The sequence below is a fragment of the Streptomyces sp. NPDC001093 genome (assembly GCF_040298985.1).
Taxonomy (GTDB): domain Bacteria; phylum Actinomycetota; class Actinomycetes; order Streptomycetales; family Streptomycetaceae; genus Streptomyces.
Genome location: NZ_JBEPBF010000070.1, coordinates 1 through 51847, shown reverse-complemented (window position 1 = coordinate 51847; position 51847 = coordinate 1). Strand labels below are relative to the sequence as shown.

General features: G+C 73.4%; 25 protein-coding genes and 1 pseudogene. 7 read left to right on the top strand and 19 right to left on the bottom strand.

The features are described 5' to 3' along the window. The 19 genes from ABT288_RS29380 to mftA all read right to left on the bottom strand — a co-directional run. The coding region (locus ABT288_RS29380; protein WP_351613866.1) for a type I polyketide synthase at window positions 1-4529 on the bottom strand (4529 nt) is incomplete at its 3' end. Between the two features lie 129 nt (window positions 4530-4658). Next, complete coding sequence (locus tag ABT288_RS29375; protein ID WP_351613864.1) at window positions 4659-5996, bottom strand: methylaspartate mutase; 1338 nt, start codon at window positions 5994-5996, stop codon at window positions 4659-4661. Next, window positions 5993-6493 carry a cobalamin B12-binding domain-containing protein gene (locus ABT288_RS29370; protein ID WP_351613861.1) on the bottom strand — a complete coding sequence of 167 codons (501 nt, stop codon included), beginning with the start codon at window positions 6491-6493 and terminating at the stop codon, window positions 5993-5995. The genes ABT288_RS29375 and ABT288_RS29370 overlap by 4 nt, the downstream gene beginning before the upstream one ends. Next, complete coding sequence (locus tag ABT288_RS29365; RefSeq protein ID WP_351613859.1) at window positions 6486-7733, bottom strand: type III PLP-dependent enzyme domain-containing protein; 1248 nt, start codon at window positions 7731-7733, stop codon at window positions 6486-6488. Before ABT288_RS29365 ends, ABT288_RS29370 begins: the two co-directional genes overlap by 8 nt. After that, window positions 7730-9208, bottom strand: a complete 1479-nt coding sequence (locus ABT288_RS29360; RefSeq protein ID WP_351613856.1) for an AMP-binding protein — start codon at window positions 9206-9208, stop codon at window positions 7730-7732. Before ABT288_RS29360 ends, ABT288_RS29365 begins: the two co-directional genes overlap by 4 nt. A 323-nt stretch (window positions 9209-9531) precedes the next feature. Beyond that, window positions 9532-10770, bottom strand: a complete 1239-nt coding sequence (locus ABT288_RS29355; RefSeq protein WP_351613853.1) for an FAD-dependent monooxygenase — start codon at window positions 10768-10770, stop codon at window positions 9532-9534. A gap of 66 nt (window positions 10771-10836) precedes the next feature. Beyond that, window positions 10837-13896, bottom strand: a complete 3060-nt coding sequence (locus ABT288_RS29350) for an AfsR/SARP family transcriptional regulator (RefSeq protein WP_351613850.1) — start codon at window positions 13894-13896, stop codon at window positions 10837-10839. 43 nt (window positions 13897-13939) lie between these two features. Continuing rightward, entirely contained in the window at window positions 13940-14647 is a 708-nt protein-coding gene (gene mftE / locus ABT288_RS29345) for a mycofactocin biosynthesis peptidyl-dipeptidase MftE (RefSeq protein ID WP_351613848.1), read from the bottom strand. A gap of 446 nt (window positions 14648-15093) precedes the next feature. Further along, a complete protein-coding gene (gene mftF / locus ABT288_RS29340; protein ID WP_351613845.1) occupies window positions 15094-16500 on the bottom strand; it encodes a mycofactocin biosynthesis glycosyltransferase MftF in 1407 nt (468 codons plus the stop codon). Beyond that, the gene (locus ABT288_RS29335) at window positions 16497-17303 is read right to left on the bottom strand and encodes a mycofactocin-coupled SDR family oxidoreductase (protein ID WP_351613843.1); all 807 of its coding nucleotides are present in this window, start codon (window positions 17301-17303) and stop codon (window positions 16497-16499) included. Before ABT288_RS29335 ends, mftF begins: the two co-directional genes overlap by 4 nt. 21 nt (window positions 17304-17324) lie before the next feature. After that, window positions 17325-18194: a mycofactocin-associated electron transfer flavoprotein beta subunit gene (locus tag ABT288_RS29330; RefSeq protein WP_351613841.1), complete on the bottom strand. Its 870-nt coding sequence runs from the start codon at window positions 18192-18194 to the stop codon at window positions 17325-17327. After that, window positions 18191-18502: a ferredoxin family protein gene (locus ABT288_RS29325; RefSeq protein ID WP_351613838.1), complete on the bottom strand. Its 312-nt coding sequence runs from the start codon at window positions 18500-18502 to the stop codon at window positions 18191-18193. Before ABT288_RS29325 ends, ABT288_RS29330 begins: the two co-directional genes overlap by 4 nt. After that, window positions 18499-19830, bottom strand: coding sequence for an FAD-dependent oxidoreductase (locus tag ABT288_RS29320; RefSeq protein ID WP_351613835.1), 1332 nt, complete (start codon window positions 19828-19830; stop codon window positions 18499-18501). The genes ABT288_RS29325 and ABT288_RS29320 overlap by 4 nt, the downstream gene beginning before the upstream one ends. After that, window positions 19820-20746, bottom strand: a complete 927-nt coding sequence (locus ABT288_RS29315) for a mycofactocin-associated electron transfer flavoprotein alpha subunit (RefSeq protein WP_351613832.1) — start codon at window positions 20744-20746, stop codon at window positions 19820-19822. The genes ABT288_RS29320 and ABT288_RS29315 overlap by 11 nt, the downstream gene beginning before the upstream one ends. Further along, on the bottom strand, window positions 20743-22710 hold the full coding sequence (locus tag ABT288_RS29310; RefSeq protein ID WP_351613829.1) for a mycofactocin system FadH/OYE family oxidoreductase 2: 1968 nt from the start codon (window positions 22708-22710) through the stop codon (window positions 20743-20745). Before ABT288_RS29310 ends, ABT288_RS29315 begins: the two co-directional genes overlap by 4 nt. Beyond that, window positions 22707-24695, bottom strand: coding sequence for an oxidoreductase (locus ABT288_RS29305; protein ID WP_351613869.1), 1989 nt, complete (start codon window positions 24693-24695; stop codon window positions 22707-22709). The genes ABT288_RS29310 and ABT288_RS29305 overlap by 4 nt, the downstream gene beginning before the upstream one ends. Window positions 24696-24697: 2 nt before the next feature. Beyond that, a complete protein-coding gene (mftC, locus tag ABT288_RS29300) occupies window positions 24698-25912 on the bottom strand; it encodes a mycofactocin radical SAM maturase (RefSeq protein WP_351613827.1) in 1215 nt (404 codons plus the stop codon). Then, window positions 25909-26211: a mycofactocin biosynthesis chaperone MftB gene (mftB, locus tag ABT288_RS29295; RefSeq protein ID WP_351613824.1), complete on the bottom strand. Its 303-nt coding sequence runs from the start codon at window positions 26209-26211 to the stop codon at window positions 25909-25911. The genes mftC and mftB overlap by 4 nt, the downstream gene beginning before the upstream one ends. 13 nt (window positions 26212-26224) lie before the next feature. Then, the gene (gene mftA / locus ABT288_RS29290) at window positions 26225-26347 is read right to left on the bottom strand and encodes a mycofactocin precursor MftA (RefSeq protein ID WP_351613821.1); all 123 of its coding nucleotides are present in this window, start codon (window positions 26345-26347) and stop codon (window positions 26225-26227) included. A gap of 217 nt (window positions 26348-26564) precedes the next feature. Here mftA and ABT288_RS29285 point away from each other — a divergent pair, with 217 nt between their 5' ends. From ABT288_RS29285 to ABT288_RS29255, 7 genes and pseudogenes are all read left to right on the top strand, one after another. Next, window positions 26565-27413, top strand: a complete 849-nt coding sequence (locus tag ABT288_RS29285) for a mycofactocin-coupled SDR family oxidoreductase (RefSeq protein ID WP_351613818.1) — start codon at window positions 26565-26567, stop codon at window positions 27411-27413. 317 nt (window positions 27414-27730) lie between these two features. Next, on the top strand, window positions 27731-29344 hold the full coding sequence (locus ABT288_RS29280) for an MFS transporter (RefSeq protein ID WP_351613814.1): 1614 nt from the start codon (window positions 27731-27733) through the stop codon (window positions 29342-29344). A gap of 247 nt (window positions 29345-29591) precedes the next feature. Next, window positions 29592-30797, top strand: a complete 1206-nt coding sequence (locus ABT288_RS29275; protein ID WP_351613812.1) for a DUF993 family protein — start codon at window positions 29592-29594, stop codon at window positions 30795-30797. Continuing rightward, window positions 30794-32206, top strand: a complete 1413-nt coding sequence (locus tag ABT288_RS29270) for an FAD-dependent oxidoreductase (RefSeq protein WP_351613808.1) — start codon at window positions 30794-30796, stop codon at window positions 32204-32206. Before ABT288_RS29275 ends, ABT288_RS29270 begins: the two co-directional genes overlap by 4 nt. A gap of 151 nt (window positions 32207-32357) precedes the next feature. Next, entirely contained in the window at window positions 32358-39431 is a 7074-nt protein-coding gene (locus tag ABT288_RS29265) for an SDR family NAD(P)-dependent oxidoreductase (protein WP_351613805.1), read from the top strand. Window positions 39432-39458: 27 nt separating this feature from the next. Further along, window positions 39459-44276: pseudogene (locus ABT288_RS29260) on the top strand (type I polyketide synthase); the annotation flags it as partial. Window positions 44277-44333: 57 nt separating this feature from the next. Continuing rightward, the coding region (locus tag ABT288_RS29255; RefSeq protein WP_502972851.1) for an SDR family NAD(P)-dependent oxidoreductase at window positions 44334-51847 on the top strand (7514 nt) is incomplete at its 3' end.

Below are 51847 nucleotides of genomic sequence, written 5' to 3'. Positions count from 1 at the left end.
GTGACCAGGTGGCGGGCGACGAGGGCGCCGAGGCCGCCGGTGCCGCCGGTGATCAGCACGGTGGACTCCGCGTCCCAGACAGCGGCCGTCCCCTCCCCGGACTCCGCGGGCCGCACCAGGCGCGGGACACGTATCTCCCCGCCGCGAACGGCCAGTTCGGGCTCGCCGGTGGCCAGAGCCGAGGACAGCAGCCGGTCGTCGGTGCCGGTGTCGGCGTCGACCAGGACGATCCGGCCCGGATGCTCCGCCTGCGCCGCACGCACCAGGCCCCACACCGGGGCGAGCCCCAGATCGACGGTGTCGCCGGCAGCCGCGGCGACCGCGCCCCGGGTCACGACCGCGAGCCGGGTGTCGTCCCCGGACTCGTCGGCCAGCCAGGTCTGCAGGTGAGCCAGAACACGGCCCGTGTGGGCGCGCACCACGTCGAGGATGTCGCCGTCGGAGCCGTCGAGGCGCAGCACGCTCCAGCCGTCGGCGCCGGAGGCCGCCGGGGCCGTGACGGAGGACCACTCCACCCGCAGCGGCGTGGCGGCGCCGCCGTGCGCGGCACGCAGCTGCCCGGTGTCGACCGGGCGCAGCACGAAGGAGTCGATCCGGGCCACCGGCGCCCCTGACGCGTCGGCGACCGACAGCGAGACCGAATCCGTGCCGGTCGCGGTGATCCGGACCCTGATCGCGGACGCGCCGGCGGAGTACAGCGACACACCGGTCCAGGCGAACGGCAGCCGGGTGCCGTCCGGGACGGGCTCGGGCGAGGCGAAGTCGGTGGCGTGCAGCGCGGCGTCCAGCAGGGCAGGGTGCAGCCCGAAGGCGCCCGCCCGGGAGGCGGTGTCGCCGTCCAGGGCGACCTCGGCGAACACTTCGCCGTTGCGCCGCCACACGGCCCGCAGCCCGCGGAAGACAGGGCCGTAGCCGTAGCCGTTCTCGGCCATGTCCGGATACAGCGCGGTGATGTCGACGGACTCGGCGCCGGACGGCGGCCACTGGGTCATGCCGAAGGACTCGGCGGTCGCCTCCTGGGCCGCGGATGCGGCGAGCACACCGGTGGCGTGCCGTGTCCAGCCCTCGTCGGAGGCGTCCTCGGGACGGGAGAAGAAACCGACCGTGCGACGGCCGTCCGCGTCCGCGGAGCCGATGACCACCTGGAGCGCGACACCGCCGGTGACGGGCAGCGCCAGCGGGGCCTCGAGGGTCAGCTCCTCGACCAGCGCGCAGCCGACCTCGTCGCCCGCCCGCACGGCGAGTTCCACGAAGGCGGTGCCGGGCAGCAGCGGGACACCCGCGATGACGTGGTCGGCCAGCCACGGATGGGAACGCAGTGAGACCCGTCCGGTCAGCACCACGCCGCCGGTGCCGTCGCCGCCCTCCGCCAGGGTCAGTACGGAACCCAGCAGGGGGTGGCTCGCCGCGGTCTGGCCGAGGCCGGCCGGGTCGCCGTTCGACGACGGGGCGCTCAGCCAGTAGCGGCGGCGCTGGAAGGCGTAGGTGGGCAGCGGGATCCTGCGGGCGTCCAGGCCGTCGTAGCAGGCGGCCCAGTCGACGGGGGTGCCGCAGGTGTGCAGGAGGGCCAGGGCGGAGAGCAGCTCGCGCTGCTCGTCGCGGTCACGGCGCAGCGCCGCGACGAAGGTGGCCTGCGTGCTGCCGCCGACACACTCCTGGCCCATCGCCGACAGCACGGCGTCCGGGCCGAGTTCGAGGTAGCGGGTGACCCCGGCGGTCTCCAGGAAGCGGATGCCGTCGGCGAAACGGACCGCCTCACGGACGTGCTCGACCCAGTACTCCGGCGAGCAGAGCTGCTCCGTGGTGGCCAGTTGCCCGGTCACGTTGGAGACGACGGGGATCTGCGGAGCCCGGTACGTCATGATCTGCGCGACGCGGCGGAACTCGGCCAGCATCGGCTCCATCAGCGGCGAGTGGAAGGCATGGCTCACCAGCAGCCGCTTGGTCTTGCGGCCCAGCCCGTCGAAGTGCGCCTTGATCTCCAGGACCGTGCTCTCCTCGCCGGACACGACGACGGAGGACGGCCCGTTGATCGCGGCGATGCTCACCCGGTCGGTCAGCAGCGGCAGCACCTCGTCCTCGGTGGCCTGGAGAGCCACCATGGCGCCGTCGGCGGGCAGTTCCTGCATCAGCCGGCCCCGGGCGGCGACCAGCGTCGCGGCGTCCTCCAGGCTCAGCACACCGGCGGCGTGCGCGGCGGCCAGCTCACCCACGGAGTGTCCGGCCAGGTAGTCGGGGCGCACCCCCCAGGACTCGACGAGCCGGAACAGTGCCACCTCCACGGCGAACAGCGCACACTGCGCGTACCGCGTCTGGTGCAGCAGCTCCGCCTCCGGGCTGCCCTCGGGGGCGAAGAGTACGTCCCACAGGGACAGGTCGAGCTGGAGGTCGAGGTGGCCGACGGCGTCCTGGAGGGCCTTGGCGAAGACCGGGTGGGTGCGGCACAGTTCGCGGCCCATCGACAGCCGCTGGCTGCCCTGTCCGGTGAACAGGAAGGCGAGCCGCCCCGCGGTGTCGGCGCCCTGGCCCAGCGGGTTGAGGAACAGACCGGGTGCCGAGTGTTCGCCGACGACCGCGCGCAGCGCGCGCTCGACGCCGGCGCGGTCGTCGGCCAGGACGACCGCCCGGTGCGGGAGCGTGGCGCGTGTCGTGGCCAGCGAGTACCCGATGTCGGTGAGGCCGGCCTCGGGCCGGTCGGCCAGGAAGGCGAGCAGACGCTCGGCCTGGGCGCGCAGGGCCGGGGCGGAGCCCGCCGAGACGGCCAGGGGAAGGACCCGGGCGGCCGGCTGCGGGATGTCCCGCACGGGGGTGCCGGCGTCCTTGAGGGCGGGTGGCTCCTCCAGGATCACATGTGCGTTGGTGCCACTGATGCCGAAGGCGGAGACACCGGCCCGGCGCGGGCGGTCGCCGCGTACCCACGGCCGGGACTCGGTGAGCAGGCGCACGTTGCCGGACTCCCAGCGGATGTTGGGAGAGGGCTCGTCGACGTTCAGGGTCGTGGGCAGAGTGCCGTGCCGCATCGCCATGATCATCTTGATCATGCTGGCCGCGCCGCCGGCCGCCTGGGTGTGACCCAGGTTGGTCTTGACGGAGCCGAGCCACAGCGGCTCGTCCTCGGGGCGGTCCTGGCCGTAGGTGGCGAGGATCGCCTGCGCCTCGATCGGGTCGCCCAGCCTGGTGCCCGTGCCATGGGCGTCGACGGCGTCCACGTCCGCCGAGGTCAGTCCGGCGTCGGCGAGTGCCTGGCGGATCAGGCGCTGCTGCGCGATGCCGCTGGGCGCGGTCAGGCCGTTGCTGGCGCCGTCCTGGTTGACGGCCGTGCCGCGGACCACCGCGTGCACGGTGTGGCCGAGCCGCCGGGCGTCGGAGAGCCGCTCGACCACGAGCAGGCCGACGCCCTCGGAGAATCCGGTGCCGTCGGCGGCCGCCGCGAACGCCTTGACCCGGCCGTCGGGTGCCAGGCCCTGCTGGCGGCTGAAGGACGTGAAGATGCTGGGGCTGCCCATCACGGTCACACCGCCGACGAGCGCGAGCGAGCACTCGCCCCGGCGCAGCGCCTGAGCGGCCAGGTGCAGTGAGACGACGGCGCCGGAGCAGGCGGTGTCCAGTGTCATCGCGGGGCCTTCCAGCCCCAGCGTGTACGAGATCCGTCCCGAGGCGACGCTGGGCGCGGTGCCGATCATCAGGTAGCCGTCGAGGCCTTCGGGAGCCTCGCTCGCCTTGACGCCGTAGTCGTGGACCTCGGCGCCGATGAACACACCGGTGCGGCTGCCGCGCAGCGAGTCCGGGGCGATCCCGGTGTCCTCCAGGGCCTCCCAGGCGGTCTCCAGGACGAGCCGCTGCTGCGGGTCCATGGCGAGCGCCTCGCGCGGGCTGATGCCGAAGAAGTCGGCGTCGAACTGCGTGGCGGTGTCGAGGAACCCGCCCTTTGTCACATAGCTCTTGCGCGGCGTGGCCGGGTCCGGGTCGAAGAGGTTCTCCAGGTCCCAGTCGCGGTCGGTGGGAAAGTCCGAGAGCACCTCGCGGCCGTCGTTGACCAGTGTCCACAGGTCGTCGGCGTTCTCGACGCCGCCGGGAAAGCGGCACGCGAGGCCGACCACCACGATCGGATCGTCGTCGTCCGCCGCCAGCCGGGTCACCGGGGCGGCGATGTCCGGTTCGGCGCCGGAGCCGAGCAGTTCGGCGCGCAGGAAGGCAGCGAGCGAGGCCGGAGTGGGGTGGTCGAACGCGACCGTGGGCGGCAGGGCGAGTCCGGTGACCTCGTTCACCCGCGTGTGCAGGGCGACCAGCCCCAGAGAGTCCAGGCCCTGCTCCTTGAAGGGCAGCTCGGGGTGGACCGAGGCCGGCGGTTCCGGGCGGATCGCGCGCAGGATCTCCAGAGACTCGGCACGCACCAGGTCGAGCAGGACCCGGACCTGTTCGGCGGCCGGCATCGGCTCCAGCCGACGCACCAGAGCCGACCGGGAGTCCGGGGCGCCGTCCGGCTCGTGCTGGGAGTCAGAAATGAAGCTGCTTCCGGACCCGCTCATCGGCACACTCCACACCTAAATTGCTGTCGCCATGCCAGGAATGGTCAAATATCCGGGATACACCCGGAGTCGACACACTAGGGCGGGGCCTGTACGCATCCACACCCCTAATGCGCCCCTACTGGTCCACTAATCGTGGACGAGCTGCGCGGTGATCGGTTCACCGAGCTCCTGCGGCGGTTCGTCGAACGTGCGCCGCACGTGGTACAGGTCATTCATCAGGTCCGCCGAGGTAATCCTTCTCGACTGCCCCAGCTCCGCGATTTTGGCCAGTGGAAGATTCCCGATATCCGTCCAGCGGAGCCTGCCGTCGGAATCGATACGGCTGCGTGTGCGGCCCGCGTTGTCGGGGTGCACGCAGTACGGCACGTCGAGGTACCCGCGGCGGAACGCGGTGAGCAGGGCGCGTCCGAGATCGGCGTCGAGTCCGAGGACGGCTTCCACCAGCGCACGCGCCTCGAGGTAGGTCTGGGAGTCGGCCGGGATCCCGGCCGCGTCCGGAGTCTCCTGGCGTGCCGCCACTCGTGCGGAGTGCGCCGCGTATTCGAGTGCCAGGACGTTCTCGTAGACCGTGGGGATGCGGCGGGCCTCCGCGGCCGTCTTGACGATGAGCCGCTCCGCACCGCTCGTCACGGCCAGTTCGGCGGCCCTGGCCAGCAACCCGTAGGCGCCCCGGGAGGTCTCGGGGTAGACCCCCATGTAGGCGTAGATCACGATGTGCCAGTTCCGGGTCGGCAGCAGTTCCGCGCAGAGCCTGCGCAGCGCGGCCACCGCCTCCTGGTCCTGCCGCATGTCGGTCTGCTGCGCATAGCTGAGCGACAGCGAACGGATGCCGTGCTGGGCGAAGAACATCGCCTCCAGGAGGCTGATGGCGACCAGTTGGCTGGGTGGGCACAGCTGTCCCATCATGCAGCCGCCGAACGTCTCCAGGTGCGGCTCGATCCCCACCTCCCGCAACCGCGCGAAGAGTTCGCAGCAGCCCGCCCAGTTGCGGACGGCGTCGGCAAGCGGCGTACGCCCGTAGGGGAGGCAGTAGGAAACGGGGCCTCCCTCGGTCGCGTTGAGCCGGAGCCGCATCATCGCCCAGAAGATGTCGATGGGCGTGGCGGAGCCATGCCGGATCTGCACGGGGAAGGTGTCGTCCCGCAGCCCGTCCAGCACCGCGGCGGTGGTGGCGGGCGGATGGGTGACGACCGGGTAGCCGTTGAGGTCGATTCCCCTGCGCAGAGCGCTCTCGACCGCCTCCAGGTCGCCCACCCTGGTGTAACTGTCGAGGGTCAGGGTGCCCACCGTGGTGGCCTCCGCCGCCTTCGTGGCCGCCAGTCCTTCGCGCATCTTCTCCGGGTCGCCGAAGCCCATTCGGGGCTGTACGACCAGGCGGCCATGGCCGCCCGCCGTACGCACGAACTCCCCGAAGTCCACCGGCGGCCGGGCCTCCTGGGGCCGCACCGGCGGGGTCCCGGTCATGCGGAGATCCTGGGCATTTCGGTGAACCGCTGCACGGGCCGCGGCAGTGCGTCGAGGAAGGTCCGGAACGCCGCGATCGGCTCCTTGCCGTCCTCGAAGACCGCGTCGAACCCGGCCGCGATCAGCTCGCCCGTACGGTCCTGCCCCTCGCCCCCGTCCGTGCCCAGCTTTCCGCCGATCACGATGGGCGTCGCGGCGAGCGGATCGCAGTCCCGGAGCCGTTCGATGACCCGCATGCCGTCCTGGTGGCCGTGCCCGTTGACGCTGCTGATGACGATCATCTCCGGCCGGCGCGCGCTGCACTCGGCGACCAGGAGTTCGTCGGGCACGCACGGTCCGAGGTTCACCACCTCGTACCCGCACTCCTCGATGAGGAGCTGGAGGAAGACGAGGTTCCAGGTGTGGGAATCGGAGGCCAGCGAACTGATGACCACGGTCCCGCGCGAGGGGGCCGGATACGCCCGCTCGGTCGTCTCCACGGCCGTCCGCTCAGTCATCGCCACGCTCCTCGACCCAGGTGCGTACGTGTTCGATGCGGGAGACGGAGACGATCTCGCCGCCGCCGACCGCGACCTCGGTGGGCGCCGGGCGGCCGAGGAACATCAGCAGGCTGGACGTGGGCCCGTACGCCCCCGCGTTGGGGATGCGCACGAGGTCACCGGGGGACAGCACCGGCACCTCGATCTGACGGCCGAGTACGTCGCCCGGCGTGCACAGCGGCCCGACCAGGCTGGCCTGCTCGGTCTCACCGTCGGCCGGGACGTGCACCGACACCGGAAGCAGCCGGCCCAGCCCGGACATCCCGCCGAAGGTGTTGATGCCGGCGTCGAGGATCACGAACTTCTTGCCCCGGCTGACCTTCACGTTGCTGACCCGGGCCACCAGTGTGCCGCTGTCGCCGGCCAGGTACCGTCCGGACTCCACCGCCAGCCGCGGCGTACCCTCGCGCCAGCGGGGGAAGTGCACGTCCAGCGAGGCCTCCAGCTCGGCCTTGAGCTTGGGGTAGCGGGCACGCTCGCCGGCCTGGGCGTACGGCACGGAGAAGCCGCCGCCGATGTCGAGCAGGCGCAGCGGAACGCCGAGATCCTCCTCGATCGCCGCGGCCACGGCGATGGTGTGCGTGAGCTCACCGATCAGTGCCGCTTCGTCGCGCGCGTTGCTCTGCGAGAAGAGGTGGAGACCGGCGATCGAGGTGCCCGGCACCTCGCGCAGCCGCTGGGCGATGTCGGGGATCGTCTCGCTGTCGATGCCGAACTGGGTGGGTACGCCGGTCATCCGGATACTGGTGGTGGCGCCGGCCTTGGCGCTGTTGATCCGCAGCAGGCAGTCGGCGACGACGCCGTGCTCCAGCGCGGACTCGCCGATGTGCTCCAGGTCGGTCAGGGATTCGGCGGAGAAGCAGCGCACGCCGCTCGCGATCGCCTCGCGCAGCTCCCCGGGGGTCTTGCCGGGACCGGTGTAGAGGATGTCGGTGCCGGGGTACCCGGCCTCCAGTGCGGCCGCCAGCTCGCCCGTCGAGCTGATCTCGGCCTTGCAGGCCGGGCCGTCGCCCTCGCGCAGCGCCCGTACGAGATCGACGTGCGGGTTGGCCTTGAAGGCGTAGAAGACCTCGAACCCGTCGGGAAGCCAGCCGAACAGGTCACGCCGGGCGGCGCGGACCCGGTCCAGGTCGTACACGTACAGCGGGGTGCCGTAGCGGCGGGCGAGGTCGGTCGGGTCCGGTGTCCGGGCGGTCATCGTCCGCTCCCCTCGACGAGCAGCAGTTCGGTCAGTGCCTGGCGGGCGTTCTTGCCGTGCTGGGTGAGGGGGAAGTCGGTCAGGACGCGACAGAGCGCGGGGACCTTCGCGGGCTCCAGGCGGGCCGCCATCTCCTTGAGGACCGTGGCCGGTTTCAGGTCGCTCTCCACGAAGAGCGCGAGGTCGTGCCGCTCGCTCGGCGGGATGGCGGCGGCGGCCCTGACCCCGGGGATGTCCATCGCGGCGCCCTCGATCTCCAGGGTGCTCATCCGGAAGCCCTTGCGCTTGAACATGTCGTCCCGGCGACCGCGGAAGTAGAGGTATCCGTCCGCGTCGAGGCAGCCGTAGTCACCGGTGTGTAGGCAGGGTTCACCGGTCGCGGGCAGCCGTCGGAAGGCCTTCGCGGTGGTGTCCGGGCTGTTCCAGTAGCCCGGCATCACATGCGGGCCCACGGCGACGATCTCCCCCACCTCGCCCGTGGGCACCTCGCGTCCCTCGGTGTCCAGGATGAGCACCCGGGTGCCGGGCAGCGGCAGACCGACCGAGTCGGGGCGCTGGAGATCCTCGTCGGGCGGCATCACGGTGATGCGCTTGGCCTCGGTCTGGCCGTACTGGCGCACCACGCGGACGCCCGGGAACATCTCGCGCAGTGCGTCGATGGTCGACTGCGGAAGGGCCGCCCCGGTGTTGGTGAACATGCGCACCGGAGGGAGACCGCCCTCGTGCCGACGGGACAGGCTGAGGATCATCGAGGCGAACGAGGGAACGATCGGCACCACCGTGGCACCGACCTCCCGCATCCGCCGCAGCAGCAGGAGGTCGGACTCCCGGTCGGCGAGCACGATCTCGCAGCGCACCACGCACGTCATCACGACCTTGTACAGGCCGTAGTCCCAGGACATCGGGAACCGGCAGAAAACCACGTCGTCGGACCGGTAGCCGAGTGCCTCGGTGAGCGCGCGGGAGGCGAAGGTCACCTGGGAGTGCGGGCACACGACCGCCTTGGGGGCGGCGGTGCTGCCCGAGGTGTAGATGAGAGTCGCCACGTCGTCGGGGCGCACCGGCTCGGGCTCGAAGCGGTCGGCGCTGCCGCGCAGTTCCTCCACCTGGGCCCACACCTGGTCCAGCTGGTGCACCGGGCTCGCGATCTCCCGCAGATTCCCCGCCGTCGCGGCGTCGCCGATGAGCAGCCTGGGTTCGGCGTTGGCGACGACGTGGCGCAGATGGTACGTCTTCATACTGGGGTTGACCGGCACGAAGACGGCACCGCACCGGGCCGCCCCGTAGAACATGGCCGCCAGCTCCCGCCCGGTCGGCAGCTGAAGCACGATGCGGTCGCCCCGGCCGACACCCGACTCACGCAGCCAGAGGGCGAACGCCTGGCTGTATTCGCTCAGTTCCCGGTACGTCCATGATCCGGACCCGTCACGGATCGCGGGAGCGTCCGGCACTTCGGCGGCGGCGTCGTCCAGCAAGCCATGGACAAGTTTTCCTGTGTCTTCGCGTGCCGAATACGAGTGGCTGACCAAGGCCGCACTCCTGCCTCGAGTTATGGCTCGGTTCGTTGATATCCCGGGACGAAATCCCGGAACGAAACCTCGACGACCACGGTATGGAGGAGGGAGGAGCGGTCAAACCCCTAACTCCCCCTATCAAAGGGTCCGTACCGCAGAATGCCCAGAGTTCCGGGGCACGGGGGGACGAGCCTCGAATTTCCCTGGACCGCCGCCGGAACGCGGCATGTAAAAAGTCCCGTCCGGGTCACCTGACCCGGACGGGACGCGGCCCGTGCCACGGGCTACGCGGCAGCGAAGGCCGCCGACGTGCCGACCGCCGCCGGATAGTCCGTGAGCCGGATGTTGTTGGCCGCCTTCACCGAGAGCCGGTCGAAGATGCCGGACATCAGACGGGAGCTGAGCATCCGGTAGGTGCGGTTGCGGCTGCGGATCTTCTTGTCCGTTGCCGGCGCGAGGAACCCCCCGGCGCCGGCCGCAGTCTTCTGGCACCCCTCGGCGAACTCCCGGATCCCGGCCTCGTAGGCGGCGAACGCGGTGCGGTGATCGCGGTGCAGCGCGAGTTCCCCGGCCAGCACATAGGCGCCGACGATGGCCAGCCCCGTGCCCATGCCACCCATGGTGGCGCCGTAGCCGGCGTCCCCGAGCAGCACCACACGGCCCTTGGAGTACCGGTCCATGCGGATCTGGGCGAGCGCGTCGAAGTAGAGGTCCTCCGCCGCGTCGAGGTCGCGCAGCGCCCGGGGCACCTCCCAGCCGAGACCGGCGTACCGGTCGGCGAGAATCCGCTTCTGCTGGGCGATGTCGTGCCGGTCGTACGACAGCTCCGGGGAGGAGAAGACCATGGAGACGATCGCCCGGTCCGGGCTGTCGCCGTAGTTGGACATGCTCAGCGCCCGGCCCGGGGCGTTGAACCAGCGGGCGGAGCGGTCCAGACCGAGGTGGTTGGGGGCGTCGAAACCGGCGACGTAGTAGCCGAGGTGGTGCAGGAACCGGGACTCGTCCCCGAAGGCCAGCCGCCGCACGTTGGAGTGCAGCCCGTCCGCGCCCACCACCAGGTCGAAGCGGCGCGGTGCCGACCGCTCGAAGCCGGCCCACACCCCGTCACCGCAGTCGTAGAGCGAGGTGATGGAGTCACCGAAGACGTACTCCACGCTCTGCCGTGTCCGCTCGTACAGGATCCGGGAGAGATCACCGCGGAAGATCTCCACTTCGCCGCTCATGAACTCCGGCGGCAGCGTCAGCTGCTCCTGGCCGGCGGCGTCGAGCATCACCTGCTCGCCCATGTGGGTCTGGTGGTGGTGGATCTCCTCCCAGATGCCCATCCGCTGGAGCACCGTCCGGTGGGCGTCGCCGCGGAAGTCCACGGTGAAGCCGCCCCCGCGCAGCGCCGGGGCCTTCTCGACCACGGTCACCGTGCAGCCGTAGCCGCTGAGCCAGTGGGCCAGCGCCGGGCCGGCGACGCTCGCGCCGGAGATCAGCACGGTCATGCCCTGCAGGGGCTGGCGCGGGGTCTCGTTCATGGGATGCTCCTCGTCCGGTCGTCGTTTCCGCTTCCGGAACAGAGCATGCTCGGGGCCGCTTACCGGTCAGGTACCGTCCGCTGACCGTCCCTGACCAAGGACGGTCAGCGCTCCTCCCTGGGACAGCGCGAGACCCCGGCCGTAGGCGCGCGCGTACGCCTCCTCGCCGGTCAGTTCCCTGGCTGCGGCGGCGATCCGCGCGACGTCGGGATCCCCGGCGACCGGCATGCCCCGCAGCGTCACCCCCGCCCCGAGCAGTACGGCGGCGCGTTCCCCCGCCCCCTCCGACACGGCCAGCCCGGCCAAGCCCTCGGCGGCGACCGCCAGTTCGGCCGGGGTCATGCGCTCCTGCGCCAGGGTCAGCGCACGCTCGTGCCAGGACCGGGCTTCCGCCACCCGCCCCTCGGACTCCGCGGTGCGGCCGAGCCCGGTGAAGACCTGCTGTATCTCCGCGGCCCCGGTCCAGCCGTCCGCGACCGAGGCCATCGCGCGCTCGTACCAGTGACGTGCCTCGGCCGTCTTGCCGGAGAGCCGTGCCACGTCGCCCAGCCCGCGCTGCGCCGCGGCCACCTTGTCCAGGATGCCGATGCGCCGGGCCACCTCCGCAGCCTGCTCGTAGTGTGTCACCGCCTGGTCCAGCTCGCCGTCGTGCAGCAGGACGTCGGCGCGGCGGCGCAGCAGGTCGGCGGTCTCCTCGGGGGCACCGAGCTGGCCGACCAGCCGGAGCGCCTCGTCCAGCCTGGCCAGGGCCAGCCGCCGGTCCCCGCGCCAGTCGGCGAACATCGCCAGCGGATCGAGTGAGTTCGCCATGCCCCAGCGGTCCCCGGTCTCCCGGAAACCCGCCAGCGCCGTGGCGAACTGTTCCTCCGCCTCGCCCGGGCGTCCCTCGTACCAGGGCTCGAAGCCGCCTCCCATCAGACTGACCGCCCTGGACCAGGTGTCCGAGCCGATCTGGCGGCGCCGGACGCTGTCGTCGGACGCCCGGCCCGGCCCGCCGATGACCGCCCACAGCACGGTCAGCACCGGCCGCCGAAGCGGCCTGCGCAGGTCCCGCAGGATGTCCTCCACCCGGTCCAGCCGGGAGTCGGCCGCCGGGGACGAGCGGTCCTGTGCATAGGCGTTGAGCACGCACAGCACGTACTCCTCCACCAGCTCCGCGGGTGGTTCGTCGCCCGCAGTCGCCAGCAGGGCCGCGGCCAGCGGGGCGGTCTCGCCATGCAGGCCGCGAAGCCACCAGTACCAGGTCAGGGCCGACATCAGACGCAGCCCGAGCACCGCGTCCGCCGACACCGACCAGCGCAGCGCCGCCTGGAAGTTGTCCTGCTCGGCGGCGAGCCGCGCCAGCCACTCCACCTGCTCCGTGCGGCGCAGGAAGGGTTCCGCCCGCTCCGCCAGCGCCAGGAAGTACCCGGCATGGGCCGCGCGGAAGCGCTCCTCCTCCCCGGAGTCCGCCAGCCGCTCGGCGCAGAACGCCCGCACCGTCTCGAACATCCTCAGCCGCCCGTCGCGGGCCTCCAGCAGCGACTTGCTCACGAGCGAGTCGATCAGCTCCTCCGCGTCGGGCAGTCCGCAGACCGCCTCGGCGGCCGCCAGGGTCGCCCCGCCCGCGAAGACCGTCAGTCTGCGGGCCATCGCCCGTTCGTCGTCGTCCAGCAGCTCCCAGCTCCACTCCACCACGGCACGCAGTGTCTGGTGCCGGGGCGCCGCGGTGCGGTCACCGCGCGACAGCAGGCGGAAGCGGTCGTCCAGGCGGGCGGCCACATCCTCCACCGACAGCGTCCGCAGCCGGGCCGCCGCCAGTTCCAGCGCCAGCGGCAGTCCGTCCAGGGCGACGCAGATCCGCTCCACGACCGAGGCCTGCTCGTCCTGCTCCGCGCGAGCCGCGAAAGCTGGGGACACCGCCGCCGCCCGGTCCTGGAACAGCCGTACGGCCGACCGGGGTTCCAGCGGGGACAGCGGGCACAGCGCCTCACCGGTCAGCCCCAGAGCCTCGCGGCCGGTCGCCAGCACCCGCACCCCAGGGCACTGCCCGAGCAGCCGGCGTGCCAGGCGGGCGGTGTCCTCGAGGACGTGCTCGCAGTTGTCCAGGACCAGCAGCAGCAACCGCTCGGCGAGTGCGGTGACCAGACGCTCCTCGAAGTCCGGGCCGCCGCCCGACGAGGGCCGCAGCCCCAGGGCGCCGAGCACGGCGGCCGCGATCTGTGCGCCGTCCGCCAGCGGCGCCAGCTCCACGAAGCACACATCGCCCGTCTCCCGGCCGGCCGCTTCCACGGCGAGCCGCGTCTTGCCCACGCCACCGGGTCCGATCAGCGTGACCAGACGCGCGCTGCGCAGCAGGTCGCCGATGCGGCGCAACTCCGTCTCCCGGCCCACGAAGCTGGTGAACTGGGCGGGCACCCCCCGCGGGGCGGCCTGCGCCGGAGCGCTCGCGGACCGCAGCAACTCCAGGTGCACAGCCGCCAGTTCGGGCGAAGGGTCGGCTCCGAGTTCCTCGGCGAGTGTTGCCCGCGTCCGCTCGTACAGGCTCAGCGCCTCGGCCTGCCGGCCACTGCCGTGCAGCGCCCGCATCAACTGGCCGCACAGCCGCTCGCGCAGCGGGTGCGCCGCGACGAGCTCCTGCAGTTCGGGCACCAGGGACGCCGCCTCGCCCAGGGCCAGCTCCGCCTCGAAGCGGTCCTCGCTCGCCGTCAGGCGCAGCTCCTCCAACCGCTCGGCCTGCCCCGTCTGGGCCGGTCCCCGCCACAGTTGGAGGGCCTCCCGCAGCAGCGAGCCGGCCCGTGCGTGGTCGCCCGCCGCCAGGGCCTGTCGTCCCTGCTGCGCGAGGCGTTCGAACCGGTGCGCGTCGACGTCGTCGGGATCGATGTCCAGCCGATAGCCGGTGGGCAGCGACTCGATCCGCACGCCGAGCCGACGCCGCAGCCGGGACACCTGGGACTGGAGGGCGTTGGCGGCGCCCGCGGGCGGCTCGTCACCGTACACTTCGTCGATCAGCCGGTCCGTGGTCACCACCTGGCCGGGGGACGACAGCAGGAGCGCGAGGACCGAACGCGGCCGCGGACCGCCCAGTTCCAGCGGTTCGCCTTCGGCGTCCCGCACTTCCATCGGACCCAGAATCGTGAACTGCACAGTCAGATTGTGTCCCATACCCATCCGTCAACTGGACCGCAGGTTACGGCTGGTGCGGGTTGTGGCCGGGACGCCAGGATCCGCTGGCCGCGATCAGACCAGCCGCCCAGGCGTCCAGCAGCAGCCGCCCGCCGGCCGCACGGGCTCCGGTCGGATCCCCGAGCACCCCGTTGACGCTGACCGCGCGCAGCCCGCCGCGCCGCAGCTCGGGCAGGACGACGGACAACGGCCGGGTGTCCCCCGCCTCCGCCCGTTCCAGTCGAACGGCGCCGGGCCGCAGCACCAGCATGGCCGAGGTCTCGGCCTGTCCGGCGTGACTGTCGGCCGGATCCCCCTTCGGCTCCCAGAAGTACGCCTGGCGCCCCTCGCCGCGCAGCCGCTCCACCGCGCGCCGCACCGGACCGGCGTTGCCGCCGTGCGCCGAGACGAACGCGACGGCCGCGAACGCGTCGGCGGAGCGGCCCAGTTCGGTCAGCAGCAGTTCGGTGGCCTGCTGCCCGATCGACAGGGTGCCGGGGAACCCGGCGTGTTCTCCGCTGGAGCCGTAGTGCACGGGCGGGGCGAGCACCACCCACTCCCGGGCCGCCGCCAGCCGCTCCGCCAGCGCGAGCGCGATGTCCGTGTCCACCGTGAAGGGCAGATGCGGCCCGTGCTGCTCGGTGGACCCCACCGGCACGACCAGGACACTCCGGTCGGCCGTGGCGGCGATCTCCGGCCACGTCGTCCCGGCCAGCCTGCGCGGCTCGGGCATCCGTCTCACACCTTTCCGTCTCCCAGGACTGCGCGGGCCGACGGCGGCCTCGCGCGGTCGTTCTGTTCGCGCGGCATGTCGTTCCGTGCGCGCGCCCCCGGCCTCGGCCTTCGGCACGTCCGTCCCCGGCGTCCCGGCCGACACCGCGCCGAGCCTCGCCGCCGTCCGCCCGGTTTCGGCTCCGGTCGCACGTCGTGCTGTTCGCGCGGGCCGCGTGCCGTTGTCCTCGCGCGGCCCCGGCATCGGCCCCGCTGTTTCGGCGCGTCCCGGCTCCGGTGTCCCGGCCGATGCGGCGCCGGCACGGTGGGTGCCGAGCCTCGCCGCGGTCCGCCCGGTTTCGGCCCGGGCCGCACGTCGTTCTGTTCGCGTGGGCCCGGGATCGGCCTCGCCTTACCCGGCGCGTCCGGCTCCGGTGTCCCGGCAGGTGCCGCGTCCGGCCGCCCGGATCAGGCCCGTCGCACCCCGTCCCGCCCCGGCCACTCCTGGGCGTCCGGAAGCAGCGGGGCCAGGGTGCGGTGGCGCAGGGCGCCCCACCAGACGCCGGCGCCGTAGGCGAGGTCGTCGGCGATACGGGCCGGGAGCCACTGGTGCAGCGGCAGCGCGGGGCGTTGCGCGCGCCAGTCGGCCACATGGCGGGCCCAGGCGGCGGCCAGCAGCAGCCGCCCGTGCCGGGAGGCGGCCAGGGCCGGCACCGCCACCGGCCACCACGAGCGGGTGACCGCGTCCGCGAACATCCGGCCCGCACCCCAGTGGCCGCGCAGCGCAAGCGCCACCGACTCCTCGGCCGGTACCCCCACCCCGCGCAGTCTGCGCGGCAGCAGCGACGCGGTGATCAGGGCCGTGGCGGAGGCGGCGGCCGGTCGGCCCGCCGCCACGGCGCCCCAGCACGCCAGCGTCCACGGCGACACCCGCACCGGCGCCGCCGCGGCACCGTGGCGCAGCGCGAGCGGGGCGGCCGAGGTGCCGTAGTCGAAGCGCTGCCGCGCCCACGCCGACCACCGGGACCGGGGCGCGTGCCACACCTGGGAGGCCGGCTCGTAGCGCACCAGCTGCCCGTGGCCGGCCAGCCGCCACACCAGGTCGACGTCCTCGCCGAAGCGCATCGTCTCGTCGAACCCGCCCAGCGCACGCAGCGCGGACCCGCGTACGACCAGGGCGGCCGTCGGCACATAGCTGACCCGGCTGCCGGGGCGGACCACCGCCGGCAGCGGGCCCAGGTCGATGGGGGAGCGGTCCTGCTCGTAGCGGTCCAGCGCGCTGTCGCCCGGCCGGCTGCGCACGCGCGGTGCCACCGCGGCCACCCGCGGATCGGCGAAGTGCGGCAACAGGGCCTCCAGCCAGCCCGGTTCGGGCACCACGTCGGCATCCAGGAAGGCGATCAGCTCCGTGTCCGCCAGCCGCCAGCCGCTGTTGCGCGCGGCGGCCGGACCGCGCGCGGCCGGATGCCGCACGGTGGCACCGGGCAGCGGCACCGCGCTGCCGTCGTCCACCACCACCGCGGCGGCGAGTTCCGTCAGCCGCGCCAGTGTCTGCGTCACCTCGGGGCGGTCGCGGACCGGGATCACGGCGGTGACGTCGGCCTCGGTGAACGGGCCCGCGCTGTAACGGGGATGGACCAGACCGGCGGTGATCAGCTGCTCCGCCAGCCGCCGGAGCCGGGGCGCACCAGACACCGCCCGGCCCTCGAGCCAGCCGTCGACCAGCCGGGCCCCGGCCTCGCTCAGCCGCAGCACCCGGTAGGGCGAGCCGCCGAGCAGCGTACGGCCTCCGTCCAGCCGGCTCAGGGAGACATCCGGGTCCAGACGCAACGGAGCCGCCTCCGGCACCGTCACCGCCGTGCTCGAAGTGCTCATGGCATGAAACCTCCGTCCGCGTGCACGACCGTGCCCGTGATGGCGGACGCCTCCGCACCGCACAGCCAGCACACGGCGGCCGCCACCTCCTCGGGTTCCAGAAGGCGCTCGACCAGCTGGTGCCCGGCGAACTCGGCGGTGTCCGGCAGCCCGTACAGGTCGGCGCTGGCCTGGAGCATGGGGGTGCGGGTGGAGCCGGGGGAGACGGCGGTGGCGGTCACACCGGTGCCGCGCAGGTCGGCGGCCAGCCCCCGGATCAGGCCCACCACCGCGTGCTTGGCCGCGTTGTACCCGGCCAGGTGCCACAGCCCGTGGTGGGCGGCGGCCGAGGCGAGCGCGACGAACCGGCCCGAGCGCGGCCCGGGCGCGGCCAGCATCCGGGGTACGGCGGCACGGGCCAGGTTGGCCACCCCGCGCACCCCGATGTCGAACAGGGCGTCCCACTCGGCGTCGGTGGTCTCCCACAGCGGCCGCCCGCCGGCCATCACCGCGGCGGCGGCCACGGCCGCGTGCAGGTGCCCGGAGCGCCGGTGCGCCAGCTCGACGGCCGCGTCGAGGGCCGCCTGGTCGCGTACGTCGGCGACCACCGGCAGCACCGCGTCCGGCCATCGTTCCGCCAGCGCCGACAGCTCCTTCTCGGTGCCCAGCGGGTAACCGACGCCCGGCAGATCCCGGCACACGTCCACGGCCACCACCAGCCAGCCGTCCGCCGCCAGCCGCTCCACCACGGCCGCGCCGATGCCGCGCGCCGCGCCGGTCACGACGGCCGTGCGCCGCCCCCCGGACTCGGGTGCGTTCTCCAACGCCGGTCCCCTTCCCACCGTTCAGGCCCCTCGCGCCGGTGCGTCCACGCCGTGCTCCCGCAGCTCGGCGAGGAGCAGCTCGGCCGCCTCCTCCGCGGAACCGGGGGTGACCACCCGGGGCGGGGTACGGGGCGGGGCGAGGGCACCGGTGAGCGCGAGCAGCCGCTGCCGGGTGCCGCCCTCGGGGGCGGGCAGCGCCCTGGGCCGCGGCCGGTACGGGCGCATGCGACCGGCCCGCACCCCGGCGCCCTCCCGCGCACCCACCCGCACGACGGCGATGTCCGCCCGGCGCGCGGCGAGGGTCGCGGCGAGCGCCGCCCGCCGGGGCCGCACGGTCCCCGGCTCCACCGAACACACCGCGGGCAGCGGCACCGCCAGTTCCTCCGCGCGTCCGCCGTCCAGCCGCCGCACCGCCCGCAGCGCCACCCCGGCGGCGGTGTCCGCCCCGGCCGCCAGCTCCGTCAGCCCCAACGCCTGAGCGGCCCCCAGCAGCCCGGCCAGCAGAGCCGGGGTGGCGCCGGTGCCCCGGTCCAGTGAGCGGTCCCCGCACACCACCACCCGCGGCAGCGGGCCCCGGGCGGTGAGCCCGGCCAGCAGGCTGTGGGCGGTCGCCGCCTCGTCGTCGTCCGGACCGTCGACGCGCAGCACCTCGTCGGCGCCGGCGGCCAGGGCCTCGCGGAGCATCTCCTCGGCGCCCGCGGGTCCCACGGTCACCGCCAGGCAGCGCCCGCCGAGCCGCTCGGCGAGCCGCAGCGCGTGCTCCAGAGCGCACCGGTCCGCGGGGGAGGCCCCGGCCGCGTACGGCGCGCTCGGGGCCTGCCCCGTCAGCGGGTCCGCGGACGCGCGCGGATCCGTCCAGCGCAGGGCGGCGGCCACCAGCACGGCGCTCACCCCTGCCGGAAGGCGACCCCGTGGCCGCCCTCGGGATAGGTCCAGCTGAGCGCGCCGGGCGCGTCGCACACCTGGTAGCAGGTGCCGCACTCGAAGCACTGCTCGTAGTTGAACAGGATTCCGCCGTCGTCCGTGGGCACGAACAGCGCGGCGGGGCAGGCGTGCACACAGGCCCGCACCTCGCAGGACCGGCACACATCGGTGTCCACGGTGATGTGCGCGCGCTCGGCGACGCGGAAGTCCACCGTGGCCATGCGGTCCTCGAAGGACACACCGGCACGGTGGGCGTGGGGACTGGACTGGGTCATCGGAAGGACCTCACTGCGGTGAACGCGTCGGACAGCAGATGGCGCAGCCGCACACCGCGCCCGCGGGCCGCGTCCGACAGCAGCCGGCGCAGGCCCGGCTTGGGACGCGGGTTGTCCACGGTGAAGAACCCCTGGGCCACCTCGCACAGCAGCCCCGGGTACGACCGCTGCACCCGGTCGGAGAAGACCAGCCCCGGCACCCGGCGCAGCCTGCGGTGGTCGGCCAGCACGAAGGACTCCTCCAGCAGGCGCCGGTAACCGGCCAGCCCCGCACGGGAGGTGTCGCCCGCGGCGACGGCGGCGGCCGCGGTCCGGCCGGCGTACATGCCGGCCGCCAGCGCGTAGTTGACGCCCTCCAGCCAGACCCCGGCGGCCAGGCACATCGCGGCCGCGTCCCCGGCCACCAGCATGCCGTCGGTGACGAGTTCGGGCATGGTGTCGTAGCCGCCCTCCGGGATCAGGTGGGCGGAGTACTCCTTCAGCTCGGCGCCGCGCAGCAGCGGGGCGATCGCCGGGTGTGCCTTCAGGCCGGCCAGCACCGCCTCGGGCCGTTCCCCGGACGCGGCGAGCCCGGTCAGCGACAGCACCACGCCGACGCTGACCGACTCCAGGTTCGTGTAGAGGAAGCCACCGCCGGGGATGCCGCCGGTGCAGCCGAGGACCTCGATGTCCTGGCCGTGCCGGCCGCTCAGCCCGAACCGCTCCTCGATGACCTCGCGCGGCAGGGCCAGGGTCTCCTTCACGCCCAGCGAGGTGTGCTCGGCCTGCTTGCCCGGCACCTTCGCGAACAGCCCCGCCTCCTTGGCGAGGAAGGAGTTGACGCCGTCGCAGGCGATGACGAGCCGGGCGGTCAGATCACCGTCCGGACGGTCGGTGCGCACCCCCGTGACCCGTCCGGCGGCGTCCCGCAGCAGCCCGGTGGCCGTGGTCGACGGCACCAGCACGGCACCCGCCTCCTCGGCCCGTGCGGCGAGCCAGCCGTCCAGCTCGGCACGGAAGGCGGTGGCGCCGTTGTACGGGGGGCGGCCCCAGTCCTCGGTGCGGAAGTCGACGGTGAGCGCCTGGCTGTCGGTGAGCAGCATGGTGGAGCGCCGGGTCACCCAGCGCTGCACCGGCATCTGCTCCCACCAGCCGGGCACCAGCTCGTCCAGGACCCGGCCGTAGACCACGCCGCCGTACACGTTCTTGGCGCCCGGGTAGGGCCCGCGCTCCAGCAGCGCCACCGACAGCCCGGCGCGCGCCGCCTCCAGCGCGGCGGCCGACCCGGCGGGTCCCGCACCGACCACGACGACGTCGAAGGCGGGCCCGGAATGCGTCTCAGGCGGCATCGCCCACCTCCCGCAGCTTGCGGGTCAGCGCGGCGAGCACGGCGGGCGCGTCGGCCACGATGCCCAGGTCGGCCATGACGGTCATCGGGCAGTACGGGTCGGTGTTCACGCTCACCACATGGCGCGGCGAGCCGAGCCCGCCGGTGTGGTGCGGGGCGCCGGACACACCGAAGGCGACGTACACGTCGGGGTCGACGGTCACGCCGGTGGTGCCGATCTGCCGGGCGTACTCCAGCCAGCCCGCGTCGGTGACCACCCGGGTGCCGCCCACCGCCATGCCCAGCGCGGCTCCGGCCTCGGCGAGCAGTGCCACGGCCTCGGGTCCGCCCAGCCCGCCGCCCGCGCCGAGCACCCCGCGGGCGGCGGCGAGATCTCCGGCGTCGGCGGAGGTGTCGAGGTCGGCCACATGCACCGCGTCCGGGGCGGCGGCAGGGCCGCAAAGCGTGAGTTCGCGCGTCTCCGCGGGACCCGGCACGGGCACCGCCCCGCGCAGCCCGGGCTCCAGGGTGGCCACGAAGGGGCCGTCCGCGGTCAGTTCGACCAGTGCGCTCCCGCCCATACGCAGCACGTCCGCGCCGTGCGGCAGCACCTGAAGGGCGCCGGCGAGCAGCGGCCGCCCCAGCTCGGCGGCCAGACGCGGCGCCAGGTCCCGCCCGTCGGGGGAGGCGGGCAGCACGACCGTGTGCACGGGGGCGAGCAGCGGCGCGAGCGCGACGGACAGGGCGGCGGGCGAGGTCCCGCTCTCGGCCGTCCACACCCGCCGGGCGGCGACGAGTTCCCGAGCCCCCGCGGCGGCCCGCGAACCGGCCACCAGGGCATGCCCGTTGGCCTCGGCCACGGCCTCGTCCGCGCCCGACGGCAGCACCCCGTCCCGTACGACGAGCACGGCCACCCGGTCGGGCAGGTGGGCGCTCACAGCGCCGCCCCCGCCCGGTGGCCCTCGACGACGGCGGCGTGCGCGCGGCGCGGCGCCAGGCAGTCACCGGCCCGGTGGACCGGGAACGGGGCATCCTTCAGCGCGTGCCACAACGCGTCCTCCGGTGCCTGGTGCACGGCGCACACCACCCAGTCGTAGCGTTCCCGCGCCGTGGTGCTCGTGGTGTGCGTGAGGATGTCCAGCTCCACTTCCCCGTCCCCCTCCCCGCTCGGCCGGGCCCCCGTCACCACCTGGTCGGTGGCGTGCGCGATGCCCTTGGCGTGGGCGCGCACGCCGTACGTCTCCAGGTCGAGCGTCAGGCCCAGGTCCTGCCCGACCACCATTCCGGGCGTGCTGATCCGCACCCGGCAGCCCCGGTCGGCCAGCAGCTCCGCCACGGACGTGGCCTGGTGGAAGCCGAGTTCGTCGACCACCAGGACCCGCTGCCCGGCCTGCGGAGCGGCCCGGCCCTCCAGCACGTCCCGCACATCCACCACACGCTCCAGGTCGCCCGCCCAGTACGGCGGTTGGGGCCGGGCCCCGGTGGCGAGCACGACCGCGTCCGGCGCCTCGGCGCGCAGCGAGCCGGCCGTCGCCTCCACGCCGGTGCGGATGTCCACGCCGAGGCGCACGCACTCGGCGAGCAGATTGCGCACCACGTCCAGGAACTCCGCGCGGCTCGGAGCACTCGCGGCCGTGGCCACCTGGCCGCCGGTGGCCGGGGCCCGCTCGTACAGCGTCACCCGGTGCCCGCGCTGTGCGGCCGTCGCCGCCGCCTGGAGCCCCGCCGGGCCCCCGCCGACCACCAGCACTCGGCGCGGCCTCGGGCCCGGCGCCGGCAGCGGCACCGCCTCGCGGCCCGCACGCGGGTTCTCGACGCAGCCCAGCCAGCGGTTCAGGCCCATCCGGCCCACGCACTCCTGGTTGCAGGACAGACAGGTACGGATGTGCGGGGTGTGCCCGGCGCGGGCCTTGGCGGCGAAGTCCGGATCGGAGATCTGGCCGCGCACCACACCGACCAGGTCGCAGTGCCCCTCGGCGAGGGCCCGTTCGGCCTGCACCGGATCCTTGATGCGGCCCACGCCGATCACCGGCAGCCGCACCGCCGAGCGGATGGCGTTGGAGACGAACAGGGCGTAGCCGGGCGGCACCGACATCGACGCCTCGATCATGTACAGGGTCGAGGTGGCCACGCCGATCGAGGTGTTGATGTAGTCGACCTTGCCGGTGGCCTCCACCAACCGGGCCGTGGCGACGGCCTCTTCGATCGTGGTGCCGCCGTCCAGCAGCTCGTCGCCGCACAGCCGCACTCCCAGCACCCGGTCCGGCCCGATCGCCTCGCGCACCGCGTCGACGATCTCCCGGAGGATCCGCACCCGGTGCTCCAGCGGGCCGCCGTAGGCGTCGGTGCGCAGGTTGGTGGCGGGGGAGAGGAAGCCGCGCACGATCGAGGAGTGCGAGCACTGCAGCTCCACCCCGTCGAAGCCGCCCGCCGCGCAGTGCCCGGCGACCGTGCCGTACCCGGCGACGATCTCGGCGATCTCCGCGGTGGTGACCTCCTTGGGCACCTCCCGGAACAGCGGGTCGGGCACCGGCGAGGGTGCCCACACCGGCAGCCGCGAGTACATGGAGGACGCCTGGCCGCCGTTGTGGTTGAGCTGGGCGAGGATCGGGGTGCCGTGCGCGTGCACGGCCTCGGTGATGCGCCGGTACCCGGCCACCGCCTCCGGCCGGAAGCCGTGGATGAGCTTCTCGTACGGCCAGTCGGTGGCGTGGGTGGAGTGCTCCTCGGTGATGATCAGCCCGGCCCCGCCGGCCGCCCGCGCCGCGTAGTACGCCGCGTGCTGCTCACTGGGCAGGCCGTCCTCGGCGTAGTTCGTCAGATGCGCGGAGAACACGATCCGGTTGGCGAGCGTCAGCGGGCCCAGCCGCAGCGGGGAGAACAGCAGCTTCAGGGCGCTCACCGCGGCGCACCCCCTTCGCCGCCGCACAGCGCCCGGGCCGCGCGCCGCCCCTCCAGCAGGGCCTCGTACACCGTGCGCGGCGCCACCCGGTCGCCCGCCTCGACGGCGCCGTCCGGGGCGGTGAGCGAGGTGTCGGGCAGCCGGTGGCCGCAGTGCACGACAGCCGCGCACGCCACCTTGTGCTGCTCGCCGGTGACGGTGTCCTCGACCAGTGCGGCGTCCGGGAGCACCGCCCGCAGCACCGCGCGCCGCAGCAGGGTGACCCCGGCGCGGGCGAGCCGCGCGTGCGCGTCCGCGAGGTCGCCGGTCAGGGCCAGCTGCGTGCCGGCCACCTGGTCCGGGGTGAGCAGCGCGGTCCGCCGGCCCTGGGCGGCGAGCCGCTCGGCGAGGGCGACGCCGGTCGCGTCCCCCACGGGGTCGTGGACGAGTACGGGCCCGTCCGGCACTGTTGCCCGGCCCGCGAGCAGGTCGGCCGCCTCAAGGACCTCGCCGCCGTCGACGTCGTGGCGGCGCGGCCCGGGACGCGAGCCGGTGGCCAGCACGACCCGTCGTCCCGTCAAATCGGAGATGTTTGCCGTGACTTGGGTGTGCACGACCACGCCGAGCCTGCGCACCTCCGACTCCAGCCAGTCCAGCAGCGGCGCCCAGCGCCCGCCCGTCACTCGCAGCATCCCGCCGAGCCGACCGGTGCGCTCCACCAGCTCCACCGGGTGCCCGTGGGCGGCCAGCACCCGCGCGGCCTCCAGGCCCGCCGGACCGCCGCCGACCACGAGGACGGCCTCGGCGGACGACGCCCCGGGAGGCACGCCGTCGAGCCTCCCGGGAGCGTCCGCCTCCCGCGCCGCAGCGGCCACGGACAACGGCCCCCGCCTCAGGGGGGTGTCCGGCGGGTCCTCGGTCTCGTGGCCGCTGCGGGGGTCCACGGCGCACGAGACCACCGGGTTGCGGTTGTCCCGTACGCGGCACTTCTGGTTGCACAGCACACACGGCCGCACCCGCTCGGGATGTCCCGAGCGCACCAGCGCGACCAGCTCCGGGTCGGCGATCTGGGCGCGGGTCATCTCCACCAGGTCGGCGACCCCGTCGTCCAGCGCCCGCTGGGCCGCGCCCGGGTCGGTGACCGAACCCTGCAGCACCACGGGCACCGCCCCGGCGACCGACGAGCGCACACCGGCGCACAGCTCGGTGTTGAAACCGGGCGGGGTGTGGAAGTCGGGGCGGGTGGCGGAGGCGGACATCGCCGAACCGCGCACCACCACCAGGTAGTCGAGCAGCGGCGCCAGCTCACGGGCGAAACCCCCGGCGTGCTCCGGCGTGATGCCGGCCCACGGCGCCAGCTCGTCGCAGGACAGCCGCAGCCCCACCAGCCGCCCCTCGCCCACGGCCTCGCGCACGTCCTGAAGCACCCGGCGGACCAGCAGCAGCCGGTCGGTGCCGTAGGCGTCCTGGCGCTGGTTGGTCAGGCCGGACAGGAACTGGCGCAGCAGGCTGTACTGGCCCGCCTCGACCTCCACCCCGTGCAGCCCCGAGTCCACCGCGAGCCGCGCCGCCGCCGCGAAGCCCGCGCGCAGTTCGGCCAGTTCGGCCTCCTCCACCTCCATCGGCAGCTCCCGGCTCACCACGTCGGCGACCCGGGACGGAGCCCACAGCGCCGACTGGTGGTAGGCGGAGGAGCCCTGCGAGCCGGCATGGCCGAGGGAGGCCACCACCAGCGTTCCGTACGGCGCGCACGCGGCCGCGGTCGCTGCCCAGCCGGGGCCGCAGTCCGCGGCCAGCGGGGCCCGCTCGTAGGGCCAGTCGGAGGCGTGCACGCTCGCCGTCTCGGTGACGACCAGACCGGCGCCGCCGGCCGCGCGCCGCTCGTAGTAGGCGACGTGCCGGTCCGACAGCGCACGGCGGCGGGCCAGGTTGGTCTCGTGCGGCCCGAACACCACCCGGCTCGGGGCGGTGTACGGGCCCAGGGCTGCGGGCTCGGTCAGACGCATGGTCACGCGGCCCCCGGGCTCCCGGGCGCGAACCCGGCCAGCGGGCTGGTGTCACAGGACCGGTCCGGCACCGCGGCACCGGCCGGGCGGCGCCCGATAGCCACCGGGACCGGACCGGAACGCGGACGGGTGCGGTGCGAGTGGTCGCCGGCCGGGCGCGGCGCCGCCCCCGCGCCGACCACGGCCAGCGCCCGCTCCCCGTTGCCCTTCACGCACTCCGGGTCCGGGCCGTCCAGCGGCAGCCCGGTGAAGAACTTCGCGGCCATGCAGCCGCCGCGGCAGGCGTCGTACGCCGAGCAGGCCGTGCACGCGCCGCCGGTCTGCGGGGAGCGCAGCTCGGCGAACAGCTCCGACTCGCGCCACACGGCGGCGAAGCCGCCCGGGGAGCGGACGTTGCCGGCGAGGAAGGAGTCATGGATGGCGAACGGGCAGGCGTACACGTCGCCGACGGGGTCGATCAGGCACACCACGCGGCCCGCCCCGCACAGGTTCAGACCCGGCAGCGGCTGCGCGCCCAGGGCGTTGAGGTGGAAGAAGGAGTCGCCGGTGAGCACGTTCTCCCCGTGCGCCAGCAGCCACTCGTACAGCGCGCGCTGCTGACCGGCGGTCGGGTGCAGCTCGTCCCACACGTCGGCGCCGCGCCCGGAGGGCCGCAGCCGGGTGATGCGCAGCTGGGCGCCGTAGGTGTCGGCGATGGCCTTGAAGTCGTCGAGCTGGCCGGCGTTGTGCCGGGTCACCACCACGCTGAGCTTGAAGTCCCGCATGCCGGCGTCCGCCAGGTTGCGGATCGCGGCCATCGCGGTGTCGTACGAACCCGGGCCGCGCACCGCGTCGTTGACCTCCGCGGTCGCCCCGTCCAGGGAGATCTGCACGTCGACGTAGTCGCTGGCGGCCAGCCACCGGGCCCGCTCGGGCGTGATGCGCACCCCGTTGGTGGAGAACTTCACCCCGACGTGGTGGGCGGTGGCGTACTCGACCAGCTCCCAGAAGTCGGCGCGCACGGTCGGCTCGCCGCCGCCGATGTTGACGTAGAAGACCTGCATGCGCTCCAGCTCGTCGATCACGGCCTTGCACTCGGCCGTGGTCAGCTCCCTGGGGTCACGCCGGCCCGAGGAGGACAGACAGTGCACGCACGCCAGGTTGCAGGCGTAGGTCAGCTCCCAGGTCAGGCAGATGGGGGCGTCCAGGCCGCTCTCGAAGTGCTCGACAAGCTTCACGCTGCTTCCTCCAGGAGGTCGCCGGCCGGCTCCCCGGGGCGGGGCTCGATCACGCCGCCCGCGGCGAGGGAGGCGAGGGCGCCGAGGTGGGCGGCGCGTTCGGCGACGGTCAGTCCGGCCGCGTCCAGCGCCGCGTGCACATCCGGGTGGTCGGCCAGCGATCTGACGATCGCCACCAGCTGGGGCGTCTTCAGGAAGCACAGCCTGCGGGTGCCGAAGTGGTAGGCGAGCGCCCCGAAGGGCTCGGGGCGCAGCGCCACGCTCGGTGAGCACCGGTAGGGGCGCTGCGGAGTGAACACGGGCGACCTCCGGTCAGTAGACGCCACACATGCCGTCGATCGAGACCTCTTCGACGAGCAGTTCCTCGGCCACCAGCGGGTCGGGGGTGGACTGCGCCGCGTTCTCGCTCGTCTCGGCCGTCGCGTCGAATTCCATGGCCGACTCCCTTCGTGAAGACGTGCGTCATCGTCCAGGAAACGATGGTGCGTGGCCTTCGCGCGAGCAGTCCACCCCTACATATTTAGGGGGTGCTGCGCACTCCGTCCGGCCGGTTTTCGTCGCAATAATGAGGCGGGGCATTGCTCTCCGGCGAAACAAGTTTGGCTGAATCTGTTCCCTCATCTGTTCCATCGAGTAAAACGGGAGGGTCCTTATGGGCCGGGTGGCTGGAAAAGTCGCGGTGATCACCGGAGCGGGGCGCGGCCAGGGCCGAAGCCACGCCGTGCGGCTGGCCGAAGAGGGCGCCGACATCATCGCTCTCGACCTGTGCGAGGACATACCGGTCGCCGAATACCCGATGGCGGGCGCCGACGACCTGGACGAGACGGCACGGCTGGTCGAGAAGGCCGGCCGCCGGGTCGTCGCCCGGCGCGTGGACGTGCGCGACCGCGACGCGCTCAAGGCGGCCGTCGACGAGGGCGTGGCCCAGTTGGGCCGCCTCGACGTGGTCATCCCCAACGCGGGCATCCTGCCCATCGGCGCCGGGCGCCCGATCGGCGCCTTCACGGACACCGTCGACATCAACCTGAACGGTGTGATCAACACCGTGCACGCCGCGCTGCCGCATCTGGGCGAGGGCGCCTCCATCATCGTCATCGGCTCGGTGACGGGGCTTCAGCCGGGCCACGGCGACGTCTCTCCCGCCGGCCCCGGGTTCGCCGGCTACCGCTTCGCCAAGCACACCCTGGTCGAGTACGTCAACACGCTGGCCCAGCTGCTCGCCGGGACCGGGCAGCGCGTCAACGCGGTGCACCCGACCAACGTCGACACGCACATGCTGCTCAACGACGCCATGTACAAGACCTTCCGCCCTGACCTCGAGCAGCCCACCCGCGAGGACGTCGACCCGATCTTCACCGGCATCCAGTCGATGCCCATCCCGTTCGTGAACCCGATCGACGTCTCGCACGCGGTCGTCTACCTCGCCTCCGACGAGTCCCGCTACGTCACCGGTCTGCACCTGAAGGTCGACGGCGGCGCCACCGTCAAGCAGGGCCTGTGACGCCCCTCGCGGGCCACGTGGCGCACCGGCCGGAACCAAAGTGGAGAAGCGCTGGAGAACCGCTCGAGCGCAACTCGAAAAACGCCTGAGAAATAGGGGTATTTGATAGGGGTGGTTCTGGAGCGGTTAGGGGGTTCAGCCCGTGGCGACGGTCGCCGCGAGCTCGCTTAAATGGAACCTGGACTGGGGCTCTTGCACGCCGATGGGTCCGCGCGCATTTCAGGCGGGCTCGTACGGCGGCGGAACGAGCAGGGGTCGCAGCGACCGGTCGGTATGACACCGTGACAGCCGAAATTACGGCGACAAAGGACGCAGTTATGACCCCCACAGAAACACGGGCAGGACGCAAGGAGTGGATCGCACTCGCCGTCCTCACCCTCCCACTCCTTCTGGTCTCGATGGACATCACGGTGCTGTACTTCGGAGTGCCGTCGATCGCCGCCGAGCTGAAGACCACCAGTAGCCAGCAGCTGTGGATGGTCGACATCTACGGCTTCATCCTCGCCGGCATGCTCATCACGATGGGCAGCATCGGCGACTTCATCGGCCGCCGCAGGCTGCTGCTGATCGGCGCCACGGTCTTCGGCGTCGCCTCGGTGGCCGCCGCGTTCTCCAACAGCGCCGAGATGCTCATCACCGCCCGGGCCCTGCAGGGTCTCGGTGGAGCCACCCTGATGCCCTCCACGCTGGCGCTGGTCACCAACATGTTCCGTGACCCCAAGCAGCGCAGCAGCGCCATCGCCGTCTGGTCGATCGGGCTGTCCGCCGGCGCCGCCATCGGACCCGTCATCAGCGGCAGCCTGCTCAACAGCTTCTGGTGGGGTTCCATCTTCCTGATCAACGTCCCGGTTTTGGTGCTCCTGCTGATCGCGGCCCCGCTGCTGGTTCCGGAGTTCCGCAACCCCGCCGCGAAGAAGTTCGATGCCTTCAGCTCGCTGCTCTCCCTCGCCGCAGTGCTCTCCGTGATCTGGGGCCTGAAGAAGGGGGCCATCGACGGATTCGACCGGCTGCCGCTGGCCAGCATCGCCGCCGGTCTCGTGATCGGCGCGCTGTTCCTGTTCCGCCAGTCGCGGCTCGAGGCGCCGATGGTCGACCTCAGGCTCTACCGCCGCCGAGGGTTCGCGCCGGCGATCTCCCTCAGCCTGATCGCCTTCTTCTGCCTGATCGGCTACGGCATCTTCACCACCCAGTACCTCATGAGCGTGCTCGGGATGCGCCCGCTGGAGTCCGCGCTGTGGACGATGGCCTCACCCGCCCTCACGTTCCTGCTCGTCCCGTTCGCGGTGGTCTTCGCACGCAAGGTGCGGCCCGCGTACATCATCGCCACCGCCTTCGTCTTCGGCGCCACCGGTTTCGCGGCCATGAGCCAGATCGGCGTCGACCGCAACATGACCCTGCTGGTCTACGGAGTCGTGGGCATCGGCGTGGGCTCGGCGATCGTGCTCACCATGGTCACCGACCTGGTCGTCGCCGCAGCACCGCCGGAGCAGGCCGGCTCGGTCTCCGCGCTCACCCAGACCCACCAGGAACTGGGGGGCGCCCTGGGCATCGCGGTCCTCGGCACCATCGGCGCGAGCGTCTACCGGCACCACTTCGACAACCACATCGGCTCCGGGGTGCCCGCGTCCGCGATCGGGCAGGCGAGGCAGACCCTCGGCGGCGCGGCCCAGACGGCCGTCAACCTGCCCAAGTCGCAGGCGGCCACCGTGCTGGACACCGCGCACCACGCCTTCGTCAGCGCCATGCACGTCACGGCCCTCACCGGCCTCGGTGTCGCGCTGGCCGCCGCCCTGCTCGCCGCCCTGCGGTTGCGGCACATCCCGCCCGGCCAGAACGGCGGCGAAACCGGCGAAGTCGCGCAGAGCGCCCCGGCTCCCCGGGAGTCGTACGTGCCGCAGCCCGAGGCCGCCGTGTTCCGCACCGCGGAGTGACCTGCTGATCCGCGCTCCGCTCCGACGAAGGACGGCCGGTGGCCGGGCGGCGTCGCCGCGCCGGCCACGGGAAACCGCTCCGGAATCCAGCTGAGCAGTTATTGAATCGACCCCCGTTCCGCTTAGCGGGCCGGGGGTCGAATTGCATTGTCGAGGCAGGTCGGTTAGGGGTCGCTAGGGGGTGGCCTGCAAAGCCCCCCCGACGATTAGCATTTCAGGGAATTCAACCTATCCCGGAGCTGACGCCGTGATTGAACTCCCCGAGGAAAACGGGTCACTGACGCCCTATCAGCCGAACCGCGAGCCGCGCGGATTCACCGCTGACAACACGCCGTTCCGCAGCCGCTCCGTACTGGCAGCCGCTCCGGTGCTGGGCGACCCGCTCGCCCCGAACGAACCCTTCGGTCCCCCCCTCGGTCCGCCGCCGCCGCAGGCCCTCGACTGGGAGGCCACCCTCGCCGTACGCCAGGAGCTGTGGGCGCACGGCTTCACCGTCGCCGAGGCCCTTGACACCGCCCACCGGGGCGCCGGCCTCGACTGGGCGACCGCCGCCGAACTGATCCGGCGTACCGGGGCCGCCGCCGCCGCGGCCGGGGGCCGGGTGGCCGCCGGGGTGTGGACCGACCAGCTCGACCCGTTCACACCGCACTCGCGGGAGGCCGTCGTCGCCGCCTACGAGGAGCAGCTGGACGTCGTGAACGAAGCCGGCGCCCAGCCGATCATCCAGGCCAGCGCAGCGCTGGCGGGTGCCGTACACAGCCCCGAGGAGTACGCCGAGGTGTACGCCCGCCTGCTGGACCGCTGCGCGGTCCCGGCCGTCGTGCACTGGCTGCTGCCCGAGTGGGTGCCCGGGCACGCCGGCTACTGGGGGCACCAGGACCCGGCCGCCGCCACCGACGCGTTCCTCGCCGTCCTCGCCGACAACGCCGGCAAGGTCGACGGCGTCAAGGTCGCGCCGCTCAGCGCGGACGCCGAGATCGCACTGCGGCGCAGGCTGCCGGAGGGCATCCGCTTCTACACCGGTGACTACGACACCTACGCAGACCTGATCGCCGGCGACGAGCAGGGCTTCAGCGACGCCCTGTCACCCGTGTTCACCCCGATCGCCCCGCTGGCCGCCGAGGCGTTCCGTGCTCTAGACGGCGGGGACACCGAAGCCTTCCGCAAGCAGCTCGGCCAGGCCCACGAGTTGTCCCAGCACCTCTTCCAGGGGCCGGGCCGCAGCACGCTGTTCTTCAAGACGGGGCTGGTGTTCCTCGGCTGGCTGGCCGGCCGCACGGACCACTTCCGGATGGTGTGGGCCGAGCACGGGGCGCGCTCCGTGCCGCACCTGGCCACGGCCTACCGGCTGGCGGACCAGCTGGGCCTGTTCCCCGACCCGGAACTCGCCGCCCACCGGATCACCGCGTTCCTCGACTTGTCCGGGATACCGCAGAAAGGCAGCAGGCGATGACCCGCGCAGTGGTGCTCGGCGGTGGCATGGCGGGAATGCTCTCCGCCGCGGCGCTGGCCGACCACGCCGACGACGTCACCATCGTCGAGAGCGACCGTTTCCCCGAACGTCCCGACCTGCGCAAAGGGCTGCCGCAGGGCTACCACAACCACATGTTCATGAGCGGTGGGGTGCGGGCCGCCGACACCCTGGTGCCCGGATTGTCCGACGCCCTCTACGCGGCCGGGGCCAAGCGCCGTGGCATGCCGGCCGACCTGCTGACCCTCTCCGCCGAGGGCTGGTACCGGCGGCACCGCTCGGGTGACGCCCATGTGCTGTTGTGCAGCCGGGCGTTGCTCGACCACACCCTGCGCGAGCGGGTGCTGAGCAACCCGCGGATCAGGCTGGTCGAGGGGGCCAAGGTGACGGGCCTGGCCGGGTCCGCCGCCCGGATCACCGGCGTCCGCCTGGAACGGGACGGGGCGGCGGAGGAGACCCTCGCCGCCGACTTCGTCGTGGACGCCACCGGACGCCGTTCCAAGGCCGCCGACTGGCTGGCCGCACTTGGACTGCCCGCGGTCCCGGAGGACCGGGTCGACGCCGGATTCGCCTACGCCAGCCGACTGTACGAGGCGCCGCCGGGCACCCCGGAGAACTTCCCCGGGGTGTTGATCCAGGCGCAGAACGACACCGGCCGGCCGGGCCGCGGGGCCGCCCTGCTGCCCAACGAGGGCAACCGCTGGATCGTCGCTCTCATCGGCACCCGCGGCGGCCAACCACCCACCGACGAGCAGGGCTTCACCCAGTTCGCGCGCTCCCTGCGCGATCCGGTCGTCGCCGACCTCCTCGCCGCCGCCACCCCGGCGGGCCGCATCCAGGCCTATCGGGGCCTGCCCAACTGGCGCCGCTACTACGAGAAGCTGCCCCTGCCCGAGGGCTTCGCCGTCATCGGCGACGCCGCCACCATTCTCAACCCCAACTACGCGACCGGCATGTCGATCGCCGCGCTCGGCGCGGTCGCCCTGCGCGGCGAGGTGCGGCGCACCGGTTTCACGCCGGGTCTCGGCAGGCGGGCCCAGAAGGCGATCGCCCAGGTGTCCCTCGGCCCCTGGCAGATGGCGACCGGCACCGACCAGTGGTTCCCGGACGCCGAGTCCACCCTCAGGCGGGCTCCCGAGATGCTGCGCCGCTTCACCGCCCGCTACGCCCGCATGACCACCGAGAACGCCGCCCTGGCCGACGCCTCGTTCAAGGTGGCCGCGCTGGAGGCACCGCCGAGCAGCATGATGACGCTGCCCGCGCTGCTCACCGTGTTCCGCGGGCCCCGCGAGCCCTCTCTGACCCGCGACCAGGCGATCGCGCAGTACCCCGAATTCGGGCAGCTGCTCGCCCCGACCGTCGCCGGAGAGGAAAAGCCGCAGGCGGCATGAGGAACGAACGGACCGGCAGCCGGAATTTGTAGGGGCTGCCGGGCCAAGTAAGGGGTTGGCGTCCCGGTGCGCCCTGCTCAGGATTTGTATCAGAGTCCTTCTGCACGACGACACGCGTGATGTTCTTTTACCAATTCAAGGGGTGTCCTGGGTGAGCGGTGAGGAAATGCCTCCGGCAGTGCCGTGGCTGATCTCGGGAAAGAGCGCACAGGCGTTGCGGGCCCAGGCCGAGAAGCTGTGGAAACACATGACGGACCGGCCCGCGGAGCGCCCGGTCGACATCGGTCTGTCGCTCGCCACGACCCGGGCCAGGCTCGGGCACCGGGCAGTGGTGCTCGGCACCGACCGCGATACCCTGCTCGACTCCCTCGCCTCCTTCGCGAACAGCGGCACCGGAGCCTCGGTCGTCTCCGGCGCCGCCGGCGGCGGTGAGCCGCGCACCGTCTTCGTCTTCCCCGGACAGGGCTCGCAGTGGGACGGCATGGCCGTCGAACTCCTCGACCAGTCCCCGGTGTTCGCCGCCCAGATGACCGCCTGCGCCCAGGCCCTGGCCGAGTTCGTCGACTGGGACCTGATCGGCGTGCTGCGCGGCACGGAAGGACAGCCCACCCTGGAACCGGTGGACGTCGTCCAGCCGGTGCTGTGGGCCGTCATGGTGTCGCTGGCCGCGCTGTGGCGCTCCTACGGCGTCGAGCCCTCCGCGGTCGTCGGGCACTCCCAGGGCGAGATCGCCGCGGCCACCGTCGCCGGCGCGCTCTCCCTGCAGGACGGCGCCCGCGTCGTCGCCCTGCGCAGCCAGGTCATCAAGGAGCGCCTCGCCGGCAAGGGCGGCATGATGTCCGTGCCGCTGCCCGCCGCCGACATCTCCCCGCGCCTGGCCCGCTGGGACGGCCGCCTCCAGTTGGCCGCCGTCAACGGCACCTCCACCGCCGTGGTCTGCGGCGAGACCGGTGCCCTCGACGAACTGTTCGCCGAGCTCACCGAGCAGGGCGTGCGGGTCCGCCGCATCCCCGTCGACTACGCCTCCCACTCGCACTTCGTGGAGGAGATCCAGGACCGGCTCGGCGAGGTCCTCGCGCCCGTGTCCCCGCGCTCGGTCCGGCTGCCGTTCTACTCCACCGTCACCGGCGACATCCTCGACACCGCCCAGCTGGACGGCGACTACTGGTACACCAACCTGCGCCGGACCGTCCGCTTCGACGAGGCCACCCGGGCCCTGCTGCGCGACGGCTTCACCCTCTTCGTGGAGCCCACGGCCCACCACATCCTCAAGAACGGCGTCCAGGAATCCGTCGACGCCGCCGGCAAACAGGCCGGCGTGGTCGGCTCCCTGCGCCGGAACGAGGGCGGCCTGCTCCGGTTCGCCACCTCGCTCGCCGAGACCTGGGTGCGCGGCGCCCCGGTGGACTGGGCCGCCTTCTTCGACGGCACCGACGCCCGTACGACGGACCTGCCGAGCTACGCCTTCCAGCGCAAGCGCTACTGGCTGAACGTCCCGACCCCGGGCGACGAGGTCGCCGGCATCGGCCAGGCCGTCGTCGAACACCCGCTGCTGGCCGCCGCCGTGGAGACCGCCGAGTCCGGCGGTCACGTCTTCACCGGCCGCCTGTCGCTGAGCACCCACCCCTGGCTCGCCGACCACGAGGCCCTCGGCGCCGTCCTGCTGCCCGGCACCGCCTTCATGGAACTGGCCGTCCGGGCCGGCGACCAGGCCGGCTGCGGCACGCTGGACGAACTCACCCTGCACGCACCGCTCGTCCTGCCCGAGCGCGGCGGAGTGGCCCTGCAGGTGCTGCTCGGCGCCCCCGACGACTCCGGCGCCCGCACCGTCGGCATCCACTCCCGCGCCGACGGCGAGGACCAGCCCTGGATCCGGCACGCCTCCGGTGTGCTGACCGCACAGACCTCCGACGCCGGCTTCGACCTCACCCAGTGGCCGCCCGCCGGTGCCGAACCCATCGGCCTGGACGGCGCCTACGAGCGGCTCTTCGGCCGCGGCTACGCCTACGGGCCCGTGTTCCAGGGCCTGACCGCGGCCTGGCGGCGCGGCGAAGAGCTGTTCGCCGAGGTCACCCTGCCCGAGCAGGCACACGCCGACGCCCAGGCCTTCGGCCTGCACCCGGCGCTGCTGGACGCCGCCCTGCACACCGAACTCGTCGGCAGGCAGGGACAGGACGACGGCGAAACGGTCCTGCCGTTCGCCTGGACCGGAGTCCGGCTGCACGCCGTCGGCGCCACCGCGCTGCGCGTGCGGCTCGTCACCGACGCACAGGGCAACACCCTGCTCGAGGCCGCCGACACCAGCGGCAGCCCCGTCGTCAGCGTCGAGTCCATCGTGGCCCGCGCCGTCTCCGCCGGACAGCTCGAGGCCGCCGGCGGGCGCCGCGAACTGCCCTACCGGCTCAACTGGACGCCCCTCCCCCTGGACGGCACCGACCAGCCGGAGCCCGTCCACGTCTCCGGCCTGGACCAGCTCGACACCGACCAGCCCGTCCCGGCCACGGTCGTCGTCGACTTCGGCGCCCCCGCCGACGACGGCACCCCCGATGCCGTGCACACCACCGCCCACCGCGCCCTGGACCTCGTACAGACCTGGCTCGGCGAGGAGCGCTACGCCGACGCCCACCTCGTCGTCGTCACCCACGGCGCCGTCGCCCTCCCCGGAGACCCGGCACCCTCCCTCGCCCTCGCCCCCGCCTGGGGCCTGCTGCGCGCCGCCCAGGCCGAGAACCCCGGCCTGATCACCCTGGCCGACCTCGACGGCACCCCAGCCTCCCGTGCCGCCCTCCCCGGCGCCCTGGCCACCGGCGAACCCGAGCTGGCCCTGCGCGACGGCACCCTGTTCGCCCCCCGGCTGGCCCGCACCACCGAACCCGCCGCCCCCACCGACCCGGCCGCCCTCGACCCCGAGGGCACCGTGCTGATCACCGGCGGCACCAGCGGCCTGGGCGCCCTCGTCGCCCGCCACCTCGTCACCACCCACGGCGTACGGCACCTGCTGCTGACCAGCCGCCGCGGCGCGGACGCCCCCGGCGCCGCAGAACTCCGGGCGGAACTCGCCGAGTCGGGAGCCGAGGTCACCCTCGCCGCCTGTGACGTCTCCGACCGGAGCGCCCTGGCCGACCTGCTCGGCACCATCCCCGAAGCACACCCCCTGACCGCCGTCATCCACGCGGCGGGCGTCCTCGACGACGGCACCGTCACCGCTCTCACCCCCGAGCGCCTCGACACCGTCCTCGCCCCCAAGGCCGACGCCGCCTGGCACCTGCACGAACTCACCGCCGGCCACGGCCTCGCCCTCTTCGCGCTGTTCTCCTCCGCCGCCGGCACCCTGGGCGCCGCCGGACAGGCCAACTACGCCACCGCCAACGTCTTCCTCGACGCCCTCGCCGCCCACCGCCGCGCGGCCGGACTCCCCGCCACCTCCATGGCCTGGGGCCTGTGGGCGGAGGCCACCGGCATGACCGGGAACCTCGACGAGGCCGACACCGAACGCCTCCGCCGCCAGGGCTTCCCCGCCATGACCACGGCCGAGGGCCTCGCCCTGTTCGACCAGGCGCTCACCGCCGCCGAGCCGCTCCTGCTGCTGCTCCGCCTCGACCTGGCCGCCCTGCGCGCCCAGGCCGGCGCCGGCCACCTGCACAGCATCCTCGGCGACCTGGTGCGCGTCCCGGCCCGCAAGACCGCCCGCACTGGCGGCACGGACGCCTCCTCGCTGGCCGACCAACTGGCCCGGCTGCCGGAACCCGAGCGCGACACACTCCTGCTCGACCTGGTCCGCACCCACGTCGCCGGCGTCCTCGGCCACGACTCCGCCGACGCCGTCGAACCCGACCGGGCCTTCAAGGAACTCGGCTTCGACTCCCTGACCGCCGTCGAACTGCGCAACCGGCTCACCGCCGCCACCGGCCTGCGCCTGCCCGCCACCCTGGTCTTCGACCACCCCAGCGCCCGCGCCGCCGCCCGGTTCCTCAAGGAGACCGCGCTCGGCGGTGCCACGGCCCAGACGCCCGCGCCCGTCGCCACCACCGGCGCGGCCGACGAACCGATCGCCGTGGTCGCCATGGCCTGCCGCTTCCCCGGCGACGTGCAGACCCCCGAGGACCTGTGGCGGCTCGTCGCCGAAGGCACCGAGACCGTCTCCCCCTTCCCCACCGACCGGGGCTGGGACATCGAGGGCGTCTACCACCCCGAGCCCGGCACCCCCGGCCGCACCTACACCCGCTCCGGCGGCTTCCTGCACGACGCCGCCGAGTTCGACGCGGAGTTCTTCGGCATCTCCCCGAACGAAGCGCTCGGCATGGACCCGCAGCAGCGGCTGCTGCTGGAGACCTCCTGGGAGGTCCTCGAGCGGGCCGGCATCGACCCCGCCACCCTCCGCGGCAGCCGCACCGGCGTCTACACCGGTGCCATGTACCACGACTACGCCAACTCCCGGGCCACCGGCTCCATCAACTCCGGCCGCCTGTCCTACACATACGGACTCGAAGGCCCGGCCGTCACCGTCGACACCGCCTGTTCCTCCTCCCTGGTCGCCCTGCACCTCGCGATCCAGGCACTGCGCTCGGGCGAGTGCAACCTCGCCCTGGCCGGCGGTGTGACCGTGATGGCCACCACCGAGGTACTCGTCGAGTTCGGCCTCCAGCAGGGGCTGTCCCCCGACGGCCGTTGCCGCTCCTTCGCCGAGGAGGCAGACGGCACCGGGTTCTCCGAGGGCGTGGGCCTCCTCCTCGTCGAGCGCCTGTCCGACGCCCGCGCCCACGGTCACCCCGTCCTCGCCGTGGTCCGCGGTTCCGCCGTCAACCAGGACGGCGCCAGCAACGGCATCTCCGCCCCCAACGGCCCCGCCCAGCAGCGCGTCATCCGCCAGGCCCTCACCAGCGCCGGCCTCACCCCGGCCGACGTCGACCTCGTCGAGGCCCACGGCACCGGCACCACCCTCGGCGACCCCATCGAGGCGCAGGCACTGCTGGCCACCTACGGCCAGGACCGCCCCGCCGACCGACCCGTCTGGCTCGGCTCCATCAAGTCGAACATCGGGCACACCCAGGCCGCCGCCGGCGTCGCCGGGGTCATCAAGGTGATCGAGGCCATCCGGCACGGCGTCCTGCCCCCGACCCTGCACGCCGACACCCCCTCCACCAAGGTCGACTGGACGGCCGGCAACCTGCGGCTGCTCACCGAGGCCCGCGACTGGCCGGCCGGCGACGCACCCCGCCGTGCCGCCGTCTCCTCCTTCGGCATCAGCGGCACCAACGCCCACGTCATCGTGGAACAGACCGAAGAGGCCACCGAGCCGTCCGAGCGGCCCACGGACGCTGACGCGCCGTCCTCCGGAGTCCTGCCCTGGCTGCTGTCCGGCCGCACCCCGCAGGCCCTGCGCGCCCAGGCCGCCAAGCTCGCGGCCTGGCTCGGCACCGGCCCGCGGGCCGGTGCACCGGAGATCGCCCGTGCGCTCGCCGTCGAACGCACCGCCTTCGAACACCGCGCCGCGGTCCTCGCCGAAGACCACGACCAAGCCCTGCGCACCCTCACCGCCCTCGCCGAGGGCGACCTCCCCGCCACCGCTGTCACCGACCGCGCCCGCACCTCCGGCCGCAAACTGGCCTTCCTGTTCACGGGTCAGGGTGCGCAGCGGGTCGGGATGGGCCGGGAGCTGTACGAGGCGTTCCCGGTGTTCGCCGAGGCCTTCGACGCGGTCCTGGACGTGATCGACCTGCCGCTCAAGGAGGTCGTCTGGGGCGAGGACGCGGACCGGCTGAGCCGTACGGAGTTCACCCAGCCGGCCCTGTTCGCGGTCGAGGTGGCGCTGTTCCGGCTGGTGGAGTCGTGGGGTATCAGGCCCGACTATCTGGCCGGTCACTCGATCGGTGAGTTCGCCGCCGCGCATGTGGCCGGGGTGCTGTCCCTCGCCGATGCGGCGAGGCTGGTCGTGGCTCGTGGCCGTTTGATGCAGGCGCTGCCGGAAGGCGGCGCGATGGTTGCCCTGCAGGCCACCGAGGACGAGGTACGCCCCCTGCTCGCCGACGGCATCGGCATCGCCGCCGTGAACGGCCCGCAGGCGGTCGTGGTTTCCGGTGTGGAGGCGGAGGCGCTGCGGATCAAGGCGCACTTCGAGGCGGAGGGCCGTAAGACGACCCGGCTGAAGGTCTCGCACGCCTTCCACTCGCCGCTGATGGACCCGATGCTCGACGAATTCCGTTCCGTGGCAGGCGAGTTGGAGTACGGCAGCCCGAACATCCCGATCGTCTCCACCCTCACCGGCACGACCGTCGACGCGGACGAGATCGGGACCCCCGAGTACTGGGCCCGGCACGTCGGCGCCACCGTGCGCTTCGCCGACGCGGTGCAACAGCTGGCGGCGCTGCGGGTCGGCACGTTCCTGGAGATCGGACCGGACGCGGCCCTGACCGCCACCGGGCCCGACTGCATGGCCGACGCGGACGAGGCCGACGCCGTGTTCGTGGCCGCGCTGCGCCGGGGCCGCGAGGAGCGGCGGGAGCTGACGGCCGCGGTCGCACTGGCCCACTGCCGCGGTGTCGCCGTCGACTGGACGGCGTACTTCCCCGAGCACCCCTCCGGCAGGGTCGAGCTGCCGACGTACGCCTTCCAGCGCCGCCCCTACTGGCTCGCCGAGGCCGGCGCCGGAGGCGTCGTCGCCATCAGCGGCACGGTCGGCGCGGCAGAACCGGACGACGCCGACACCGGGCGCTGGGGAGAGATCCTCGCCCTGCCCGACGGCGAACGGGAACGGGCCGTACTGACGCTGGTGCGCGACCAGGTCGCCGCGGTGCTCGGCCACGAGTCCGGCGACGCCGTCGAACCCGACCGGGCCTTCACCGAACTCGGCTTCGACTCGGTCGCGGCGGGCGAACTGCGCAAGCGGCTCACCCGCCTCACGGGCTACCACCTGCCGGCCACCCTGGCCTTCGACCACCCCAACTCCCATGCCGTGGCCGCGCTGCTGCTCCAGGAGGAGACGGCGGGAGAGGCCGGACCGGCCCAGCCGCTGCTCGCCGAACTCGACCGTGTCGAAGCGGCCCTGTCCGCCGCCCCCGAGCTGAACGGCGACACCGCCCGGATCACCGCCCGGCTCGAGGCGTTGCTCCGTACCTGGCGGGACGCCCGCGGCAGGACGGCCGAGGAACAGCAGGACGACGACTTCACCACGGCCTCGGACGACGAACTCTTCCAGGCCCTGGACAACCTCGAGATTGGTTCATGAGCGATGGGGAATGACGACAAACTTCGTGACTACCTCAGGCGCGCCACGTCCGATCTCCAGCAGACCCGGCGCAGGCTGCGCGAGGCCGAGTCCAAGGACCACGAGCCGATCGCCATCGTGGCCATGAGCTGCCGCTACCCGGGCGACGTCAGCACGCCCGAGGACCTGTGGGAGCTGGTGGACTCCGGCCGCGACGCCATCTCCTACTTCCCGGACAACCGCGACTGGGACACGGAGGCGCTCTACGACCCCGAGCCCGCCAAGCCCGGCAAGACCTACAGCCGCCAGGGCGGATTCCTCCACGACGCCGGGTACTTCGACGCCGACTTCTTCAAGATGGGCCCGAAGGAGGCCAAGGAGACCGACCCGCAGCAGCGGCTGCTGCTGGAAACCGCCTGGGAGGCCCTGGAGCGGGCGGGCATCGACCCGGTCACGCTCAAGGAGACCAGGACGGGCGTCTACGTCGGCGTGGTCTACCACGACTACCTCGTCGGAGGCGGCACCGGCAGCCTGGCCAGCGTCGCCTCCGGACGCATCTCCTACACCCTCGGCCTCGAGGGCCCCGCGATCACCGTCGACACCGCCTGCTCCTCCTCCCTGGTCGCCCTGCACCTGGCGGTCCGCGCGCTGCGCGCCGGTGACTGCTCCCTCGCCCTCGCGGGCGGCGCGACCGTCATGGCCCACCCGCACGCCTTCGTCGGCTTCAGCCAGGACCGGGGTCTGTCCCCCGACGGCCGCTGCAAGTCGTTCGCCGACGCCGCCGACGGCACCGGCTGGGGTGAAGGCGTGGGCATGCTGCTCGTCGAGCGCCTCTCCGACGCCCGCGCCCACGGCCACCCCGTCCTCGCCGTGGTCCGCGGCATCGCCGTCAACCAGGACGGTGCCAGCAACGGGATCTCCGCCCCCAACGGCCCCTCCCAGCGCCGGGTCATCCAGGAGGCACTGGCCTCCGCCCAGCTCACCGCCGACCAGGTCGACGCGGTGGAGGCGCATGGCACCGGCACGGTGCTGGGTGACCCGATCGAGGCGCAGGCGCTGCTGGCCACCTACGGTCAGGGCCGCCCCGAGGAGCGCCCGCTGTGGCTGGGCTCGCTGAAGTCGAACATCGGGCACGCGCAGGCCGCGGCCGGTGTCGGCGGCATCATCAAGATGGTCGAAGCCATGCGTCACGGGGTGCTGCCCCGCACCCTGCACGTGGACGAGCCGAGCAACAAGGTCGACTGGACGCAGGGAGCGGTACGGCTGCTCACCGAGCCCCGTCAGTGGCCCGCCGAGCCCGGCCGTCCGCGCCGGGCCGGGGTCTCCTCCTTCGGCTTCAGCGGCACCAACGGCCACGTGATCATCGAGGAGGCCCCGACCGCCGACGAGCCGGAGGAGACCGGGCCGGCCGGGCCGACGACCGGCACCGCCAAGGTGATCCCGGTCCTGCTGTCCGCGAAGGGCACGGACGCCCTGCGCGACCAGGCCCGGCGTCTGCTCACCCGCGCCGAGGCCGATGACGCGCCCACCCTGCTCGACCTGGGCCACTCCCTGGCCACCGCGCGCACGGCCCTGCAGGACCGGGCCGCCGTCGTCGCCACCGACCGCACCGAACTGCTCCGCAGGCTGACCGCCCTGGCCGAGGGCCGCCCCTCACCCGGCGCCGTCCAGGGCGCGGTCGTCCCCGACGGTCTGACGGCGTTCCTGTTCACGGGCCAGGGGGCGCAGCGGGTCGGGATGGGCCGGGAGCTGTACGACGCGTTCCCGGTGTTCGCCGAGGCCTTCGACGCGATCCTGGCCGAGCTGGACCCGCACCTCAGGGACGTCGTCTGGGGCGAGGACGCCGAGCGGCTGAGCCGTACGGAGTTCACCCAGCCCGCCCTGTTCGCCCTCGAAGTCGCCCTGTACCGGCTGCTGGAGTCCTGGGGCATCACCCCCGACTACCTCGCCGGGCACTCCATCGGTGAGTTCGCCGCCGCGCATGTGGCCGGGGTGCTGTCCCTCGCCGACGCCGCGAAGCTGATCACCGCGCGCGGCCGGCTGATGCAGGCCCTCCCCGGGGGCGGCGCGATGGTCGCCGTCCAGGCGACGGAAGAAGAAGTACGCCCCCTGCTCGCCGACGGCATCGGCATCGCCGCCGTCAACGGCCCGCAGGCGGTCGTGGTCTCCGGTGTGGAGGCGGAGGCGCTGCGGATCAAGGCGCACTTCGAGGCCCAGGGCCGTAAGACCACCCGCCTGAAGGTCTCCCACGCCTTCCACTCCCCGCTCATGGAACCGATGCTCGACGAATTCCGGGCGATCGCAAGGGAGTTGGAGTACGGCAGCCCCACCATCCCGGTCGTCTCCACCCTCACCGGCACCACGGTGACGGACGAGCTGACCGACCCGGAGTACTGGGTCCGCCACGTCCGCGAGGCCGTCCGCTTCGCCGACGCGGTGAAGGTGCTGGCCGACAAGGGCGTCACCACGTACCTCGAACTCGGTCCGGACGCGGCCCTGTCCGCGATGGGGCCGCAGTCCGCCGAGGGCGCCTTCATCGGGCTGCTGCGCCGCGAGCGTGAAGAGGAGACCGAACTGGTCACCGGTCTCGCCCAGGCCCACTGCCGGGGCGTCACCGTCGACTGGCGGGCCTTCTTCGCCGGACGCGGAGCCCGGCTGGTCGACCTGCCCACCTACGCCTTCCAGCGCCGCTGGTACTGGCGCGACCCGGAGACGGCCGTCAGCACCGCGCTCGTCACCCCGGACGCCGTCGACACCGCCGCGTGGAACACGCTGGAACGGGCGGACGCCGACACCCTGGCCGACCGGATCGGCGTACCGGCACCCCTGCTGGGCGAGGTGCTGCCCGCCCTGCGGGACTGGCGTCACCGGCAGCGCGACGAGGCCCGCACCGACTCCTGGTGCTACCGCGTCGACTGGCAGCCCGCCACCCTGCCCTCCGCCGAGCGCACCACCCCCGACGGCACCTGGCTGCTCGCCGTACCCGAGGGCTGCACCGACGAGCCGCGCGTGCGTGCCGTCAGCGAGGGGCTGGCCGCGCAGGGCGTGTGGACGGTACGGCTGGAGGTCGGCGAGCAGAACCGGGAGGCCCTCGCCGGGCAGCTGCGCGCCTACACCAACCTCGCCGGAACCCTCTCCCTGCTCGCCCTCGACAACCGCCCGCATCCCCGGCACGGTTCCGTGTCCCGCGGCACCGCCTCCACGGTCACCCTGGTACAGGCCCTGGAGGACGCCGGGATCGGCGCCCCCCTGTGGTGCGTCACCGCCCAGGCGGTCGCCGCCGGCCCCGGCAACGGCACGGCCGATCCCGCACAGGCGGCGGTATGGGGCCTCGGTTCCGCCCTCGGCCTCGACCTGCCCGAACGCTGGGGCGGCCTGGTCGACCTGCCCGCCACCGTGGACGCCGACACCGTACGACTGCTGTGCCAGGTGCTCGCCGCACCCGGCGACGAGGACCAGCTCGCCGTGCGCGGCGACCGGGTGCTCGGCCGCCGCATGGTCCGTACGGCACTCGCCGGCCGGCCACCGGTCCGCTCCTGGAAGCCCCGCGGCACCACGCTGATCACCGGGGGAACCGGAGGCCTCGGCGCTCACGTCGCCCGGCTGCTCGCCGACCGGGGCGCCGAACACCTGCTGCTGACCAGCCGGCGGGGGCCGGACGCGGAAGGCGTCGCCGCGCTCGTCGCCGAACTGGCCGAACGCGGAACCCGGGTCACCGTCGAGGCGTGCGACGTCGCCGACCGCGAGGCGGTGTGCCGCCTGCTGGAGTCGGTCCCCGAGGAGTCGCCGCTGACCGCGGTCGTGCACGCGGCCGGCGTCATGCAGCGCATCGCCCCGCTGTCCGACCTGACCCTGGCGGAGTTCGCGGCCGTCGCCGACGCCAAGGTGGCGGGCGCCCGGCACCTCGACGAGCTGCTCGGCGACCGCCCGCTGGACGCCTTCGTACTGTTCTCCTCCGGATCCGCGGTCTGGGGCAGCACCGGACAGGCCGCCTACGGCAGCGCCAACGCCGCCCTGGACGCGCTCGCCCGCGCCCGCCGGACCCGCGGTGTCACCGCGACCTCCGTCGCCTGGGGATCGTGGGACGGCGGCATGGTCGACGCCGAACTCGGCGCGGCCCTCGCCCGGATCGGCACCCCGCCGATGAACCCCGGCCTCGCCGTCGCCGCCCTCGGCCGCATCCTCGACCGCGACCTGACCCACCTCGTCGTCGCCGACATCGACTGGGCGCGCTTCGCCCCCGTCTACACCATGGCCCGCCCCCGCCCGCTGATCGGCGCGCTGCCCGAGGCCCGGGCCGCGCTGACGGCGGCCGCCGGGGACGGCGGCACGGGCGTGGACGCGCCGGACTTCGCCGCCCGGCTGGGGGACCTGCCCCGGGCCCAGCAGGGCAGGGCCGTCCTGGACCTCGTCCGCACCCACGTGGCCGCGCTGCTCGGCTACGACGACCCGGCGGACCTGGACCCGGCCCGGCCCTTCACCGACCACGGCTTCGACTCCGTGGCCGCCACGGACCTCAAGCGGGCCCTGTCCGCCGCGACCGGCCTGAAGCTGTCGGCCACCCTGGTCTTCGACCACGCCACGCCGGCCGCGCTCGCCGCCCACCTGCACGGCGAACTGTGCCCGGACACCGACGGCGGCGGCGTCATGGCCGTCCTCGCCGAACTCGACCGGCTGGAGGAGACGCTGGCGGCCCTGTCGCCCGAGGACGTCGAACGCCACCGCATCCCCGGCCGACTGCAGACCCTCACCGCCCGGCTCGCCGGCACCGGCACCACCGGGCCCTCCCCGGAGGGGCAGCTCGCCGACGACGCGAGCGTCGACGACGTCCTCTCCTTCATCGACAAGGAGCTCGGCCTTGCCTGAGCAGCCCCGCTCCACCGGCACCAGTGACACCAGTGGCACCAGTGGCACCACCCGAGCATGACCCGAACCACCGAATCAGGCGTACCCCAAAGGATGTTGCGAGGCGGGCAGATGGCTGACGATCAGAAGCTCCTCGAGTACCTCAAGCGGGTCACGGCCGACCTGGCCCAGACCCGTCGCAGGCTCCAGGAGTACGAGGCCAGGGAACAGGACCCGATCGCAATCGTCGGCATGAGCTGCCGCTACCCGGGCGGGGTCGCCTCCCCCGAGGAACTGTGGCGGCTGGTGGCCGACGGGGTCGACGCGGTCGGCCCCTTCCCGGCCGACCGCGGCTGGAACCTGGACTCCGTCGACGACCTCGACTTCGCGCGCCGCGGCGGATTCATCGACGGCGCCGCCGAGTTCGACCCCGCCTTCTTCGGCATCTCGCCGCGCGAAGCCGTCGCCATGGACCCCCAGCAGCGGCTCATGCTCGAACTGTCCTGGGAGGCGCTGGAGCGGGCCGGCATCCCCGCCGACAAGGTGCGCGGCGGCCAGGTGGCCGTCTTCGCCGGCTCCGGCTTCCAGGACTACGGCGATCTGCTCAACACCGCCCCCGAGGCGGCCGGCCCCTTCATGGGCACCGCGGCCGTCGCCGCCGTCATCGCCGGCCGCGTCTCCTACACCCTCGGCCTCGAGGGCCCCGCGGTCACCGTCGACACCGCCTGCTCCTCCTCGCTCGTGGCCGTCCACCTCGCCGCCCAGGCGCTGCGCGAACGCGAGTGCACCCTCGCGCTCGCCGGCGGCGTCATGGTGATGTCGACGCCCGGGCCCTTCATCGGCATGGCCCGGCAGGGCGGCCTCGCCGCCGACGGCCGCCCCAAGGCCTACGCGGACGCCGCCGACGGCACCGGCTGGGCCGAGGGCGCCGGCATCCTCGTCCTGGAACGCCTCTCCGACGCCCGCGCCCACGGCCACCCCGTCCTCGCCGTCGTCAAGGGCTCCGCGATCAACCAGGACGGCGCCAGCAACGGCCTCACCGCCCCCAACGGCCCCTCCCAGCAGCGCGTCATCCGCGAGGCGCTCAGCGCCGCCGGGATCTCCGCCACCCAGCTCGACCTGGTGGAGGGCCACGGCACCGGCACCACCCTGGGCGACCCGATCGAGGCGCAGGCGCTGCTGGCCACCTACGGCCAGGGCCGCCCCGAGGAGCGCCCGCTGTGGCTGGGCTCGCTGAAGTCGAACATCGGGCACGCGCAGGCCGCGGCCGGTGTCGGCGGCATCATCAAGATGGTCATGGCCATGCGGCACGAGACCATGCCGCAGACCCTGCACATCGACCGGCCCTCCACCCACGTCGACTGGAGCGCGGGCAACGTCAAGCTGCTGACCGAGGCCCGCCACTGGCCCCGCGGCGAGCACCCGCGTCGCGCCGCCGTCTCCGCGTTCGGCGTGAGCGGCACCAACGCCCACCTCATCCTGGAGGAACCCCCGGCTCCCGCACCCGTCCAGGACAACAACACCGAGGCCAACAACACCGACGACAACGCCACCCAAGAGGCCGCCCCCGCCCCCTGGCCGGCCGGCACCCCCCTGCCCTGGCTGGTCTCCGCCCGCAGCGCCGACGCCCTGCGCGCACAGGCCGAGCGGGTCGGCGCCCATATCGCCGAGCGCGGCGACCTCAGCCCCCTCGACCTCAGCCACTCCCTGGCCACCGCCCGCACCGCACTGGAACACCGCGCGGTCGTCCTGTCCGCCGACCGCGCCTCGGCCGTCACCGCCCTCACGGCCCTCGCCCAGGGCGACAACCGCCCCGAAACCGTGCACGGCACCATCGCCGACGGCCTGACGGCGTTCCTGTTCACGGGTCAGGGGGCGCAGCGGGTCGGGATGGGCCGGGAGCTGTACGAGGCCTTCCCGGTGTTCGCCGAGGCCTTCGACGCGGTCCTGGATGTGATCGACCTGCCCCTCAAGGAGGTCGTGTGGGGTGAGGACGCGGAGCGGTTGAGCCGTACGGAGTTCACCCAGCCGGCCCTGTTCGCGGTCGAGGTGGCGCTGTTCCGGCTGGTGGAGTCGTGGGGCATCAGGCCCGACTATCTGGCCGGTCATTCGATCGGTGAGTTCGCCGCCGCGCATGTGGCCGGGGTGCTGTCGCTGGCGGATGCGGCGAGGCTGGTCGTGGCTCGTGGCCGTTTGATGCAGGCGCTGCCGGAGGGCGGCGCGATGGTCGCCGTCCAGGCCACCGAGGACGAGGTCCGTCCGCTGCTGGTGGATGGTGTCGGTATCGCGGCCGTGAACGGCCCGCAGGCGGTGGTGGTTTCCGGTGTAGAGGCGGAGGCGCTGCGGATCAAGGCGCACTTCGAGGCGGAGGGCCGTAAGACGACCCGTCTGAAGGTCTCGCACGCTTTCCACTCGCCGCTGATGGACCCGATGCTCGACGAATTCCGGGCGATCGCAGCGGAGTTGGAGTACGGCGCGCCGAGCATTCCGATCGTGTCGACCCTGACCGGTGCTCTGGTCACCGACGAGCTGTCCGACCCGGAGTACTGGGTCCGCCATGTCCGTGAGGCGGTCCGGTTCGCGGATGCGGTGAAGGTGCTGGAGTCGGAGGGAGTGACCCGCTTCCTGGAGGTGGGGCCGGACGGTGTGCTGACCGCCATGGCGCAGCAGTCGGTCGAGTCGGAGACGGCCGTGCTGACGGCCGCGCTGCGCAAGGACCGCGCCGAGACCACCGCCGTCCTCACCGCCGTGGCGCACCTGCACGTGCGCGGTGTGACCGTGGACTGGGCGGCCGTCTTCGCCGGCCACGGCGCCGGCCGGGTCGAACTGCCGACGTACGCCTTCCAGCGCGGCCACTACTGGATCACCCCGGAGAACGGCGCCGGTGACGTGTCCTCCGCCGGACTCGACGCCGCCGACCATCCGCTGCTCGGCGCCGCCGTGACGCTGGCCGACAGCGACGGTGTGGTGCTCACGGGCCGGCTCTCCACGTCGGCCCAGCCGTGGCTCGCCGACCACGTGGTGGGCGGCACCGTCCTCTTCCCCGGCACCGGATTCGTCGAACTGGCCGTCCGGGCCGGCGACCAGGTCGGCTGTGACGTCCTGGAGGAGCTGACGCTGGAGGCACCCCTCGCGCTGCCCGAGCGCGGGTCGGTGCAGGTGCAGGTCGCCGTGGGCGCCCCCGACGCCTCCGGTATCCGGTCGCTGACCGTCCACTCCCGCCCCGCCCCGGACGCCCCCTGGACCCGGCACGCCGCCGGTGTGCTGGCACCGGGCGCCGACCAGGGCCGCTTCGACCTGACCCAGTGGCCGCCGGCGGGCGCCGAGGCCGTCGACGTGACCGGCCTCTACGCGGACCTCGCCGGACTCGGCCTCCAGTACGGTCCGGTCTTCCAGTCCCTCAAGGCCGCCTGGCGCGACGGTGACACCGTGTACGCGGAGGTCGCCCTCCCCGAGAGCGGCCACCGGGATGCCGAGCGGCTCGGCCTCCACCCCGCCGTGCTCGACGCCGCCCTGCACGCCGTCAGCTTCACCGGTGTGACCGGCGGCCAGGCGGCCCTGCCCTTCGCCTGGTCCGGTATCACCCTGCACGCGGCGGGAGCCGCCGCCGTACGTGTGCGGCTGACGCCGACCGGTTCGGGGGTCTCCCTCGCCCTCGCCGACGTCGACGGGCGTCCGGTGGCCACCGTCGAGTCCCTGGTGCTGCGACAGATCACCGAGGAGCAGCTGGCCGCCGCCCGGGCCGGTTTCCAGGACTCCCTCCACCACGTCGAGTGGATCCCGCTCCCGGCCGCCCCGTCCGGCGGCCAGGAGCCCGTCACGGTCGTCACCGGTGTTCCGGGGACCGACGCGCAGGCGGTGCGTTCCGCGGTCCACGAGGCGCTCGGCCGGCTGCAGTCCGCCGAGGGCCGGCTGGTGTTCCTCACGCGGGGTGCGGTCGCGTTGCCGGGTGAGGACGTCTCCGACCTGGCCGGTGCCGCCGTCTGGGGCCTGGTCCGCTCGGCGCAGGCCGAGGACCCCGACCGTTTCGTCCTGGTCGACACCGACACGGACACCGACACCGACACGGACGCGGCCGTCGCGCTGGCGCTGGCGACCGGCGAACCGCAGGTCGTGGTGCGCGGCGGCACGGCCCACGGCGCCCGGCTGGCCCGCACACCGCTCGCACCGGACGAGTCCCCGGCCTTCTCCGCCGAGGGCACGGTCCTCGTGACCGGTGCGACCGGCACCCTGGGCCGTCTCTTCGCCCGGCACCTGGTCACCGAGTACGGCGTCCGCAGACTGCTGCTGACCAGCCGCCGGGGTGAACAGGCGCCCGGGGCACGGGAGTTGATCGAGGAGCTGACCGGCCTGGGCGCCGAGGTCACCGTCGCCGCCTGTGACGCGGCCGACCGCGAGACACTGGCAGCCCTCCTCGACGGGGTCGACCTGTCGGGGGTCGTGCATGTGGCCGGTGTCCTGGACGACGGTGTGATCGCCTCCCTCACCCCGGAGCGGGTGGACAGGGTGCTGCGTCCGAAGGTGGACGCGGCCCTGAACCTGCACGAGCTGACCGCGGACAAGAACCTCACCGCGTTCGTGCTCTTCTCCTCCGGCTCCGGCACCCTGGGCGCCCCCGGCCAGGGCAACTACGCCGCCGCGAACGCCTTCCTGGACGCCCTCGCCGCGCACCGCAAGGCCAACGGCCTGCCCGCCAAGTCCCTCGCCTGGGGCCTGTGGGCCGGAGGCATGGCCGACACCCTCGACGAGACGGAGCGCGGCCGCATCTCCCAGGGCGGCATCCACCCCCTCGCCCCCGAGGAGGGGCTCGCACTCTTCGACGCCGCCCAGCGCAGCACCGAACCCACCCTGGTCCCCGTCAAGTTCGACCTGGCGGCGCTGCGTTCCCAGGGCGAGGACACCCCCGCGCTGCTCCGCGCGCTGGTGCCCGGCGCAACCCGGCGCCGCCGCAGCGCCGGAACGCCCAGGACCGAGGCCGGCACCCTCAAGCACCGGCTCGCCTCGCTGCCGGAGGAGGAGCGCCTGACGGTCCTGCTCGAACTGGTCCTCAGCCGGGCCGCCGTCGTCCTCGGCTTCCCCGACGCCGGGGCCGTCGACCCCCAGCGGGCCTTCCGGGAACTCGGCGTCGACTCCCTGGCCGCCGTCGAACTGCGCAACGGCCTGAACGACGACACCGGTCTGCGGCTGCCCGCCACCCTCGTCTTCGACTACCCGAGCCCCGCCGACGTGGCCCGCCACCTCCTGGAGGAACTGTCCGGCCAGGACGCGGACGCCCCGGCCGCCCTGCCCGCCACCGTCGGCACCGACGACGACCCGATCGTCATCGTCGGGATGAGCTGCCGTTACCCGGGCGGGGTGGAGACGCCGGAGGACCTGTGGCGGCTGGTCGCCGACGGGGTGGACGCGGTGTCGGAGTTCCCGACCAACCGCGGCTGGAACATCGACGAGCTGTACGACCCCGCCTCCGAGCGTCCCAACACCAGCTACGTCAAGCACGGCGGCTTCCTGCACGACGCCGCCGACTTCGACCCGGCCTTCTTCGGCATCAGCCCGAACGAAGCCCTCGGCATGGACCCGCAGCAGCGCCTGCTGCTGGAGACCGCCTGGGAGGCGATCGAGCGGGCCGGCATCGACCCGGCCACGCTGAAGGGCTCGGCCACCGGTGTCTTCGCCGGGATGATGTACCACGACTACGCCGCCAACAGCGGCACCGGCGCCATCGCCTCCGGCCGCGTCTCGTACGTCTTCGGTTTCGAGGGACCGGCCGTCACCATCGACACGGCCTGTTCGTCGTCATTGGTGGCGTTGCATCTCGCGGCGCAGGCGTTGCGGTCGGGGGAGTGCTCGCTGGCGCTGGCCGGTGGTGTGGCGGTGATGGCGACGCCGGAGGCGTTCGTGGAGTTCAGCCGGCAGCGGGGGCTGGCTCCCGATGGCCGGTGCAAGTCGTTCGCCGACTCCACGGACGGCACCGCGTGGGGCGAGGGTGTGGGCATGCTGCTCGTCGAGCGCCTGTCCGACGCCCGCCGCAACGGCCACCCCGTCCTCGCCGTGGTCCGCGGCACCGCCCTCAACCAGGACGGCGCCAGCAACGGCCTCACGGCCCCCAACGGCCCCTCCCAGCGCCGGGTCATCCGGCAGGCACTGGCTCAGGCGGGCTTGAGCACCACCGACGTGGACGCGGTGGAGGCGCACGGTACGGGTACGACCCTGGGTGACCCGATCGAGGCGCAGGCGCTGCTGGCGACGTACGGGAAGGACCGTCCGGAGGATCAGCCGTTGTGGCTGGGTTCGATCAAGTCGAACATGGGGCACACGCAGGCGGCGGCGGGTGTGTCGGGCATCATCAAGATGGTCGAGGCGATCCGGCACGGTGTGCTGCCCAGGACCCTCCACGTCGATGAGCCGACGCACCAGGTGGACTGGTCGGAGGGCAACGTCCGGTTGCTGACCGAGACCCGTCCGTGGCCGGAGACGGGGCGTCCGCGTCGTGCGGGCATCTCCTCCTTCGGCATCAGCGGCACCAACGCCCACGTCATCATCGAACAGGCCCCGGAACCCGCCGTCGCCGAGCAGCCGTCCGCCGGGCACGACCTCCCCGTCGTGCCGTGGGTGCTGTCCGCGAAGACGGACGAGGCCCTGCGCGGGCAGGCCGAGCGCCTGCGCACACACCTGACGAACGACCCCGCCCTGCGCGCCCTGGACATCGCCCACTCCCTGGTCACCGACCGCGCCGCCATGGACCGCCGCCTCGCGGTGATCGGCACGGACCGGGAGGAGTTGCTGGCGGGTCTGAGCGCGTTCGTGGAGGGCCGGTCGGCTGCGGGTGTGGTGCAGGGGGGTGTGCGGGGTGCTGGTCGTACGGCGTTCCTGTTCACGGGTCAGGGGGCGCAGCGGGTCGGGATGGGCCGGGAGCTGTACGAGGCGTTCCCGGTGTTCGCCGAGGCTTTCGACGCGGTCCTGGATGTGATCGACCTTCCCCTCAGGGAGGTCGTGTGGGGTGAGGACGCGGAGCGGTTGAGCCGTACGGAGTTCACCCAGCCGGCTCTGTTCGCGGTCGAGGTGGCGTTGTTCCGGCTGATGGAGTCGTGGGGCATCAAGCCCGACTACCTGGCCGGTCACTCGATCGGTGAGTTCGCCGCCGCGCATGTGGCCGGGGTGCTGTCGCTGGCGGATGCGGCGAAGCTGGTGACGGCCCGTGGCCGGCTGATGCAGGCGCTGCCGGAAGGCGGCGCGATGGTCGCCCTGCAGGCGACCGAGGACGAGGTCCGTCCCCTGCTCGCGGACGGTGTCGGTATCGCGGCCGTGAACGGCCCGCAGGCAGTGGTGGTTTCCGGTGTGGAGGCGGAGGCGCTGCGGATCAAGGCGCACTTCGAGGCGGAAGGCCGTAAGACGACCCGTCTGAAGGTCTCGCACGCCTTCCACTCCCCGCTGATGGAGCCGATGCTCGACGAATTCCGGGCGATCGCAGCGGAGTTGGAGTACGGCACGCCTGCGGTCCCGATCGTGTCGACCCTGACCGGTGCTCTGGTCACCGACGACCTGTCCGACCCGGAGTACTGGGTCCGCCATGTCCGTGAGGCGGTCCGGTTCGC

What these genes read in the sequence shown, in the direction of transcription:
- ABT288_RS29285 (WP_351613818.1), top strand. Translation starts at nt 26,565, where the DNA reads ATGGGCCGGGTGGCTGGAAAAGTCGCGGTGATCACCGGAGCGGGGCGC.
- mftE (WP_351613848.1), bottom strand. Translation starts at nt 14,647, where the DNA reads ATGCCCGAGCCGCGCAGGCTGGCCGGGACGACGTGGCCGGAGATCGCC.
- mftA (WP_351613821.1), bottom strand. Translation starts at nt 26,347, where the DNA reads ATGGAATTCGACGCGACGGCCGAGACGAGCGAGAACGCGGCGCAGTCC.
- ABT288_RS29370 (WP_351613861.1), bottom strand. Translation starts at nt 6,493, where the DNA reads ATGACTGAGCGGACGGCCGTGGAGACGACCGAGCGGGCGTATCCGGCC.
- ABT288_RS29320 (WP_351613835.1), bottom strand. Translation starts at nt 19,830, where the DNA reads ATGCCGCCTGAGACGCATTCCGGGCCCGCCTTCGACGTCGTCGTGGTC.
- ABT288_RS29270 (WP_351613808.1), top strand. Translation starts at nt 30,794, where the DNA reads ATGACCCGCGCAGTGGTGCTCGGCGGTGGCATGGCGGGAATGCTCTCC.
- ABT288_RS29355 (WP_351613853.1), bottom strand. Translation starts at nt 10,770, where the DNA reads ATGAACGAGACCCCGCGCCAGCCCCTGCAGGGCATGACCGTGCTGATC.
- ABT288_RS29305 (WP_351613869.1), bottom strand. Translation starts at nt 24,695, where the DNA reads ATGCGTCTGACCGAGCCCGCAGCCCTGGGCCCGTACACCGCCCCGAGC.
- ABT288_RS29375 (WP_351613864.1), bottom strand. Translation starts at nt 5,996, where the DNA reads ATGACCGGGACCCCGCCGGTGCGGCCCCAGGAGGCCCGGCCGCCGGTG.
- ABT288_RS29365 (WP_351613859.1), bottom strand. Translation starts at nt 7,733, where the DNA reads ATGACCGCCCGGACACCGGACCCGACCGACCTCGCCCGCCGCTACGGC.
- ABT288_RS29325 (WP_351613838.1), bottom strand. Translation starts at nt 18,502, where the DNA reads ATGACCCAGTCCAGTCCCCACGCCCACCGTGCCGGTGTGTCCTTCGAG.
- ABT288_RS29280 (WP_351613814.1), top strand. Translation starts at nt 27,731, where the DNA reads ATGACCCCCACAGAAACACGGGCAGGACGCAAGGAGTGGATCGCACTC.
- mftF (WP_351613845.1), bottom strand. Translation starts at nt 16,500, where the DNA reads ATGAGCACTTCGAGCACGGCGGTGACGGTGCCGGAGGCGGCTCCGTTG.